Source organism: Streptomyces sp. NPDC005962 (assembly GCF_040629205.1).
In the GTDB taxonomy this organism is placed as follows: domain Bacteria; phylum Actinomycetota; class Actinomycetes; order Streptomycetales; family Streptomycetaceae; genus Streptomyces.
The window spans coordinates 55942-113028 of the sequence record NZ_JBEXVE010000007.1 but is presented as its reverse complement, the minus strand read 5'-3'; the positions used below and the strand labels follow the sequence as shown (position 1 = coordinate 113028).

49 protein-coding genes (2 of these 49 cut by a window edge) are annotated in these 57087 nt (G+C 70.8%); 22 read left to right on the top strand and 27 right to left on the bottom strand.

What is annotated here, in order from left to right; genetic code table 11:
- The 4 genes in view from ABZ370_RS14225 to ABZ370_RS14210 are tightly spaced (at most 3 nt apart) and all read right to left on the bottom strand, a layout consistent with a single transcriptional unit that may run on beyond the window.
- On the bottom strand, nt 1–332 hold the beginning of the coding sequence (locus ABZ370_RS14225) for a carboxylesterase family protein (RefSeq protein WP_358620038.1). 1150 nt of this gene lie to the left of the window's left edge; the window shows 332 of its 1482 coding nt (coding positions 1–332); its start codon is at nt 330–332; its stop codon lies off the left edge, out of view.
- Complete coding sequence (locus ABZ370_RS14220; protein ID WP_358620036.1) at nt 329–1561, bottom strand: amidohydrolase family protein; 1233 nt, start codon at nt 1559–1561, stop codon at nt 329–331. Before ABZ370_RS14220 ends, ABZ370_RS14225 begins: the two co-directional genes overlap by 4 nt.
- Entirely contained in the window at nt 1558–2376 is an 819-nt protein-coding gene (locus ABZ370_RS14215; RefSeq protein ID WP_358620034.1) for a fumarylacetoacetate hydrolase family protein, read from the bottom strand. Before ABZ370_RS14215 ends, ABZ370_RS14220 begins: the two co-directional genes overlap by 4 nt.
- 3 nt (nt 2377–2379) lie before the next feature.
- Complete coding sequence (locus ABZ370_RS14210) at nt 2380–3300, bottom strand: fumarylacetoacetate hydrolase family protein (protein ID WP_358620032.1); 921 nt, start codon at nt 3298–3300, stop codon at nt 2380–2382.
- Nucleotides 3301–3411: 111 nt separating this feature from the next.
- On the opposite strand from ABZ370_RS14210, the gene ABZ370_RS14205 reads away from it, so the two are divergent.
- Nucleotides 3412–4167: an SDR family oxidoreductase gene (locus tag ABZ370_RS14205; protein ID WP_358620031.1), complete on the top strand. Its 756-nt coding sequence runs from the start codon at nt 3412–3414 to the stop codon at nt 4165–4167.
- A gap of 44 nt (nt 4168–4211) precedes the next feature.
- Nucleotides 4212–4994: an SDR family oxidoreductase gene (locus ABZ370_RS14200; RefSeq protein ID WP_358620030.1), complete on the top strand. Its 783-nt coding sequence runs from the start codon at nt 4212–4214 to the stop codon at nt 4992–4994.
- 80 nt (nt 4995–5074) lie between these two features.
- On the opposite strand, the gene ABZ370_RS14195 is transcribed toward ABZ370_RS14200, so the two are convergent.
- The 8 genes from ABZ370_RS14195 to ABZ370_RS14160 all read right to left on the bottom strand — a co-directional run bounded on the left by ABZ370_RS14195 (nt 5075) and on the right by ABZ370_RS14160 (nt 13850).
- Nucleotides 5075–7048 carry a hypothetical protein gene (locus ABZ370_RS14195; RefSeq protein ID WP_358620028.1) on the bottom strand — a complete coding sequence of 658 codons (1974 nt, stop codon included), beginning with the start codon at nt 7046–7048 and terminating at the stop codon, nt 5075–5077.
- 18 nt (nt 7049–7066) lie between these two features.
- Nucleotides 7067–7864: an ABC transporter ATP-binding protein gene (locus ABZ370_RS14190; protein WP_358620027.1), complete on the bottom strand. Its 798-nt coding sequence runs from the start codon at nt 7862–7864 to the stop codon at nt 7067–7069.
- Nucleotides 7861–8667, bottom strand: a complete 807-nt coding sequence (locus ABZ370_RS14185; protein ID WP_358620026.1) for an ABC transporter permease — start codon at nt 8665–8667, stop codon at nt 7861–7863. Before ABZ370_RS14185 ends, ABZ370_RS14190 begins: the two co-directional genes overlap by 4 nt.
- Nucleotides 8664–9440 carry an ABC transporter permease gene (locus ABZ370_RS14180; protein WP_358620025.1) on the bottom strand — a complete coding sequence of 259 codons (777 nt, stop codon included), beginning with the start codon at nt 9438–9440 and terminating at the stop codon, nt 8664–8666. The genes ABZ370_RS14185 and ABZ370_RS14180 overlap by 4 nt, the downstream gene beginning before the upstream one ends.
- 4 nt (nt 9441–9444) lie before the next feature.
- A complete protein-coding gene (locus tag ABZ370_RS14175; RefSeq protein WP_358620024.1) occupies nt 9445–10458 on the bottom strand; it encodes an ABC transporter substrate-binding protein in 1014 nt (337 codons plus the stop codon).
- An 89-nt stretch (nt 10459–10547) separates the two neighbouring features.
- Nucleotides 10548–11948, bottom strand: coding sequence for an FAD-binding oxidoreductase (locus ABZ370_RS14170; RefSeq protein ID WP_358620023.1), 1401 nt, complete (start codon nt 11946–11948; stop codon nt 10548–10550).
- Nucleotides 11949–12079: 131 nt separating this feature from the next.
- Complete coding sequence (locus ABZ370_RS14165) at nt 12080–13018, bottom strand: amidohydrolase family protein (RefSeq protein WP_358620021.1); 939 nt, start codon at nt 13016–13018, stop codon at nt 12080–12082.
- Nucleotides 13011–13850, bottom strand: a complete 840-nt coding sequence (locus tag ABZ370_RS14160) for an SDR family NAD(P)-dependent oxidoreductase (protein WP_358620019.1) — start codon at nt 13848–13850, stop codon at nt 13011–13013. Before ABZ370_RS14160 ends, ABZ370_RS14165 begins: the two co-directional genes overlap by 8 nt.
- Before the next feature lie 175 nt (nt 13851–14025).
- Here ABZ370_RS14160 and ABZ370_RS14155 point away from each other — a divergent pair, with 175 nt between their 5' ends.
- Entirely contained in the window at nt 14026–15366 is a 1341-nt protein-coding gene (locus ABZ370_RS14155) for a hypothetical protein (RefSeq protein ID WP_358620018.1), read from the top strand.
- On the opposite strand, the gene ABZ370_RS14150 is transcribed toward ABZ370_RS14155, so the two are convergent.
- The 3 genes from ABZ370_RS14150 to ABZ370_RS14140 form a co-directional block, all read right to left on the bottom strand.
- Nucleotides 15359–16174: an MBL fold metallo-hydrolase gene (locus ABZ370_RS14150; protein ID WP_358620017.1), complete on the bottom strand. Its 816-nt coding sequence runs from the start codon at nt 16172–16174 to the stop codon at nt 15359–15361. The genes ABZ370_RS14155 and ABZ370_RS14150 overlap by 8 nt on opposite strands.
- A complete protein-coding gene (locus ABZ370_RS14145; protein ID WP_358620016.1) occupies nt 16171–17058 on the bottom strand; it encodes a fumarylacetoacetate hydrolase family protein in 888 nt (295 codons plus the stop codon). The genes ABZ370_RS14150 and ABZ370_RS14145 overlap by 4 nt, the downstream gene beginning before the upstream one ends.
- 87 nt (nt 17059–17145) lie before the next feature.
- Entirely contained in the window at nt 17146–18444 is a 1299-nt protein-coding gene (locus ABZ370_RS14140) for an amidohydrolase family protein (protein ID WP_358620014.1), read from the bottom strand.
- Nucleotides 18445–18614: 170 nt separating this feature from the next.
- Between ABZ370_RS14140 and ABZ370_RS14135 the strand changes: the two genes are divergently transcribed.
- Complete coding sequence (locus ABZ370_RS14135) at nt 18615–19058, top strand: Lrp/AsnC family transcriptional regulator (RefSeq protein WP_358620012.1); 444 nt, start codon at nt 18615–18617, stop codon at nt 19056–19058.
- Nucleotides 19059–19112: 54 nt separating this feature from the next.
- Here the strand turns inward: ABZ370_RS14135 and ABZ370_RS14130 are convergent, their stop codons facing one another.
- Together ABZ370_RS14130 and ABZ370_RS14125 are read right to left on the bottom strand one after the other, a co-directional pair.
- Nucleotides 19113–20300, bottom strand: coding sequence for an aminotransferase class I/II-fold pyridoxal phosphate-dependent enzyme (locus ABZ370_RS14130; protein WP_358620010.1), 1188 nt, complete (start codon nt 20298–20300; stop codon nt 19113–19115).
- 203 nt (nt 20301–20503) lie between these two features.
- The gene (locus ABZ370_RS14125) at nt 20504–21346 is read right to left on the bottom strand and encodes a PhzF family phenazine biosynthesis protein (protein WP_358620008.1); all 843 of its coding nucleotides are present in this window, start codon (nt 21344–21346) and stop codon (nt 20504–20506) included.
- A gap of 245 nt (nt 21347–21591) precedes the next feature.
- Between ABZ370_RS14125 and ABZ370_RS14120 the strand changes: the two genes are divergently transcribed.
- Nucleotides 21592–22026, top strand: coding sequence for a VOC family protein (locus ABZ370_RS14120; protein ID WP_358620007.1), 435 nt, complete (start codon nt 21592–21594; stop codon nt 22024–22026).
- A gap of 6 nt (nt 22027–22032) precedes the next feature.
- On the opposite strand, the gene ABZ370_RS14115 is transcribed toward ABZ370_RS14120, so the two are convergent.
- Entirely contained in the window at nt 22033–23085 is a 1053-nt protein-coding gene (locus tag ABZ370_RS14115; protein WP_358620005.1) for a GTP-binding protein, read from the bottom strand.
- A 479-nt stretch (nt 23086–23564) separates the two neighbouring features.
- On the opposite strand from ABZ370_RS14115, the gene ABZ370_RS14110 reads away from it, so the two are divergent.
- From ABZ370_RS14110 to ABZ370_RS14100, 3 genes are read left to right on the top strand one after another with little or no spacing between them, the layout of a single operon-like run.
- The gene (locus tag ABZ370_RS14110) at nt 23565–25154 is read left to right on the top strand and encodes an amino acid adenylation domain-containing protein (protein ID WP_358620004.1); all 1590 of its coding nucleotides are present in this window, start codon (nt 23565–23567) and stop codon (nt 25152–25154) included.
- The gene (locus tag ABZ370_RS14105) at nt 25151–26482 is read left to right on the top strand and encodes a hypothetical protein (RefSeq protein ID WP_358620002.1); all 1332 of its coding nucleotides are present in this window, start codon (nt 25151–25153) and stop codon (nt 26480–26482) included. Before ABZ370_RS14110 ends, ABZ370_RS14105 begins: the two co-directional genes overlap by 4 nt.
- A gap of 31 nt (nt 26483–26513) precedes the next feature.
- Nucleotides 26514–27281 (top strand): enoyl-CoA hydratase-related protein, encoded by a 768-nt coding sequence (locus tag ABZ370_RS14100; protein WP_358620000.1) that lies wholly within the window; start codon nt 26514–26516, stop codon nt 27279–27281.
- A gap of 64 nt (nt 27282–27345) precedes the next feature.
- On the opposite strand, the gene ABZ370_RS14095 is transcribed toward ABZ370_RS14100, so the two are convergent.
- The 5 genes from ABZ370_RS14095 to ABZ370_RS14075 form a co-directional block, all read right to left on the bottom strand.
- On the bottom strand, nt 27346–28353 hold the full coding sequence (locus ABZ370_RS14095; RefSeq protein ID WP_358619999.1) for an aldo/keto reductase: 1008 nt from the start codon (nt 28351–28353) through the stop codon (nt 27346–27348).
- A 68-nt stretch (nt 28354–28421) separates the two neighbouring features.
- Complete coding sequence (locus ABZ370_RS14090) at nt 28422–30974, bottom strand: beta-L-arabinofuranosidase domain-containing protein (protein ID WP_358619997.1); 2553 nt, start codon at nt 30972–30974, stop codon at nt 28422–28424.
- A 106-nt stretch (nt 30975–31080) separates the two neighbouring features.
- Entirely contained in the window at nt 31081–32511 is a 1431-nt protein-coding gene (locus tag ABZ370_RS14085; protein ID WP_358619996.1) for an RICIN domain-containing protein, read from the bottom strand.
- Entirely contained in the window at nt 32511–34394 is a 1884-nt protein-coding gene (locus ABZ370_RS14080; RefSeq protein ID WP_358619994.1) for a family 43 glycosylhydrolase, read from the bottom strand. Before ABZ370_RS14080 ends, ABZ370_RS14085 begins: the two co-directional genes overlap by 1 nt.
- A gap of 142 nt (nt 34395–34536) precedes the next feature.
- Entirely contained in the window at nt 34537–35568 is a 1032-nt protein-coding gene (locus ABZ370_RS14075; protein ID WP_358619993.1) for a hypothetical protein, read from the bottom strand.
- 256 nt (nt 35569–35824) lie between these two features.
- On the opposite strand from ABZ370_RS14075, the gene ABZ370_RS14070 reads away from it, so the two are divergent.
- The 10 genes from ABZ370_RS14070 (at nt 35825) to ABZ370_RS14025 (ending at nt 46445) form a co-directional block, all read left to right on the top strand.
- On the top strand, nt 35825–36955 hold the full coding sequence (locus ABZ370_RS14070; protein WP_358619991.1) for a MerR family transcriptional regulator: 1131 nt from the start codon (nt 35825–35827) through the stop codon (nt 36953–36955).
- A 153-nt stretch (nt 36956–37108) separates the two neighbouring features.
- Nucleotides 37109–39034 carry a beta-L-arabinofuranosidase domain-containing protein gene (locus ABZ370_RS14065; protein ID WP_358619989.1) on the top strand — a complete coding sequence of 642 codons (1926 nt, stop codon included), beginning with the start codon at nt 37109–37111 and terminating at the stop codon, nt 39032–39034.
- 105 nt (nt 39035–39139) lie between these two features.
- Nucleotides 39140–39370, top strand: a complete 231-nt coding sequence (locus tag ABZ370_RS14060; RefSeq protein WP_358619988.1) for a hypothetical protein — start codon at nt 39140–39142, stop codon at nt 39368–39370.
- Between the two features lie 149 nt (nt 39371–39519).
- On the top strand, nt 39520–40314 hold the full coding sequence (locus tag ABZ370_RS14055) for an ABC transporter substrate-binding protein (protein WP_358619986.1): 795 nt from the start codon (nt 39520–39522) through the stop codon (nt 40312–40314).
- A 15-nt stretch (nt 40315–40329) separates the two neighbouring features.
- Nucleotides 40330–41115, top strand: coding sequence for an amino acid ABC transporter permease (locus ABZ370_RS14050; RefSeq protein ID WP_358619985.1), 786 nt, complete (start codon nt 40330–40332; stop codon nt 41113–41115).
- 5 nt (nt 41116–41120) lie between these two features.
- Nucleotides 41121–41909 (top strand): amino acid ABC transporter ATP-binding protein, encoded by a 789-nt coding sequence (locus ABZ370_RS14045; protein ID WP_358619983.1) that lies wholly within the window; start codon nt 41121–41123, stop codon nt 41907–41909.
- A 185-nt stretch (nt 41910–42094) separates the two neighbouring features.
- Nucleotides 42095–42949 (top strand): hypothetical protein, encoded by an 855-nt coding sequence (locus ABZ370_RS14040; RefSeq protein ID WP_358619982.1) that lies wholly within the window; start codon nt 42095–42097, stop codon nt 42947–42949.
- A 136-nt stretch (nt 42950–43085) separates the two neighbouring features.
- Entirely contained in the window at nt 43086–44129 is a 1044-nt protein-coding gene (locus ABZ370_RS14035) for a LacI family DNA-binding transcriptional regulator (protein ID WP_358619980.1), read from the top strand.
- Between the two features lie 111 nt (nt 44130–44240).
- Nucleotides 44241–45209 (top strand): alpha/beta fold hydrolase, encoded by a 969-nt coding sequence (locus tag ABZ370_RS14030; RefSeq protein ID WP_358620388.1) that lies wholly within the window; start codon nt 44241–44243, stop codon nt 45207–45209.
- A 96-nt stretch (nt 45210–45305) separates the two neighbouring features.
- Entirely contained in the window at nt 45306–46445 is a 1140-nt protein-coding gene (locus tag ABZ370_RS14025; RefSeq protein ID WP_358619979.1) for a CaiB/BaiF CoA-transferase family protein, read from the top strand.
- A 23-nt stretch (nt 46446–46468) separates the two neighbouring features.
- Here the strand turns inward: ABZ370_RS14025 and ABZ370_RS14020 are convergent, their stop codons facing one another.
- Complete coding sequence (locus ABZ370_RS14020; protein ID WP_358619978.1) at nt 46469–48289, bottom strand: ABC transporter ATP-binding protein; 1821 nt, start codon at nt 48287–48289, stop codon at nt 46469–46471.
- Between the two features lie 92 nt (nt 48290–48381).
- Between ABZ370_RS14020 and ABZ370_RS14015 the strand changes: the two genes are divergently transcribed.
- On the top strand, nt 48382–48822 hold the full coding sequence (locus ABZ370_RS14015) for a MarR family transcriptional regulator (RefSeq protein ID WP_358619976.1): 441 nt from the start codon (nt 48382–48384) through the stop codon (nt 48820–48822).
- Nucleotides 48823–48841: 19 nt separating this feature from the next.
- Here the strand turns inward: ABZ370_RS14015 and ABZ370_RS14010 are convergent, their stop codons facing one another.
- Both ABZ370_RS14010 and ABZ370_RS14005 read right to left on the bottom strand, forming a co-directional pair.
- The gene (locus ABZ370_RS14010; RefSeq protein ID WP_358619974.1) at nt 48842–50242 is read right to left on the bottom strand and encodes a cation:dicarboxylase symporter family transporter; all 1401 of its coding nucleotides are present in this window, start codon (nt 50240–50242) and stop codon (nt 48842–48844) included.
- Nucleotides 50243–50452: 210 nt separating this feature from the next.
- Nucleotides 50453–51190 carry a hypothetical protein gene (locus ABZ370_RS14005; RefSeq protein WP_358619972.1) on the bottom strand — a complete coding sequence of 246 codons (738 nt, stop codon included), beginning with the start codon at nt 51188–51190 and terminating at the stop codon, nt 50453–50455.
- Nucleotides 51191–51343: 153 nt separating this feature from the next.
- On the opposite strand from ABZ370_RS14005, the gene ABZ370_RS14000 reads away from it, so the two are divergent.
- Together ABZ370_RS14000 and ABZ370_RS13995 are read left to right on the top strand one after the other, a co-directional pair.
- Nucleotides 51344–53239 carry an ABC transporter ATP-binding protein gene (locus tag ABZ370_RS14000; RefSeq protein WP_358619971.1) on the top strand — a complete coding sequence of 632 codons (1896 nt, stop codon included), beginning with the start codon at nt 51344–51346 and terminating at the stop codon, nt 53237–53239.
- On the top strand, nt 53236–55017 hold the full coding sequence (locus ABZ370_RS13995; protein WP_358619969.1) for an ABC transporter ATP-binding protein: 1782 nt from the start codon (nt 53236–53238) through the stop codon (nt 55015–55017). The genes ABZ370_RS14000 and ABZ370_RS13995 overlap by 4 nt, the downstream gene beginning before the upstream one ends.
- Nucleotides 55018–55127: 110 nt before the next feature.
- On the opposite strand, the gene ABZ370_RS13990 is transcribed toward ABZ370_RS13995, so the two are convergent.
- The gene (locus ABZ370_RS13990) at nt 55128–55919 is read right to left on the bottom strand and encodes a metal-dependent hydrolase (protein WP_358619967.1); all 792 of its coding nucleotides are present in this window, start codon (nt 55917–55919) and stop codon (nt 55128–55130) included.
- A 136-nt stretch (nt 55920–56055) separates the two neighbouring features.
- Here ABZ370_RS13990 and ABZ370_RS13985 point away from each other — a divergent pair, with 136 nt between their 5' ends.
- Nucleotides 56056–57087 carry the start of a DUF3516 domain-containing protein gene (locus ABZ370_RS13985; RefSeq protein ID WP_358619966.1) on the top strand. It continues 1482 nt past the right edge of the window, so 1032 of the gene's 2514 nt are visible here — the first part of the coding sequence; the start codon lies at nt 56056–56058; its stop codon lies beyond the right edge, outside the window.

The window sequence follows — 57087 nt, the reverse complement described above, 5'->3', positions numbered from 1 at the left end:
ACCATGACGGGCAGGCCGCCCGATGTGCCGGACGGTTCCGGCGTCCATACGTTCAGATAGAGACAGTCCTCGCTCATCACCAGCGCGCGCCGGTCGGCGAAGTTGGTGTGGAACATGATCGAGTCGCGGGACGGCTGCGGCTGGAGGGGCGCGGGGCCGACGTCGTACGCGGGCCGCTCATCGTCCCAGGCGGTGACCGGTCCGGGGGGCCGCCAGCGCAGGTCTCCGACGGGCGGCTCGGCGAAGGGGATGCCGCGGAAGGCGGCCACGTCCCCGTCCCACCGCCCGGCGAGCCGTCCGGCGTTCGTACGGGCCCGGATCACGCGGGTCACCCCGCCACCTTGTGCGCACGGCCGTCCTTCATGATCACCGCGAGCCGGTCGCGGTCCTGGAGGACGCGGATGTCGTCCAGCGGGTCGCCGTCGACGAGGAGCAGATCGGCGAGGAACCCCTCGCGCACCAGCCCGAGTTCGTCGCCCATGCCCATGACCTGCCCGCCGTACCCGGTCGCCGCGCGCAGCGCCTCGGCCGGGGTGAAGCCGAACCAGTCGACGAACAGCTCCAGGTCCCGCGGGTTGCGGCCGACCGGGTTCCAGGCGAAGCCGTAGTCGCCGCCTGGGACGACGCGGACGCCTCGGGCGACCAGTTCGGGCACGACCCGGCGTACGGCGTCGTGGGTGGCCCGGACCTCCATGCCGGGCTCGGGTTCACTGCCGGTGTCGTACAGGTTGGCGTGGATGATGCCCGGGGTCGGGGCGACGAACAGCCGGTCGCGGGCGGCTCCGACGAGGTCCAGGGCCTCTTCGTCGGCGAAGGTGCAGTGGTAGACGGCGCGGACACCGTGGCGTACGGCCATCTTGACCGATTCGGCGGCGTGCGCGTGCGCGGTGAGCCAGAGGCCGTGCCGCGTCGCGGTGTGCGCGGCCGCGGCGACCTCCTCGTCGGTGAACTGCACGACCCGTGAGGTGCCCTGGACCACCGCGCTCTCCCCGGACAGCGACAGTTTGACGATGTCCACGCCGAGTTGGGCCATGTCCGTGACGAAACGGGAGACGGCCCCCGGGTCGGAGGCGCGCCCGTCGACGCCGGGGAAGTCGTACACGCCGGGCTCGACCATGCCCGCGCTGCCCTCCCAGGAGGCGGCCTTCAGGCGCGGCCCCGGCATCCAGCCCTCGGCGAAGGCCTTGCGGGCGGCGGTCTCGGTGCGGGGGAGCCGGTTGCCGCCCGAGTACGCGCTGGTGATGCCGTGGTCGAGCAGGACCCGTCCGGCGTGCGCCACGAGCAGCGCCTTCTCCTCGTCGGGCTCGTCGCGGCGCCGCGAGAGGTGTTCCACGGTGGAGCCGAAGCCGAGGTGGGCGTGGGCGTCGACGAGCCCGGGGAGCAGGGTGCCACCGCCTCCGTCGATCACCCGGGCCCCGTCCCGCAGGTCGCGGGGAACGTTGTCGGCGACGGCGGTGACGCGGTTGCCCTCGACGAGGACCTCGGCGCGAAAAGGGTCGCGCCCGGTGCCGTCGAAGACCTGGACGCCGGTGAAGAGGGTGGAGGTGGATTCGGGGGTCATGGGGTCGCCCTCCTGAAGCGGTGCCGCATCTCGCCGACTCCGCCGATGCGGCTGACCAGTTCGTCGCCGGGGGTGAGGAACCGCCGCGGCACCCGGCGGTTGCCCACGCCCGCCGGAGTGCCGGTGAAGATCAGGTCGCCGGGGAGCAGGGTGCAGAACGCGCTGAGGTACGAGACGAGCCGGGGGATCGGGAAGATCATGTTCGCGGTGCGGTCGTGCTGCACGGTCTCGCCGTTCAGTTCGCAGATCAGCTCCAGGTCGTCGCGGTCGGTGAGTTCGTCGAGACCCACGAGGGCGGGCCCGATGGGGCCGAACCCCGGATACGACTTCCCGAGCGAGAACTGCGCCGGGCTCCCCGCGAGCTGGCTGATCCGCTCGGAGATGTCCTGCCCGACGGTGAGTGCGACGACCGGGTCCCAGCCCTTCTCCTCCGGTACGCGGTGTGCCGCGCGGCCGATGACCGCGACCAGCTCCAGCTCCCAGTCCACGTGTCCCGGCGGCAGGGCGATCGTGGCGTACGGGCCGGTGAGGCAGGTCGGGAACTTGGTGAAGACGAGGGGCGAGGCCGGTTCCTCGTACCCGGCCTCGGCCGTGTGGGGGCGGTAGTTGAGGGCGACGGCGAAGATCTGGCGGGCGCTTTCGACCGGCGCCCGGAGGTCGGCCGGGTTGTACGGGCGCCCACCCGTCGCGGTGGGCGACCAGGCGAGGATGTCGTCCCAGCGGGCGAGGACGTCGTCCGCGAGGTGGTCGGGCACATCGATGGCGCCCTCGTCGGTCAGCAGAACCGGGCGGCCGGTGAGCCGGGCGATGCGCACGGCTCACCCCCTCCCCGGTCGCCGGGCGCCTGCCCCTGGTTCGGCGGACGGTTCCGGGCTCCCGTAGGCGTCCTCCCAGGACACCACCGGGTTGCGGAGCACGCCAAGACCCTCGATCTCGGCCTCGACGACATCGCCCGGCCGGAGGTAGTGGGCGAACGGGTCCGCGGTGCTCGCCGCGACGCCCGCGACCGTGCCGGTGGTGATGATGTCGCCCGCGCTGTAGGTCTGCGGGGAGTGGTAGGCGACCAGTTGCGGGATCGACACCGACATGCGGGAGGTGTTCGACTTCTGGCGTACGTCGCCGTTGACCCTCAGCTCCATGTCGAGGTCGTGCGGATCGTCGATCTCGTCGGCGGTGACGAGGTACGGGCCGATCGGGCAGAAGGTCTCGATGGCCTTGGAGAAGGAGAAGACGCCCGACTCCATCTCCCGGCGCTGGATGTCCCGGGCCGTGATGTCGTTGAAGACCAGATAGCCCGCGATGTGCTCGGCCGCCTGCTCTGCGGAGAAGAACCGGCCGGGTCTGCCGATGACCACGGCGAGTTCGAGCTCGTAGTCGACTTCCTGGGTGAGGTTCGCCGGGTACACGATCGGCTCGTCGGGGCCGATGATGGCGTCGACGTTCTGGAAGAAAACGATGCCCTTGTTGACCGGGTGGGACCAGTTCACGCGGGCCAGGTCCTCATGGTGTTCCCGGAAGTTCCCGGCCGTGTGGAAGAACTTCTTCGGCACGATCGGCGCGCGTGGCCGTACGTCGGCGAGAGCGAACGTCCGCCCCGTCTCGCCCACCTGTCCCCCACGTTCGAAGTACGCACGGGTGGACGGCACATCGAGTTCCACGACCGTCCCGCCGTCGAGCCGTCCCACCAGCCCCGCGCCGGAACCGGCGGTGGTCCGCGCGTCGAACGTCACCAGCTTCATAGACCCCGACCTCCCTCAACTGTCGACAGACAGCGTGCATTGGGCAGGAATGACCGTCAAGAGGTGCGCGAAGTGTGGACACAATTCAGAGCGTGACGTACGGTCCGGAACATGCGGACGCCATGGGACTTCACAGGTACACGTGCGCTGATCGCCGGAGCGGGCGGCATCGGGTCCGCGGTGGCGGGGGCCCTTGCGGAAGCGGGCGCCCGGGTGCTCGTCCTCGACGTCGACGAGGCGAAACTGCACAGGACCACGGCGGAGGACGCCGGTCCCGGGTCCGTCGACGGCCTGCCCGCCGATCTCACCTCGGCGGACGCCTGCCGCTCCGCCGTCGCCGACGCGGCCGGACTCCTGGGCGGCATCGATGTGTTCGTGCACGCGGTGGGCGTCAACGACCGCCGACCGGTGCTCCATACGCCCGACGAGGTGTGGGAGCGGATCACCGCGATCACCCTCGACAGCGCCTTCTGGCTGGGCCGGGCCGTCGGCGCGGTGATGGTGCCCGCCGGATACGGCCGGATCGTGTACCTGTCCTCCGTCTCGGGGCTGCTCGCACACCGGGACCACTCCCCGTACGCGGCCGCCAAGGGCGGCGTCAACCAGCTGATGCGGGTGATGGCGCGCGAGTGGGCGTCGAGCGGCGTCACCGTCAACGCCGTCGCCCCCGGCTACACCGAGACCGACCTCACCCGTGAGTACCTCGCCCGGCCCGGTATGCGCGCGTCCCTGGAGGCGCTCGTCCCCGCCGGGCGCCTCGGCCGCCCAGCGGATCTCACCGGCCCCGTTCTCTTCCTCGCCTCCGACGAGGCCGCGTTCGTCACCGGGCAGGTGCTGTACGCGGACGGCGGCCGCACCCTCGTCTGACCCGGGCGGGCCCCCTTGCTGTCCACCATCCTCCTGGAGACCGTATGAATGCCGTCCCCGAACGTTTCATGGGCAAGACCGTCCTCGTCACCGGCGCGGGCACCGGATTCGGCGCCGAGATCGCCGTACGGGCGGCGCGGGAGGGCGCCGATGTCGCGGTCCACTACCGCGGCTCGCGCGCGGGCGCGCGGGCGACGGCCGAACGGGTGACGGCACTCGGACGCGAGGCGTTCGTCGTCCAGGCGGACATCTCCGAGCACGACCAGATCCGGCGTCTGGCCGACGAGGTGTGGGACCGCTTCGGCCGCCTCGACGTGGCGATCAACAACGTCGGCGACGTGGCCCGTGAGCAGATGTCCTGGCGGGACCTCACCGAGGAGTCCGTCGACCATGTGCTCGCGGTCGACGTCAAGGGCACGCTGCTGTGCACGCACGAGTTCGGGGCGCGGATGCTGCGGCAGGAGGGCGGGGGCGCCATCGTCAACATCGGCTCCACGGTGGTGGTGCGCGGCAGCGCCCGCGCGCCCCAGTACGCGGCCGCCAAGTACGGCATCATCGGCCTCACCAAGTCCTACGCCCACGCCTTCGCACCGGATGTGCGGGTGAACGTCTTCGCGCCCGGCTTCATCGAGACCCCGGCCACCCTCGGCCGCGAGGACTGGAAGAACGGCCGCGGCGACCAGCTCCGGGCCGCCACCCCGATGGGTCACATCCCCGAGCCCGAGGAACTGGCCGGGGCCGCCCTGTTCCTCGCCACCGAGGACGCGCAGCACATCACCGGCGGCTTCCTGGTGGCCGACGGTGGCTACAACATGATCGGGGCGTAGGCGGCACACCGGCTCCCCGCGAAAACTCCGGCCCCCGGGAACACGGTTCGCATCCCCCGGGGGCCGGTTCGTGTCCGCCTTTACGACACGGTCAGCGTGAGCGCTCCCGTGTACGAGCCGCCCGCCCTCAGCTCCGTGACCGTGCCGTCGACCGTCAGGGTCACGGTCTGGCCGGGCGGGGCGTGGACGGCGGCGTCGTCCGCGAGGGTCAGCGCGCTCAGGTGGGACGTCCCGGTGACCGTCCATGCCGAACCGGCGCCCAGGGCCACGATGACACCGTTGTTGACCACCGCTCCCGGGGTGTTGGCCACCTCGCTGATCTCCCGGTACTCCGCCGAGGTGATGGTGGCGACCCTGTGCTTGACGGTTGTGGCGGAGATGACGCCGCGCACGGTGCAGCGGGTGAAGGTGAGGTTCAGGTTCTGCCCCTGGAGGTTCGCGTTGCCACCGCCCCGGACAGCGTTGTAGAAGTCTCCCCTCAGCTCGATGTCCGTGAAGGCGGCCTTCGCGTCGGTGGCGTGGGCGGAGGTGGCATCCCAGCTCGGCGACTTGGCGGGCGCTCCGGTGGGCTCGGTGTAGGTGCCGATGGTCTCGGTCTTCCACGGCTTGCCCGACACCGTGACGCTGCCCGGCCGGTCGGTGTCCATGAGCTGGAAGACGACGCCGTTGCCCGGCCTGATCGAGGCGCCCCGGGAGCCGTCCACGGTGAGGGACCCGGCGACCGCCTTGCACATGAACGCGGTCCCGCCCGTCCGCACCCGGGTGCCGCCGTCGATGGTGACGCTCCCCGCCGCGTACCACAGCACCATGAAGCGCCCGGCGTCGACGGTCGTCGCCCGCTCCGGCAGATTGCTCAACTCACCTGCGGTCAGTCCGAGTTCGAGCGAGGTGTTGAGGGCGGCGACCGCCTTCCTGGTGCTGTCACCGTAGTGGGCCGAGGCGCCCCAGTGGATGAGGGCGTAGTCGCCGACGTGGAACCGGCAGCCGAGGAAGTGCTCGGTGACGTTGCCGATGGCGTACGAGCCGTAGCCCTGACCGCCGGTGTTGGCGATCGTGCTGTTGATGGCGGTGAGCGTGCAGTCGCTGCCGCCGTCGACGGACAGCGCGCCCCATTTCTCGGACGAGATCCGGGAGTTGATGTACGAGGCCCTGGTGCGCGAGCCGAGCAGATTGGTGGCCCGTACGTTGCCCGACAGGCCCAGCATCCACGGCACGGTGACCATGTACCGGGTGTCTCCGGTGCCCGAGGCCGGATACTCCTCGGGAACGGTGCCGTCGGCGCAGTGCACGGTGGAGTTCTTGACGATGACGTTGGCGGTGGCGTCGGCGATGACCGCGGTGCGGACGACGCCCTCGTTGCGGATGGTGGCGCCGTCCAGGACCAGGGTGGTGCCCTCGCCGGTGCCGACGACGGAGGCGCCGTAACCGATGAAGTCGCAGCGCCCGTTGCCCGCGAAGGCGATCTTCGGGTGGGTGAGCGTGTACGTGCCGCCGCCGGTGACGTAGACCCCGTTGCACGACTCGCCGTTGGACAGGAGCGCGATGTCGCGCGCACCGGTGTCGGTGACGGTGCCGCCCAGGACCCCGGAGGGGACGGACTTCGCCTCGTCCACCCCGTCGGCGTCCACGTACAGGGCCTGACGGAAGGGAAAGGTCAGGTCGCTGAAGGCAACCGGGGTGGCCTCCGCGACCGTGAGCACGACCCTGCCCCGGTAGGTACCGGCGGCTATCGCGGTGGCGGCTCCGCCGTGGCCGTCGGTGAGCGTGGCGAGTTCGGCGCCGGTCTCCGCGCCGTTGACGGTCAGCGTCAGGCTGTATCCCTCCGGGGCGGTGATGGCCCCGCCCTCCTCGATGGCGAGGACTTGGGCCCGGGTGGTCTTCGTCAGCTCCAGGGTCTCCCCCGCCGCGACGGTGATCCGCCCGCCGGTCGTGGTCCGGGGACGCGGCGCGGCCTGTGCGGCCGGTGCGGCGAGGGCGGGTGACAGGGCTGCGGCGACGGCCACGAGCAGGGCGCGGGGGCGGGCCCGGTAGGTGACCTCACGAGTGGGTTCCACGGTGAACTCCCTTATGTCTCACTGCACTTGTTTTTCAGGCAGGGCCGACCGGCGAATGCGCGCGAGCACGCGTGTGCGCAGCTCGGCGAACCGGGGGTCCGCCCGGGTCGACAGCTGGTCGCGCTCCGGGCCCAGCGGCACGGTCAGCGTGTCGAGGACGCCGGTCGGCTTTCCGCCGAGGACGATCACGCGGTCACCGAGGTAGACGGCCTCGTCGATGTCATGGGTGACGACGATGACGGTGATGCCCAGCCGTCGGCGCAGCTGGAGCGTCAGGTCCTCCAGGTCGAAGCGGGCCTGGGCGTCCACGGAGCCGAACGGCTCGTCCATCAGCAGTACGGGGGCGTCGTAGGCGAGTCCGCGCGCGATCGCCACCCGCTGCTGCATACCGCCGGAGAGCTGCCAGGGGTACTGGTCCCCGACGTCCGCGAGTCCGACGGTGGCCAGGCACTCCAGCGCCCGCCGCCTGCGTACGGACTTCTTCACGCCCCGGCCCTGGAGCGGGAAGGCCACGTTGTCCCAGACCCGCATCCAGGGCAGCAGCGAGCCCCGGTAGTCCTGGGAGACGACGGTGATGTCGGTGTGCGGCTCGGTCAGCGGCTCGTCGCCGTAGCGCACCGCGCCGGATGTCGGCCGGGTGAGCCCGGCGAGGCAGCGCAGCAGGGTCGTCTTGCCCGCGCCGGAGGGGCCCACGACGCACACGGCCTCCCCCGGGTCCACGCGCAGGGACAGACTCGCGAGCACCCGGTGCTCGTGCGCGCCCCGGCCGAAGCTCACGCCGAGGTCTTCGACGTACAGACTGCGTCCGCGTGTCATACGGCGGCTCCGTTGCTCTTCTCGACGGCCCGGCGGGTGTGTGGTGCGCGCTGGTGGTACCAGCCCAGCAGTGCGTACTCGACCAGCAGGAGCAGTGCGCTCAGGACGTAGCCGAGGGCTCCGATCAGGATCGTGCCGGCCCAGGTCTCGGCGACGTGGAAGCTCGATCCGCTGCGCAGGATGAAGTTGCCGAGGCCCACGGCCGATCCGTAGATCTCGCCGACGACCATGAGGACGACGGCGACGGACAGGGCCACCCGGACACCGGCGAGGATCTGCGGCAGGGCGCCGGGCAGCACGACCCGGCGCAGGCGCAGCCACCAGGGGATGCGGTATCCGCGCGCGGCCTCGTGCACGGCCGGGCCGATGGCGCGCACTCCGCTGACCGTGTTGAGCAGGATCGGCCACACCGAGCCCAGGAAGATCAGGAAGATCTTCGGGCCCGCGCCGATGCCCAGGGTCAGGATGATCACGGGTACGAAACCCACGGTCGGCGTGGCGCGGGCGAAGTCGAGCAGCGGCCCGGTTGCCAGCCGCAGGATGGGTACGTCTCCGATGACCAGCCCCGCGCCGACACCGACGACGGTGGCGAGGGCCAGTCCGAGCACGATGTCGCGCAGGCTGAACCACAGATCGCCGAGGAGGCCGCCGCCGGTGAGTTCGCTCCACAGGACGGTGAGGACCTCGGTCAGCGGCGGGAAGTAGAAGCTGGTGCTGCCCGCGGTCGCGACGAGCAGGACGGCGCCTGCCAGTGCCGGTAACCAGAGTTGGCGAACGGCCGCTTTGACGGGCGCGCGGTTCATCGCTCCGCCCCCGCTTCGGTGTGCGACGGCGGGCGTCGGCGCAGCAGCCGGTGTTCGGCGAGCTGTGCCAGCAGGGTGATCGAGTAGCCGATGGCGCCCGCGGTGAGGATGCAGGCGTACGCCCGGTCCGAGGCCCCGGCCTGCTGCGACTCCATGACCAGGTGGCCGATGCCCGGCAGCGTCGTGAGCACCTCGACACCGATGGCCACCAGGACGGAGGTGGTCGCGGCCAGCCGCAGCCCGGTCATAATGGACGGCACCGCGCCCGGCAGGATCACCCGTCGGAAGCGCAGCAGCCGCGGGACGCGGTAGGCCCGTACGGTCTCGTGCACGGCCGGGGTGACGGCGCGGGCGCCGTACTGGGCCTGGAGCAGCACCGGGAAGACGCAGGCGATGAAGACGACCGTGGCCTTCATACCCGGTGTCGAGCCGAGGACCAGCAGGAACACCGGCAGCAGAGCGATCACCGGGAAGGACCGCAGGATCTCCATCAGCAGCCGCGAGGACTCCTCGGCGGCCGCGTACACCCCGGTCACCAGGCCCACGGGGATGCCCACGGCGACGGCCACCGCCAGTCCGGTGACGGCGCCCCGCAGCGTGTCGCCGACGGCCTGCCAGAACGTGCCGCTGCCGACGAGGTCGCCGAGCGCCCCGGCGACGGCGGCCGGTCCCGGCAGCGCGGTCGTACTCACCACGCGCGCCGCCGCGATCAGTGCCCAGAGCGCCGCCACGGCCGCGAACGCGGCGAGCTGAAGCAGCCGTATCCGCACCATCGCGCTACTCCCCGCCGGCGGTGACGGTCGGCGCCTGGTCCCAGTACACGGCATCGTCGGCCGGTGCCTTGTCGAGCAGGCCGAAGGTGTGCATCTTCGTGATGACCGTACGCATGACGGCGGTGTCGAGGTTCTTGTCGTAGTAGTTGGTGTCGTGCGCGTCGATGAACTCGTCGGGCACCTCGGTGTACTTCTTGTCGATCGCCTTGACGGCCCCCGGGTGTTCGTTGGCGTAGGTGATGGCCTTGGCGACGGCGCCGGTGAACTTCTTCGCCGTGGCGGCGTTCGCGGACAGATACCGCTGTCCGGCGAACAGCACTCCCTGCACCATGCCGGGCAGGTCGTTCATCCCGTTCCCCATGGAGCGCAGTCCGCTCTCCTTGCCCGCGAAGTAGAACGGCCCGAAGGAGAAGACGGCGTCCGTCTTGCCGGACGTGGCGGCGTCGGTGAGCGAGGAGGTCGGCAGGGCGACGAACTTGACTTTCGACGGGTCGCCGCCGTCCTTCTCCACCAGGTACTCGCAGATGAACTGGATGGTGCCGCCCAGCGCGGAGATACCGACGGTCCGCCCCTCCAGATCGGCGAACGACCTGATGGGGCTGTCCTTCTTCACCAGCAGGCCATCGGTGGGAGCCGTCCTCGTCGTGGCGGACTGCAGGCCGGTGACGATGCGGATCGGCATGTCCTGGGCGGCGCCCTTCAGGAAGCCGGAGCTGTCGGTCATCGCGAACTGGGCCTCGCCGCCCAGAACGGACGGCGCGTTCTGCGAGGTGTCCTGCGCGCCCGCCTTGATGGTGACGTCCAGACCGGCGTCCTCGAAGTAGCCCTGCTGCTGGGCGAGGTAGAGCGGTTCGAAGATCGCGCCGTTGGAGCGCAGGACGGTGATCTTCGCCTTGCCGTCGGCGCTCGTCGCCCCGGTGGTGGAGCCGGAACCGCAGGAGGTGGTCAGGGACAGCGCGACGGCACAGGCGGTGAGCGCGAGGCCCGTCGGCCGCCGCGTGATTCTCGAGGTCTGCATGGTGCGACTCTCCTTTGGTGCGACGGGTGCGACGGGTGCGGCGGGGCGCCGGGGGCGACGGGTGCGACGGGTGCGACGGGGACGCGGCGTCAGCTCGTCCGGGCCTCGGCGGCGTAGGCGGTGGTGGATTCCGCGGGGGCCATGTACGTGCGGAACAGGCCCTCGGGGTCGTAGGCCGTGCGGATCTCCTCCAGCCGTGCCGCGTTGGCCGGGCTGAGCCCGTGGTCGAAGCGGTCGGCGAGGTTGTTGTCGGAGAACTGCAGGCCCGCGGAGAGGTGCTGGACGGCGGCGAGGTGGCCGTGCGCCCACCGCTCGTGTGCCAGGTCCTCCGCCGGGTCGGACCAGCCCGCGTTGGGCGAGAGATAGACCTTGGCCTGGCTGGACCAGCAGGCGTCTCCCCGCTCGGGATGGCCGCCCCAGAGCATCCACAGCACATGGCTGGTGGTGTCGGGGAGGGAGTCGAACAACGGCCGTGCGGCGTCCAGGATCTCCTTGGCGGGCGCGTCGCTCCAGATCCCGTCGAGTGCCCAGCGCAGTCCGGCCGGGGTCATCCGGTCGGCGTAGTCGTACAGCTCCGCCATGGTGGTCTCCGCGGCCACCACCGCGCGCAGGGCGCGGTCGCGGAAGGGGGCCTCCTCCAGGGAGATGAGCGGGTTCGCGCCGTCCGAGAAGGCGGTGGCGGTGACGGAGACGGTCCGCCGGTCCGGACCGTCCGGACCGGACGCACTGCGCCCTTCCGGGGGCAGGCCCCCGGCTCCCCACCCGACCTTCACCGAGAACTCGACCTCCCGGGGCAGCGCTTCGAGCATGTCGTACGACCAGGCCAGCACCTCGTCGCGGAGCTCCGGCGGGTAGCTGTGGACGGTCCGCAGGATGCGGCGCGGGGCGTCGTGCAGGGCGAGATGGAACCGGGTGACGGCGCCGAAAAACCCGGGACCGCTCCCCCGCGCCGCCCACAGCAGATCCGGGTGGCTCGCGTCGGTGGCGTGTACCAGGGTGCCGTCGGCGAGGACCACGTCGACGGCGGTGATGCTCAGGCAGGCAGGCCCCAGACGGCGGGAGTTCCAGCCGTAGCCGCCGCCGAGGAGGAAGCCGCCGAGGCCGACGGTGGGCGCGTGTCCGGTGGGGAAGAACAGGCCGTGCGGCGCGAGGGCGTCGAGGAGGGCGGGCCCCGTGACCGCGGGCTGCACGCTCGCCGTCCGCGCCGTCGGGTCGACCGAGAAGTGCTGGAGGCGGGAGAGGTCGAGCAGCATCCCGCCGTCCCGTACGCCGTTGCCCACCCAGCTGTGCCCGCCGGAGCGTATTCCGATCGCCATCCCCGCGTCGCGGGCCATGCGCACGGCCGCGACGACGTCCTGCTCGGTCTCGGCCAGCGCGATGACATCGGGATACCGGTTCGGCTTGCGCTCGTTCCAGACGGCGTCGAGGCGGGCCCCTTCGTACGCCGCGTCACCGCGCGGGACGAGCGCGCCGTGGGGCAGTCCGTGCATGACCGTCTCCTCACGAAGGTTCGACTCGGGACAGTACTGTCGACACTTTGCAGCTTCAAGGGGTCCGGCACGGAAATATCCGGCGGCTCTGCCGACACTAGCTCTGCCGACACCATCCGTGCGCTGCGAGATCACCGGTCGTCGGACACCGGATCGTCGGATGGCGGCGGGAAGTCGAAGAGTTCGGCGGGGTTGTCGACCATCAGCCGTCTCAACCGCGTGGGGTCCGGGGCGATCCGCTCGACGAGCTCCACGAGCAGCCCGTCGTCCGGCGCCTCGCCGACGATGTTGACGTGCGGATAGTCGGTGCCCCACACCACCCGTTCGGGCGCGTGGGCGACCAGGGACGCGGCGAGTGCGACCCCGTCGGCGTACGGGGGCCCCTGACGGGAGACCCGGTCGACACCGCTGACCTTGACCCACACCTGCCCCGTGTCGAGCAGCGCGCGCAGGCTGCGCGGCGCCGGACCGTCGCGCCCCGAGGCGAGGTCGACGCGAGCCATATGGTCGACCACCACCCGGCCGGGCAGCCTGCGGACCATGTCCTCCAGCCGGGCGATCCCGTCGCCCCGCACGTGGAGTTGGGCCGCCCAGCCCAGCCCGTCGACCCGCCCGAGGATCGAGTCGATCTCGGCGCGGGTCGGCGCCGTCCGCAGGTGGGGCAGGAAGTTGAGCCGGAAGGCCCGTACGCCCGCGCGGTGCAGTTCCTCGATCTCGGCGCGGGTCGTCGTCTCCCCGACGAGGGCCACGCCGCGCAGCCGTCCGCCCCCGCCCGCCAGGGCATCCAGCAGGACCCGGTGATCGCTCCCATGGCAGGAGGACTGCACGACGACGGCTCGGCCGATGCCCAAGTGAGCGTGCAGAGCATGGAGTTGCTCTTTGGGGGCATCGAGCGGTGTGAAGGTGCGCTCAGGTGCGTACGGAAAGACGTCCGTCGGCCCGAGGATGTGGCAGTGGGTGTCACAACTGCCGGGCGGCAGCCGGAGTTTCGGGGTGCGGGGGCGGGGATGCGGGGGCGGGCAGCCGACCGAGGGCACCGGCCCGACGAGGCGGGCGAGGGGTTCAGTCACAGCGTGCCGTCATTCCGCCGTCGACGACGATCTCGGTGCCGGTGACGAACCGGGCCTCGTCGGAGGCCAGATATAACGCGGCGTAGGCGGTGTCGCGGCCGTCCCCCATGAAGCCGAGCGGAATCCGGGCCTGCCGCTGCGCGAGCAGCCCGGCCACGTCCCCGCCCGCACGCTGGAGGGCGAGGCGGGCCTCGACCATCGGGGTGTGCAACTGCCCCGGGACGACGGTGTTCACGCGGACACCGTCCGGCGCGTACTGCACGGCGGTGACCCGGGACAGCTGGATGACCGCCGCCTTCGCCGCCGCGTACCCGACCTGCGCGGCACCGGTCCAGCGCAGACCGGAGCAGGAGGCCGTGTTGACGATGGCGCCTCCGCCGCGCCGCATGACCGGAATGACGTGCTTGCAGGCGAGGAAGGCACTGGTGAGGTTGGTCCGGAGCTGACCGTCCCAGTCCTCCACGCTCAATTCGGCCGCTCCGCCAGGCTGGGAGCCGCCCACGTTGTTGACCAGGATGTCGATCCGTCCCGCGTGGCGCGCCGTCTCCTCGAAGTACGCCTGGACGGCGTCGGGTTCGGTGACGTCCAGCACCTGCGTGTGCGCGGTGCCGCCCTCCTCGCGGATCTGCCGCGCGGTGACGTTCAGCGCGCCCTCGTCCCGATCGGTGAGGTACACGGTGGCGCCTTCGCGGGCGAAGAGAACGGCGGCCGCACGGCCGTTGCCCCAACCGGGCCCGACACTGCCCGCACCGCCGACGACGGCGACCTTCCCGGCGAGACGTCCCTGCCGCGGCGGCCGGTCGGGGTGTTCGTCTGGCGCGTCCTGAACCACAGGGGCCTCCCTCGGTGGGGCACGGTCGGGCACGGTCGGGATCGAACTGCCGACAGTGTGAGCCAAGTGTCGACAGAAAGTAAATATTGATGGCGCTCGATCCCCATATCTTGCCCATGGTGTCGACAGTGAACTTGAATAGTCCACGACAGCGACTCACCGCCGGAGGACATCCATGGAGAAGCCGCCCGTGTTCACCCCCGAGGAGGTCGCCCGGTTCCGCGACGAGCTACGGTCACGCCGGACACCGGGCGCGTATGAGCCCGGCCGCTGGTCGGTGAGCCCGCTCAACCGGCGTACGGACGTCACCGGTTCGCTGCCCACTGCCGTGCGGCTACGGGACGCGACGCTGCGCTCGGTGGAGACCCTCCCGGGCGTCGTGGCGTCCGCCGAGGCGAAGCGGTCGTTCCTGCGCCGGGTGGTGCGCACCAGAGTGCCGGATGTCGTCACCGCCGGACTGGCCGGGCGCGACGACGGCGCACTCAGGGCCGAGGTGAACATGGTGAAGGACGAGAACCCGGACTGCCGGATCGTCTGTCCGCTGATGCGCTCGGCCGAGGATGTCGACCGGGCGGCGCGGGCCGGGTACGACGCCGTGCAGGTCTGGGTGCAGGGCTTCGGCGAAACGTCCCTGATCTACCAACCGGCGGTCTACGCGGCCGCCTGGCGGGGCGAGGAGTGGCGGAACCCGGACACCCCCCGCCACCGGACCGCGGTGCTGGACACGGCCGCCCGGCTCGTCCGGTACGCGCGCTCCCTCGGCCTCGACGTGATCGTGCCACTGCTGATGGTGTCCTACCTCACCGAGGACGCGCACGAGGAGGCCGTCACCGCGCTGACCGGGGCGGGCGCCACCGAACTGACACTGTTCGACGGGCCGGGCGCGATGAGCCCGGAGGCGTACGCCCACCTGACCCACCGCACCCGGACCCTCGCCCCGGACGTCGAGGTCGGGCTGCATCCGCACAACACCTTCGGCCTGGCCGTGGCCTGCGCGGTGGCCGCGGTACGGGTCGGAGCGACGGCCGTCGAACTCTCGGTCAACGGCTACTGCGGCGGCCCCGGCAACGCCGATCTGGCCGCCACGGCACTCGCCTTCGAGGCCCTGTACGGGATACACACCGGCATCCGCACCGAACTCCTGACGGACCTCGCCCGCTCCGGCCAGGAACTGACGGGCTACCGCACAGCCTGGAACCATCCGGTGACCGGAACCCACGCCTTCTGCTGGGGCGGTCTGGACATCATCACGCAGGAGACCGGGATCGACCCTCTCCTGCACAACTGCCTGGAGCCCGCCCTGGTCGGCAACGAACGCAGGATTCCGTTCACCCCCGACAGCGGCCCTTTCACCCTGGCCGACCGTCTGACGACACTCGGCATCGACCCGGCCGATCCCGCTGCGGTGGACGAACTACTGGTGCACGCACAGGAGTTGATGGCCCGCGAAGGCCGCCTGCTCACGGACGAGGACCTGGTGACACTCTCGGGAGTCGTGGCCGCGCGGGTCAGGTGAACCAGCGGCGGCCCTGCCCGGTGAGTACCCGGCCGAACTCCAGCTCGGGGAAATGAGCGCCGACGCCGATGGTCGCGTCGTCTTCGAGTTCACGGAACAGCCGCTCGCGGACCCGCCGCGCCAGCTCGGGATCGACGTCGCCCATGGACCGCCAGGTGGGTTCGTCCAGCTGGACCGGACAGACGACCGCGTCGCCGAGCAGAATCGCGCGGCGCCCTTGGGAAGCGACGATGACACACAGGTGCCCGGGGGTGTGTCCGGGCGTCATGGTCAGGGTGATACCGGGCACCACGGTGGTGTCCCGGTCGAGCAGCTGGAGGCGGCTGCCCTGCTCGGCGGTCGTCTTGAGGCCGTCGCGGATGTGGTCGGGCATCGCCCCCTTCGGGTCGTCGACGAAGTGGTCCCAGTCCCCGGCGCCGAACCAGATGGTGGCGCCTGGGAACACCGGGTCGGCGTTGCGGTCGAAAAGCCATCCGCAGTGGTCGGAGTGGAGATGTGTACAGACGACGTCGGTGACGTCGGAAGGCGCCACACCGATGGCCCGCAGCCCCAGCAGAAGCTGGCCACCGACGAGCAGCCGACGGGGGCTGTGGTCGTCGATCGCGGGCCCCATTCCGGCGTCGACGAGGACAATGCGGTCACCGGTGCGGACGAGGAAGCAGCCGATGGGCAGCCAGGCCATGTCGTCGGGCCGGAGGAACAGGTCCTCGTGGCCTTCGGGGTGGGCGTGCTCGCCGAAGTAGGCGGGCGAGGCGCGAAAGGTCCCGTCGGTGAGGGGATGGATCTTGATGTCACCGATCTGCATCATTCCTCCGGCACCTTGCTGCCGACCGTGTTGCGCAGGGCGCCCAGGCCGGTGATGGCGCACTCGACGACGTCACCCGGGGCGAGGAAACGGGGCGGTTCGAAACCGATGCCGACGCCTGCCGGGGTGCCGGTGGCGATGATGTCGCCGCTTCGCAGGGTGATCCCTGCGGAGATAACGCTGATGAGCTCCGGGATGTCGAAGATCAGGTCGGAGACGGGCGCCTTCTGGCGGGGTTCGCCGTTCACCGTGGAGGAGACCTCCAGGGTCCCGGGGTCGCCGATGTCGTCGGCGGTGACCGCCCAGGGGCCCATCGGTGCGAAGGTGTCCAGGGACTTGCCGAGCAGCCACTGCTGATGGTCCCGTTGCAGGTCCCGGGCCGTGACGTCGTTGATGATCGTGTACCCCCACACATGGTCCAGGGCGCGGTCTACGGGGATGCCGCGTCCGCCGCGGCCGATGATGACGGCCAGCTCCGCTTCGTAGTCCAGGTCGGATGTGACCGTGAGGTGGGGGTCGATCTCGTCGTACGGCCCGGTCACCGCGGTGGGGACCTTCGAGAAGACGATCGGTACGGTCGGCATGACATCGACACGGTCCGGGTGTTCGTAGCCGGAGCGGCCGAACTCCCTTACGTGGTCACGGTAGTTCTTGCCGACGGCGAACAGGTTGCGGCGCGGCCGCGGGATCGGTGCCAGCAGCCGGGGCGTGTCCACCACGGGCAGATCGGCGGCCGCGGCGATCACGGGCCCGAGCTGCTCCCACGCGTCGATGACGTCGAGGAGCGTGCGGGCGCCGACCACCTCACTGAGGTCGCGGACCCTGCCCTCGGTGTCCATGCGGCCGAGGGCCACGCGCTCGGATTCGGTGAATGTCACCAGCTTCACGGGTCAACCTTCTTCTGCATGCTTCAAGCCTCATGCTTCATGCTTCATGAGATGAACTGGGCGGGGCGGGGACTCCGCCCCGCGCGGTCACGCCGTCTTCGGCCGCGGACGCCAGGTGCCGTCGAGCGGGACACCGGCAGCCGCCGCCACGTGGTCGCGGGATGCCACCAGTCGTGCCTTCAGCGCGGACAGGTCCACGTCCACCAGCACGCCGTCCCGCTTGACGACGCGGCCCGCCACCAGGACCGTGTCGACCAGTCCGGGGTGACCGGCCGCAACGATCGTGCCGACCGGGTCGGTTGCCGGGAGCACGGTGATGTCGTCGGCGCGCAGCAGGACCACGTCGGCGTCCTTGCCGGGGGTGAGGCTGCCCGTGCGGGCGGCGAGTCCGAGCGCGTGGGCGCCGTCGACGGTGGCGAACTCCAGCAGGTCCCGGGAGTTGAGGCCGCCGTCCAGGCCACGCTGTACGACGAAGGCGGTGCGCATGGTGGCGAACATGTCGCCACCGACGGACGGGACGTCGTCGATGGAGAGTGTCGGGCGCAGGCCGACGGCCAGCATCCGGCCGGTCATCGGCCAGCCGAACCCCATCTTCAGCTCGACGTCCGGGCTGATGGACACCGAGCTGCCGGTGTCGGCGAGCATCCGCAGCTCGTCGTCGCCGAGCCCGGTGGCGTGCACGAACGTCGTGGTGTCCCGCAGCAGACCGTGCTCATGGAGGTCGGCCACCGGGCGGCGGATGCCTTCGGACTCGACGTGCAGACTGGTCCGCAGGTCGAGTTCGGCCGCAAGCTTCAGTTCCTCGGCGACGGTGTCCATGGAGGTGGCCTCCGCGCCGCGCAGCCCGAACGCCATGGTGACCAGGCCGTCCCCGGGAAGCGCGGAACGGACGCGGCGGATCTCGGCGTCGACCGAGCCGGTGGTGCCCCACCCCGCGCCGTGGCAGAAGACCGACCGTCCGGCGATGTCGCGCAGCGCCGCGACGGCGGCGTCCGCGTGCTCGGGGGTCGGCACGCAGTGGAACCAGTCCAGCATGGTGGTCACGCCGGAGTGGAGGGCCTCCAACCGGCCGAGCAGGGTGCCCAGGTAGACGTCCTCGGGCCGGTAATGAGCCTTGAGCGTGCCATGCGTCGCCACCGCCCACTCGGGGAACGTCCAGTCCGCGCCGATGCCGCGGAACGCGGTCTGCCAGGTGTGCCGATGGGTGTCGACGAAGCCGGGCATGACGATCCGGTCGGTCGCGTCGATCACCTCGGCATCCGGAGCCTCGATCGTCTCGGCCACCTCGACGATCACGCCGTCCTCGATCAGTACGTCACCGCGTTCAAAATCGCCGACAGCCGGGTCCATGCTGACCACGGTGCCGCCGGTGAGCAGGAGCCTCATCTGAAAATTCCTCCACGAAAAAGGGTTGTTCTGTTCGAGTCGATGACGTGGTCAAGCCTTGTTGATCAGCACATCGGCGTGAACCGATCTCGGCAACTTTGGCAGGAAATTGCGCCGGAGCACGGCAGGAGGTTGTGGTAAGCGGAGAGATTGAGCAATAGTCTGCCCTTATGGAGGAGGTAGATCGATCGATCCTCGCCGTGCTCGAAACGCACGGGCGGATCAGCAACGCCGAGCTCGCCGCCCGGGTCGGCCTCTCGCCGTCCCCCTGCCTGCGGCGTGTGAACCGGCTCGAGGAAACCGGAGTGATCCGCGGCTACCGGGCGGAGATCGACCCCGCGGCGCTCGGCCGCGGCCTCCGCGTGTTCGCCGGTGTCCGGCTCATGCGGCACAAGCGCGACGACGTGGCCGCGTTCGAACGCGCGGTCGTCCAGCTGTCCGAGGTGGTTCACGTCCACCACGTCACCGGCAACTACGACTACCTGCTGCAGGTCGAGGTCGCCGATCTGTCCGCTTACGAGGACTTTCACACCAACCGGCTGGCCGACCTTCCCGGCGTCGCCATGGTGAACAGCTACGTCACCATGAAGACGCTCTCCCCCCACACCTCGTGAGGTGCCGGGCTGTTGTCACGGCGCCCTGACGCCGTGACAACACAGCCGGCCCGCTCAGGCACCCACGGCAGGGGCGGCGGCCACCGCGTCGGCCGCGGCGAGTGCGTCGGCCACCAGGTCGGCGGTGTCCTCCGTGCCCGCGGCCAGCCGGACCAGGCCCGGCGGAACCGAGGCGGCGATCTGGTCCTCGCTGAGCATCCCCCGCCACATGGACGCGGGGTGCACGGCCAGCGATTCCACGCCGCCGAGGCTGGCCGACCGGCGGGCGTAGCGCAGTTGGCCCAGGAACGTGTCGGCCGCCGCGAAACCGCCGGCGAACTCGATGCCGAGCGCGCCGCCGAACCCGCTCATCTGACGGGTGGCCAGCTCGTGCTGCGGGTGGGATGCCAGGCCGGGATAGTGCACCCGGCTCACGGCGGGGTGGTCGTGCAGGGCCTCCGCGAGCGCCTGGCCGTTGGCGTTGTGCCGGGGCATCCGCAACGGAAGGGTGCGCATCCCGCGCAGCAGCAGCCACGCGTCGAACGGGCCGAGGACGGCACCGGTGAGCAGTCCGGCGTCCCAGACCCGGTCCAGGAGCTCCGCCGGACCGGCCAGCACTCCGGCGGACACATCGGAATGACCGTTGAGGTACTTGGTCGCGCTGTGCCAGACCAGATCGATACCGAACTCCGCCGGGCGCTGGTTCAGCGGAGTGGCGAAGGTGTTGTCCGCCAGGGTCAGTACGTCGTGCGCGCGGGCCAGCTCCGCGACGGCGCGCAGGTCGGTGATCTGGAGCAGCGGATTGCTCGGAGACTCCGCCAGGATCAGGCGGGTCCGCGGGGTCAGCGCCTTCTCGAACGCCTCCGGGTCGGTCTGGTCCACCAGGGTGGTCGACACACCGAATCGGGGCAGCAGGTTCAGCAGCAGGGACGCCGTACCGCCGTAGGTGGACCGCTGCCCGATGACATGGTCACCGGTGGACACCAGGGCCAGCACGGCGGTGGTCAGCGCGGCCATCCCGGACGCGGTGACCATGGCCGCCTCGGTGTGCTCCAGCTCCGCCACGACGGCCGCGACCTGGGCGTGGTTCGGATTGCCGAAGCGGGTGTAGAAGTCCTGGCCTCGCCGGTCGACCGCGGCCTGGGCGAACGCCTCCGCCTCCTCGGCCGAGAACGCCGCCGTCTGGTAGATGGGCGGCGCCACGGCGCGGCTGGGGTGGACCTCGCGATCGGCGTGGACGGTGACTGTGCTGCTGCCCGGCATGGTTGCCCCTTCGTGGTCCATCGATATGACGCCGTCAAGCGTGGCCGACGGGTACCTCGAAGCGAATCGATCTCAGCAACATTGGCAGCATATTGCGCCGGGTCGAGGGCCTTGGATTGTGCTAGGGGTGGGAATCGAGCAATCCTGTGCTCAACCGGACCGCGCGGCGGATCGCGCGGCGAATCGCGCGGGCTGCGGGCCGGTCACAGCGCGATGGTGCCCCGGATGCAGACAGTCGTGGCGCCACTCACCCAGACGGCGCCGTCCGTGCCGGTGGTGATCTCGATCGTCGCGGCCCGTCCCAGCCTCGTGCCCTGGGAGACCCGATAGCTGGAGGGGCCAGATCCGGTGGTGGTGAGCCACTGTCCGACGGCAGCGTTCATGCTGCCGCAGGCGGGGTCTTCGGCCACTCCGCAGCGGGGGGCGAAGGTGCGCATCTCGAAGTCGTGGGGGGAACCGGCGGAGTAGGCCCCGATCGCGCCGACCATCGCGGTCGGGATGAGGGAGAGGTCGGGTTCGAGGGCGAGGACCTCTTCGGCTGTGGGCAGTTGGAGCACGGCCCAGCCGGGTCCGTTGTCGACCCATTGGTGGGCGAGGACACGGTCCTGGCCGATGCCGAACGCGGCGACGATCTGCTTCAGGTACGCGTCGTCGAGCGCGCCATCACGGACCAGCGGCGGGGCGGCGAAGGACAGAGCACCCTCGCCCCGGCGCACGGTGACCAGTCCGGCGGCGCACTCCTGGACGATGTGGTCGGCGTGGTGCGGCACGCCACCGCCGTCCAGCCAGGCGCGCGCGGAGCCGAGGGTGGGGTGTCCGGCGAACGGCAGCTCACCCTCGGGCGTGAAGATCCGTAGCCGGTAGTCCGCCTCCGGGACGGTGGAGGGCAGCACGAACGTGGTCTCGGACAGGTTGGTCCAGCGCGCCAGACGCTGCATCTCCTCATCGGTCACGTCCGTCCCGTCGAGGACGACCGCGACCGGGTTGCCGTGATACGGGGTCGTGGAAAACACGTCGACCTGGACGAACGGGCGGGTGCTCGGCATGGTCATCACGGCCTTTCGGTAGCGGCTGCGGCGGGTTCCGCGTGTTCATGTGTTTCGGCGGAAGCAGCTCCATACCAACAGGCGCCCGCGTCCTGGGGACATGGCCAGTTGCGACACGGTGGACTGGTCAACCGTCCGAATGCCATGCTCCCGGAGACGCGAACCGTCGGCCCGCCGGGCCGGGAACGCCACGGGGCTCGGCGGGGCGCTGTTCTCGTAGGTGTGCTGAGCCGTACCGTGATCGCATGGAGCAGCGCATCACGTTGGTCACGCTGGGCGTGTCCGATCTCGCTCGGGCCAAGGGTTTCTACGAGGCCCTGGGCTGGCGGGGGCAGGAAGTCGAGGAGACCGTGTTCTTCCAGGCGGGCGGCCTGGGAGTGGTGCTGTGGGGCCGCGACAAGCTCGCGCGGGACTGCGGGCTGGAGCCCGGGCCCGCGGCCGGGTTCGGCGGGATCGCCCTCGCGCACAACGTCCGCTCCGAGGCGGAGGTCGACACTCTGCTCGCGGCGGCGGAGCGGGCCGGTGGGACGGTCACCAAGCCTGCGGCCGTCAACGCCATCGGCTTCTACTCCAGCGCCTTCACCGACCCGGACGGCCACGCCTGGGAAATCGCGTACAACCCCGGGTTCCCGCTCGCCGAGGACGGCTCGGTCACGCTTCCCGACTTCGGGAGCCGGTAGCCGCGCTCACATGGGTGCGCCCTGGCCCTCGTGGTCGACGTAGCGCAGCACTCCCATCATGTGCCGCTCGTCGGCCTCCTCCGGGCCGGTCGCGACGGCGTCGGTCAGCCGCTTGGTGAGGGTGTCGGCGTCGATGCCGGTGCCGATCATGACCAGCTGGGTGGTGCGGGGTTCCCCGCGCTCCCAGGGCACCGGCTGGAACCGGAGGTACGCGCCGACGGCGTGGAGTCCGTACTTCCGCTGCGGGTCGGCGCCCGCGAAGTGGACGAAGCCCTTGAGGCGGTAGAGGCCCGCGGGCCGGGCGTCGAGGAATTCCATGAAGCGGCGCGGGTCCAGCGGCTCGGCCGAGGTGAATTCGACGCTCTCGTAGGCGGCGTGCAGGTGGCGGCTGTGGTCGTCGTGCTCGTCGGTGCACACATCGGCGAACGAGAGCTGCCGGAAACGCTCCTCGGGCGTGGTCCGGGGCTCGTGGTCGAAGAGGAGGCCGGGGTCGACGCGGCCGTGTGCGGCAGTGAGGACGGGCAGCCCCGGGGCGAGCTCGGCGACGGTGTCCAGGACGCGCCGCCGCTCACCCTCCCCCACCCGGTCGGTCTTGTTGAGCACGATCAGGTCGGCGTCGCGCACATGGCGGTCCAGCTCGGGGTGGCGGTCGCGGGTGCTGGGGAACTCGGCGGCGTCCACGACCTCCACCAGGCCCCCGTAGCGGATGCGCTCATTGCCGCTGGACAGCAGCGTACGGATCATGCTCTGCGGTTCGGCCAGGCCGCTCGCCTCGATCACGATGACGTCGATGCGCAGCTCCGGATCGGTGAGCCGGTCCAGCATCTCGTCCATTTCGGAGGCGTCCGCGGCGCAGCACAGGCAGCCGTTCTCGATGGGGATCATCGAGTCGACCTGTCCGGCGACGGCCATGGCGTCGATGTTGATGCTGCCGAAGTCGTTGACGATGACCCCGATCCGGGTGTCCACGCTGTCGCGCATCAGATGGTTGAGCATCGTGGTCTTTCCGGAACCCAGGAAACCCGTGATGAGAATGACCGGGATGCGTGGTGTGGCCAAGGCTCTGTCTCCGTGCGGGCGATGCGTGGGCGGTGCGGGCGGGCCGTTCATGCTATCCGGACGGCGGCCCCGGGACGGATCTCGGCCACCGGCGAACAGCCTGATATGCCGTCAGTTTCGGTGACGCCGCCCGCTTGGGCCGCTACCAGGTCGCCATCAAGGCCACAAGGCATACCTTTCCGCGCGGGCGCACTCTAGTGGAATCCTGGCCAACTCGCGCCCGTCGCCCGTCTTCCGCCCACGCCGAACAGGTCCTTAAGCTCTCAAGCAAGCGAGACGGCTGATGACCACGTGCCATCCGATGCGCATGTGACCGGAGTGGCGGCGGCCTGATCTCCTCGCCGCAACACCATTTCCGCAGCCATCATTTTTCCCCCTTCATCTCCACGTCTGGGCTCTTCATGCCCGCACCCGGCCCCATCAGCCGAACGATGACCGACTTGTCGAACGAGAGTGGGCGACATATGCGGATACAGACCATGCTTCAGGACGCACGACCGGAGTGGCCCGCCGATCCCCTCCGGCACCTCTCCGAACCGGACCGGCGGCGCTTCCAGCGGTTCGGCCAGGGGCCGGTGGCCACACCGCCCTGTTCCCTGATCCACCAGGCCATCGAACGGCACGCCGCCGCGTCCCCGCTCGCCGTCGCGGCCGAGCACCTCGGCGAGACGATCACCTATGGGGAGCTGGACCGGCAGGCCGGACGGCTGGCGGACCGGCTCACGCGGCTGGGCGTACGCCCCGGTGACAACGTCGCACTGTTCGTCCGGCGCTCCCTCCCCATGCTCGTCGGCCTGCTGGCCACCCTGAAGGCGGGGGCGGCCTATGTGCCACAGGACGCGAGGCTGGCGCCCCCGGCCCAGCTCGGCCATGTCATCCGCACCGCATCGACCCGGGTGATCCTGACGACGTCGGGCTACGCGGAACGCATCCCCGCGTTCCCCGGCCACACCGTGATCCCGCTGGACACCGCGATGGCCGTCCCCTTCGACGGCGAGGCGGACGGCGTCCCCTTCGCCCCCGCCCTGCCCGTGACGCCGGACGACGGCTGCTATGTGCTCTTCACCTCCGGCACCACGGGAGCGCCCAACGGGGTCACCGTCACCCATCGCAACGTGTGCAACCTCCTGCTCACCGAGCCGGGGGACTTGAGGATGCGGCCCGGGACGCGCGTGTCCCAGATCCTCAACGTGGCTTTCGACATGGCCGCGTGGGAGATCCTCGGCGCTCTGAGCCACGGCGCCACCCTGGTCATCCGCGGCGCCGACATCGCCGAAACCGTACGCCGGGTGGACGTGGTCATCGCGACCCCGACCGTGCTCAGCGCGGTCGACCCCGAGCTGTGCGGACGGATCAAGGTGGCGGCCGTCGCCGGGGAGCCGTGTCCGCGCTCGCTCGCCGACCGCTGGGCCCGGGTCTGCACGTTCTACAACGCGTGCGGGCCGACCGAGACCACCATCGTCAACACCATGCAGCGCCATGACCCGGCGGCGCTGCGGCTGACCATCGGACGGCCGACCCCCAACAACACCGTGTACGTCCTGGACCCCGAGCGGCGCCCCTGCGCCATCGGCGAGACCGGCGAGATGTGGGCCGGTGGCGACTGTGTGTCGGCGGGCTATCTGCGCAATCCGCACCTCACCGCGGAACGGTATGCGCCCGACCCGTTCCTCGGTGGCGGGCGGCTGATGTTCCGTACCCGCGACCTGGGCCGCTGGACGCCCGACGGCGAACTGGAGCATCTGGGCCGCACCGACGACCAGGTCAAGGTGCGGGGCTTCCGGGTCGAACTGGACTCCGTCTCCGCCGTCCTCGAAGCGGTCCCCGGCTGCGTCCGCGCGGTGACGCTCAAGCTGGACGACCGGAGTCTGGTGTCCTTCGCCGCCCCGCTGCGGGTCGACCCCGGGGCGGCGCGGCAGGCCGTGGCCCGGGCGCTCCCCTACTACTGCGTGCCGGTGGCCGTGCACACCCTCCCGGCACTTCCGCTCACCAGCCGCGGAAAGGTCGACAAAGCGGCCCTGCTGCGGCTGGCCGCCGAGCGCCGCACGGCCGGTGAGGTGGCGTCGTGACCACACCCCGCTCCGTGACCACACCCCGCGCCGAAACGCCGCCGCGCACCGCGGAGCTGCCGCCCCGGACACCGGGGGTACGCGGACTGCTGAAGCATCCGCGTCTGATGCACTACAACCGCCTCATCGCCCTGGTCCTGGCGGTCAACCTGGCCTTCCTGCTGTCCCGTTCGGACGACGGCCTCCCGCCCCGTACGCTCTCCGACGCCGCGCTCGTCAACTTCGCGATCGCCATCGTCATCCGTCAGCAGTACGTCATCAATCTGCTCTTCCGCATCGCCACCGCGGCGCCCACCGGCTGGCCGCTGAAGATCCGGTGGACGCTGGCGAAGGTCTACCACTTCGGCGGGGTGCACGTCGGCGGGGCCCTCGCGGGCACGCTCTGGTTCCTCGCCCTGACGGGCTCGCTGACCCGGCACACCGCCCCGGCGGCGACGCTCGCCGTCTCGTACGCCCTGGTCGTGCTGTTGCTCGGGATCACGGCCACCGCGCTGCCGCCCTTCCGGGCGCGGTTCCACGACCACTTCGAGAAGACGCACCGCTTCGGCGGCTGGGCGGCGCTCGCGCTCTTCTGGGCGCAGACCGTGCTGACCACACTCGACGGACGGGGCGGCGGGTCCGCCGCCGGGCGGCTGCTGACAGCGCCGGGCGTCTGGGTGCTGGCCATGATCACCTTCAGCGTCGCACTGCCGTGGCTGCGGCTGCACCGGGTGCCGGTGGCCGTCGAACGGCCGTCCTCCCATGTGGCGCTCGTCCGCTTCAACCACGGGGTGACGCCCTTCGCGGGCTCCTCGACGGCGGTCAGCCGCAGCCCGCTGCGGGAATGGCACTCGTTCGCCAATGTGCCCTCGCCGGGCGAGCCGGGGTTCCGGCTCACCATCTCCCGCGCCGGGGACTGGACCGGGAAGTTCATCGACGACGCACCGTCCCGGGTCTGGGTGAAGGGCATCACCACCGCGGGCGTGGCCAACATCGAGACGCTGTTCCGCAAGGTGGTCTACGTGGCCACCGGCAGCGGCATCGGCCCCTGCCTCCCCCACCTGCTGGCCCAGCAGGTCCCGGCACGGCTGGTGTGGGCGACCCGCACACCCCGTACGACCTACGGCGACGCGCTGGTGGACGAGATCCTGGCCGCCCAGCCCGACGCGGTCATCTGGGACACCTCCGAACACGGCAAGCCCGACATGGTCCGGCTCGCCTACGACGCGTACGCGGACTTCGGGGCCGAGGCCGTCATCTGCATCTCCAACAAGAAGCTCACCTGGCGGGTGGTCCACGGCATGGAGTGCCGGGGCATCCCCGCGTACGGCGCCATCTGGGACTCGTAGACCGGCCCGACCACCCCTCAAGGGAGACACCGTGAACTTCATCAAGATCGAGCGACAGGGTCGCGTCGTCACCGTGACGCTGCACCGCCCCGAGGTGCTCAACGCGCTCAGCAGCGGACTGCTGGCCGAACTGGTCGAGGCGCTGCGGCCGCTGGACCGCGACCCCGGGACCGGCTGCTTCGTGATCACCGGCTCGGAGCGGGCGTTCGCGGCGGGCGCCGACATCAAGGAGATGGACCCGAAGACCTCCGTCGAGATGTTCACCGAGGACTACTTCGCGGGCTGGGACGCCTTCGCCGCGCTGCGCACCCCCAAGATCGCGGCGGTGTCCGGCTACGCGCTGGGCGGCGGCTGCGAACTGGCGATGATGTGCGACATCATCCTCGCCGCGGAATCGGCCACCTTCGGGCAGCCGGAGATCAAACTAGGCGTGATCCCGGGCATCGGCGGTACCCAGCGGCTGACGAAACTGGTCGGAAAGGCCAAGGCCATGGACCTGATCCTGACCGGGCGCACCATGGGCGCGCAGGAGGCGGAGCGCGCCGGGCTGGTCTCCCGGATCGTCCCCGACGACCGGCTGATGGCGGAGGCGGCGGCCACGGCCGCGACCGTCGCCTCGTACGGCAAACCGGCCGCCATGGCGGCGCGGGAGGCGGTGGAACGGGCGCTGGAGGTGGGGCTGCGCGAGGGGCTGCTCTTCGAACGGCGCTCCTTCCACGCGCTGTTCGCCACCGAGGACCAGTCCGAGGGGATGGCCGCGTTCCGGGCGAAGCGCGCGCCGCGCTTCACCGGCCGCTGACCGAAGCCCCGCCCGTCCCCGCTTCCGGTGCCGGAAGCGAGGACGGGCATACGGTCGGGTGACGTCAGGGAATGTCGACGCCCGCCTCGGCGGAGAGGCGGTCGATCTCGGCCAGCTCGGCGTCGGTGAAGCCGGGCGAGTCCAGGACCGCGATGTTCTGCTCCAGCTGGGCGACGCTGCTCGCGCCGATCAGCACGGAGACCACCCGCGGGTCCCGCAGCACCCAGGCGAGCGCCAGCTGCGCGAGGGTCTGGCCGCGCCCCTGGGCGATCTTGTTGAGGGCGTGCAGCAGCGCCAGGCGCTCCTCGGTGAGCGCGTCGCGCTTGAGGAAGTGGCCGAGCGCCATGCGGGAGTCGGCGGGCACACCGTTGAGATAGCGGTCGGTGAGCTGGCCCTGGGCGAGCGGCGAGAAGGCGATGACGCCGACCCCGGCCGCCGCGGAGGCCTCCAGCACCCCGCCCTCGACCCCGCGCTGGAGCATCGAGTACGGATGCTGGTTGATCAGGTACGGGGTGCGCAGGTCCTTCAGGATCGCGGCCGCCTCCGCGATGGCCTCCGGCGGGTAGTTCGACACCCCCGCGTAGAGGGCCTTGCCCTGCCGTACCGCGGTGTCGAGCGCGCCCATCGTCTCTTCGAGCGGAGTGTCCGGATCGAAGCGGTGGGAGTAGAACACATCGACGTAGTCCAGTCCCATCCGGGTCAGCGACTGGTCGAGGCTGGAAAGCATGTACTTGCGCGAGCCCCACTCGCCGTACGGCCCGGGCCACATCAGATGTCCGGCCTTGCTCGCGATGAACAGCTCGTCGCGGTAGGGCCGGAAGTCCTGGGCGAAGACCGAACCGAAGTTGGCCTCGGCGCTGCCGGGCGGCGGACCGTAGTTGTTGGCCAGGTCGATGTGGGTGACGCCGAGGTCGAAGGCGCGGCGCAGCACGGCGCGCTGGGTTTCGAGCGGGTGGGTGTCGCCGAAGTTGTGCCACAGGCCGAGCGAGACCTTCGGCAGCAGCACACCGCTGCGGCCGCAGCGCTGGTACTGCATGGAGTCGTAGCGGTTCTCCGCCGCGAGGTGGGCCATGTACATCGTCCTTGTCCATGCCGGTCGGTTCGGGGGCGGGCGGACCGTGGCCCGCCCGCCCGAGCTTGTCAGCTTTCGGCGAGCGTGGCGACCTCATTCGCGCTGAGTGTCCGCCCGTACACGCGGAAGTCGTCGAACGCGGCTTTGAGGTACGGATCGGGGTACTGCGACTTGCCGAGGTAGGCGGCGCGGATGTGGTTGCCGAAGTGGACCGGCTCGACGGTGACGGCGGTGTTGCGGCCCGCCTCGCGCCCGTCGACGTAGAGGACGGCGGTGCCGCTGCCGTAGGCGACGGCGACATGGGCCCACCGGCCGGTGGGCAGCGGAGCGGCCTCGATACGCTGTTCCGCGCCGCCGCCGCCCGCGGTGATGGCGAAGCGCAGCTTTCCGGAGTCGGCGACCGGGGTGAGGAACATGTTGGCGGTGACGCCGGTGCCGATGTCGAAGATCCGGGTCCAGGTGGCGGGGGTGCCGTCCAGCCGGACCCAGGTGGCGAGGGTGTACGCGGTGGCGCCCGCGAGGAGGTCGTCGGCGAGGGTCACGTACCCGTCGTCGCCGTTCAGCGCGGTGGCGCCGCCGGTTTTGCCCGTGGTCCAGGTGGCGCCGCCGGTGAGCCGGGCGGTCTTGCCGCGGCCGGTGGCGTCGGCGGCGGTGGCGCCGGAGGTCTCGTCGAAGCGGTACCAGGCGGCGAAGGCGGGCGGCGGGGTGGGCGGCTGCCCGGTCATCCAGTACACGTTGTAGCGCTGGTGGTGGACGCGGGCGACGGGCAGCAGGGTGACGCTCTGCCCGTCGGCGGTGGCGGTGAAGCGCATCGGGCTGGTGGCCTGCCGCACCACGGAGTCCTGTTTCAGCCGCGGCATGGTCATGCCGGTGGCGGTGCCGTACGCCCCGGCCAGCACGACGGGCCCGTAGAGCGCGGCCCGGATGTCGGGATCGTCGGGGGTGGGGTCGAGCGACAGCGTCATCGGCAGGGTCACCTCGACCCGGTCGCCGGTCTTCCACTGCCGGTCGATGATCAGCCAGCTGCCGGGTTTCGGCTGGTCGGGGAGGGTGGTGCCGTTGAGTGTGGCGCGGGCCCCGGACGCCCACGCGGGGATGCGCACCCGCAGTTCCAGGGAGGCCGCGCCGGAGCCGACGGTGAGGGTGGTGGTCTGCTGGTCGGGGAAGCCGGTGGTCTGGCGCCAGGTGATGCCCTTGTCCTCCCAGCGCAGCTCGGAGGGGATGAAGAGGTTCACCAGGAGGCTGCGGTCGCCGTAGGTGTAGATGGTGTCGGCGAACTTGGCGTGGGTCTCCACGCCGCTGCCGTGGTCGCAGGAGAAGTTGTCGTAGTCGGTGGAGTACTGGTTCGGGTCGGTGCCCATGAAGGACGGCTGCTGTTTGAAGGAGCCGGGGGCGAGACCGGTGTAGTAGATGTTGAAGCCGTGGGCCGAGTCGGGGTCCTGTTCGCCGAGCATCTGGTTGAACAGGGTGCGCTCGTAGTAGTCGAGCAGGTCGGTGCGCTCGGGCGCGTGGAAGTGGATCAGCCGGGTGAGCTTGAGCATGTTGTACGAATTGCAGTTCTCGCAGCAGCTCCCGGAAAGCTGGGCGGCGATGGCGTCCGGCTCGTGGAAGGCCTCGCCGTTGCTGTTGCCGCCGATGACGTACGTGTGGTGATCGGTGACGATCTTCCAGAAGTTCTCGCCGATGGTGCGGTAGCGGCTGTTCAGCCCCTCCTCCCACAGCCGCAGGGCGCCGACCATCTTGGGGATCTGGGTGTTGGCGTGGAGTCCGGCGAGCCGGTCCTCGTTCCGGCCGAGCGGGTCGAAGACGCGGGCGTGGGTGAAGCGCTCGGCGACCGTCAGCCATCGGCTGTCGCCGGTGATCGTGTGCAGGTCGGCGAGGACGTCGTTCATGCCCCCGTACTCGGTCTCCAGCACGCGCTGCATCTGGTCGTAGCCGAGCCGCGCGGTGCGGGTGTCGACCCAGGCGGCCTGGCGCAGCACGGTCTCCAGCGCCTCGGCGTTGCCCGCGAGCCGGTACTGGTCGACGAGTCCGGCCATGATCTTGTGGATGGTGTAGTACGGGGCCCATACCCCGCTGCCCGCCTCCAGCCGGTCGAAGAAGTTCTCCGGGAACGCCGACAGATAGCCCGCCCGGTAGCCGGCGGCCGGGGATTTGGCCTGGCAGGCGGCGAGCGCGGAGACCAGCTTGCGGCTCTTGTCGAGCAGTGCGGCCTCGCCGGTGTTGGCGTAGGTCAGGGCGAGGCCGGACAGCAGGTGGCCGGTGCTGTGGCCGCGCAGTTCGGTGGTCGGGCTCTCCCAGCCGCCGCAGGGCCGGGCGCTGCTGGCGATGCCGACGTTGAGGCGGAAGGTGTGCAGCAGCCGGTCGATGTCGACGAAGCGCAGATAGGCGGTGTTGCGGGACTGGTTGTCCTTGAAGGCGCCGGGGAGCAGGGTCACGGCGGTGAGCGGGAAGGGCCGGACGCCGGTCAGCGCCCGGGTCTTGCCGCGCGGGGCCGCGGCCGGGGCCGCCCCGGGTGTGGCCGCCGCCGCGGTGCCACCGGCGGTCGCGCTGAGCATCACGGCCGCGGCCCCGGTGGCGGTGGTGGCGATGAAGTGCCGTCTGTCGACTGGTTCGTTCATGACTCTCCTCACGGAGGTTCGAAATTACGAACAATGTCCGACATCGTGCGCACGTGAAGCTACCGGCGCCTCCGGGGATGTCAACAGCCCCGCGCGCACCGGAGGTTCAGCCGCGCTGCCACTGCTGGTTGGCGCCGCCCGTGCAGCTCCGCTGGATGACGGCGGCCTTGTCCGCGGTGGAGGAGTCGGCCACGTCCAGGCACTTGCCGCTGGAACGGGCCGTGAGCCGGACGTAGCCGCTGCCCGCGTCCGTGACCTGCCACTGCTGGTTCGCTCCCGTGCCGCAGGCCGACTGGACGACCGCCGCGCCGTCGGCGGTGGAGCCGCCGGCCACGGTCAGGCACTGGGAGCTGTGCCGTGCGATCAGCTGGACGTACCCGTCGCCCGCGCTCCTGGACCAGAACAGCTGGTTGCCGCCGCCGTTGCAGGTGTACTGCACGGCCGTGGTGCCGTCGGTCTGCGCGGCGGAGACGATGTCGGCGCATTTGCCGCTGTGCCGGGCCCTGAGCGGGGTGTACGGACCGCCGGAGCCGGTCACGGTGCCCGCCTCGGTGTCGATGGTCAGCTGCGGATACCAGTCCATGGCCATGGTGGTCGCGGTGGGGAAGGTCAGCGGCAGCCACACATAGCGCGAGTCGTTGACCTTGCCGCCGAAGGAGTTGCCCCAGCGGTCGCCCAGGTACAGGTACGAGGTCGTCCGGGCGCCCTGCACCGGCAGGACGTAGGCCGTCTGCGAGCCGTAGGCGGTGGCGTCGCCCACGTTACGCATCGCGCTCCAGGGACCGGCCAGGCTGGTGGCGGTGGCGTACTGCTGCTGGTTGGGGCTCCAGCCGGTGGCGCCGGAGGTCAGCATGAAGTACACGTTGCCGCGTTTGAAGAGCGCGGGGGCCTCGCGGTGGCCACCGGGCCAGGGGTTGGCCACCAGGCTCGCCACACCGGTGTAGTCGTCGGTCAGCCGGTAGATCTGCAGGTCGTAGTTCTCCCGGGCGGCCGAGATCATGTAGCCGGTGCCGTCGCCGTCCTTGAACAGGGTGATGTCGCGCGACATGTGCTCGCCCAGCGGGCGGAAGCTGCCCCGCCAGGTGTAGTCGCCGTCGACGGTGGCGGAGGTGGCGACGGCCGCGCGCGCCTCGCTGTAGTCGCTGCCGTTCTCCTTGTGCATCCACATCACGAACTGCTTGGTCCGCTCGTTGTAGACGACCTTGGGCCGTTCGATGTTGGCGGTGGCCAGCTCGGGGTCCGTGGCCTGGGTGAGGACGTGGCGGCGGAACTCCCAGCTCTTGAGGTCCGTGGAGCGGTAGGCGGACACATAGCGGAAGGTGTTGTCCGCGTTGCGGTTCTCACCGAACCAGTAGTAGTACGCGCCGACTTTGACGACTCCGCCGCCGTGGGCGTGCACCGCCTCTCCCGATGTGGTGGTGAACTGTGTCGCGTTGACGATGGTGGCGGGCGCGGCGTGTGCCGTACCGGCGCCCGTCAGCGGGGCCAGCAGCCCGAGGACGGCGGCCACGACGAGGGTCCACAGACGTCCGCGCATCACACGCTCTCCTTCAGGACGGTGAAGTGGCGGGCGAAGCCGGAGAGCCTGGGAAGCTCCCGGATGGGGGTCCAGGTCCGGAAACCGTCGAGGCTGTCGCTGTAGTAGTACTTCTTCTCGGCGTAGCCGTCGAAGTAGATGCGCCACCCGCCATTGTCCAGCTGCGCCAGCGCCGGTCCCTCGCGCCAGCTGCCCCAGCCCGCCCAGTCACCGGTGCCGCGGAAGGTGTAGGGGCCGCCGAGGCTGGTGGCCGTCGCGTACTCGATGTACTTCGTCGTCTCCTGCTTGGTGAAGGCGTGGTACTGCCCGCCGTGGCGGACCACGAAGGTGTCGATGTAGTTCGCCTTGTCCAGGCCGGTGAGCGGCTTCGGGGTGGTCCAGGACGACAGCGAGGCGTTGGTGGCGGTGAGCAGATGCGGCCGGAAGATGTAGTCCGGGGTGGCGGTGGTGTCGAGCGACACGATGATGTTGACGCTGCCGCCTCCGTCGACGAAGAACTCCGGCGCCCAGGTGCGTTCGATCCCGGCGAGGGGCAGCGTGTGGTTGCGGACGAAGGTCCAGTTGACCCGGTCCCGGCTGCGCGCGAACCCGATGGTGTTCCCGGTCCAGTTGGTGGTGTAGACGATGTAGTAGTAGCCGTCGGTGTGCTTGATGATGCTGGGGTCGCGGATCAGCTCCGCGGGCGGGGTGAACGCCGGTCCCTTGAGCAGCGTGTAGGCGAGCGCGTCCGGCGACTCGTACACATACATGTTGGATTCGCTGCTGTTGGTGAAGGCGGTCATGGTGTAGCGGGTGGTGGCCTTGGTGTCCGGAGCGGGCCCGTCGGCCACGGGGACGCCGAAGTCCGGGGTGCCGTCCGCCTTCCAGCCGAGGGCCTGGACCCGGGTGTGCCGGTTGGGGTCGTTCAGCGGGTCGCCGGTGATGTCCTTGTACTGGCGGGCGTGGTAGACGAGGACATCGGTGCGGCCGTCCTCGGCGACGGTGAAGGAGTTGTGGCCCGGGCCGTACTGCTTGGTGGTGTCGTTGCTGGTGAAGACCGGCTGGGGGCTCTTCTTCCAGGAGGCGGCGGCCAGCGGATCGCTGTTCGCGGACGCGGTGAGCAGCCCCATGCAGTAGTTGGCGTCGGTGGCGCTGGCGGAGTAGGTGAGGAAGAGCCGTCCGTTCTTCTGGAGGACGGACGGGCCCTCGTTGACCTTGTAGCCGCGGGTCTCCCAGTCGTAGGTCGGACGGGAGATCTCCACCTGTGGCCCGGTGATGGTCCAGGGGTTGGCCATCCGGGCGATGTAGATGCTGGAGTTGTTGCCGACGTCCGGGTTGCTCTGCGCCCAGATGAGATAGCGGCTGCCGCGGTGGACGAAGGTGGAGGCGTCCAGGGAGAAGGAGTCGATGGGGGTGGCGATGCGGCCCTTCTCCGTCCAGGTTCCGGCGAAGGGGTTGGCGCTCGCGTTCTCCAGCACCCACATCCGGATCTTCCAGACGTCGTTCGCGGGCGCGGACGCGAAGTAGACGTACCACTTGCCGTCGATGAAGTGGATTTCCGGCGCCCAGATGTGGGCGCCCATGTCGCCGCTGGTGTGCTTCTTCCAGATCACCGACTCGGCCGCGGTGGCGAGGCCGCTCAGGGTTCTGGAGCGGCGCAGGACGATCCGGTCGTACTCCGGGGCGGTGGCGGTGAAGTAGTAGTAGCCGTCGGTGTGCTTGAAGATGTGCGGATCGGCGCGGTTGCGGACCAGCGGATTGGCGTACCGGGCGGCCCTGGCGGCCGTCTCCCGCGCGGAGGGGGTGGCGGCCTCGGCGAGGCCGGGGGTTCCCGCGGCCGCTCCCAGGGCCAGGGCGCCCATCAGTACCAGCCGTCGGCTGGGGTGTGCGTCACTGCGGCTCATTGTCATCCGGGGCTCCTGCAATCTCCGCTGATCGAATGGGAACTGATCGAATTTGTTCGGAGATTAAGGGTTCTGATGACTTTCGACAGCCCCTGGTGCGGGTGCGAAAGTTTCGAAAGCCGTGGAGCCCCGGGTGTACGGCTCAGACGAACGTCTGGCGCTGCAGCCAGAGGTCCCTGGCGGTCCCGTTGCCCTGGAGGAAGACGTAGAGCAGGTTCTCCTCGTTGAGGATGGGCACGCTGATACCGGCGGAGCCGATGACCCCGCCCAGGGACTGGAAGCCGGTGTAGGTGTTGCCGTTCTCCGTGGTCTGGACGGCGACCCACAGGGCGTTGTCGGTGGCCTTGATGAACACGTTGATCCGGCCGTCCTGGGCCAGGGCGCAGGTGGGCCGCCACACGATCTGGGCGCCCAGGCTCACGGGCGCGCCGAAGGTCTCGTAGTCGTCGCTCTGCCCGACGCGTCGGACGGAGCCGTCGACGCCCCGGAAGAAGATCTGCACCCTGCCCGCCGCGTCCAGGCACACCGAGGGGCGGCTGGTCACATTGGGGGCGTTGCCGGAGAAGGGCTCCCAGGTGGCGGAGTTCGGAGCCAGCTGCTGGATGGTGTAGAGGGTTTCGCCGCTGCCCTTGACCGCCACCACGATCCGCCCTCCCCCGTCGAGGATGGGCGACGGCGTGGCGAAGATGGCGCCGCCCAGCGAGGCCGCGGCGGTGTAGGTCTCGTACTGCAGGTCCAGGTTGCGGAGGTACCACAGGGCGTCGTCCGCGCCGGGGAAGAACACATAGATGCGGCCGTCGGCGCCGAGCGCCGCAGTTGGATCGTCCCCGATGCCGGTGGCCAGCGTCTGCGGCGACCCGTACCCGGAGTTGATGGAGGTCTGGGTGATGACCTCCAGATTGTTGCCCGGGGTGCGGTAGAAGACCCGCACCTTGCCGTCCGCGCCGCGGATCGGGGCGGGAATGCCGTCGACGGACACACCCGCATATTGCTGCCAGGGCCCCCACCCTCCGTCGCGGGTCTCGAGTCTGCTCCAGAGGACGTTCGACCCGCCCCGGATGAAGACTTGGATCCGGTCGTCGGCCTGGGCCACCGGCGCGGGCTCGGAGTGGATGCCGCCTTGCAGGTTGATCCAGGTGCCCCACACGGTTCCGGGCGTAGTGGAAACGGACATGGGTCCTCCCTCACCTCGTGGCTGCCACGAGTCTGTGCGGATGTACCGTCATTTCCCGCGCCAAGCACAACGAATACCTAAAGAAGGATGAATGAAAGGATATGACTGATAAATATAAATGAGGGAGTCATAAGAGCGTGAATGTGACCTCTACTCGCCCTTGATTGGCCTTGATTGGCGTCGGTTGACCTTCTCCGAGGGGGAAGCTCCAGCATCGTGAGGGCCGGGCGAGGCGCCCGGCACGAGGAGGGCGAGCATGGGACTGCTGACGATCGGCGCGTTCGCGAAGGCATCGAGGCTGTCCCCCAAGGCGCTCCGGCTATACGACGAGCTCGGGCTGCTGCCGCCCGCCCGGGTCGACCCGCACTCCGGCTACCGGCTCTACGACCCGGCGCAGCTGGAGCGGGCCCGGCTGGTGGCGTGGCTGCGGCGGCTGGGGATGCCGCTGGCCCGTATCCGTGCGGTGTGCGAGCTGGAACCGGGCGCGGCGGCGCGGGAGGTGCGCGCGTACTGGGCGCAGGTCGAGGCCGATACGGCGGCCCGACGCGACCTGGCCGCCTTCCTCGTCGATCAGTTGTCGCAGCGGTCGCAGCTGGCACGACAGTCACAGCTGTCACAGCAGTCCGGAAAGGACATCGTCATGTCTTCTGCCCACAGCACGCTGGGAGTCCGCTACGCCGTGCTCTCCGACCGGGGTTCGGTCCGGATGAGCAACGAGGACTCCGGGTACGCCGGTCCGCGCTTGCTCGCCGTCGCCGACGGCTTCGGCGGCGGCCGTCATGCGAGCGAGGCCGCGATCGAGGCGCTCAAGCCGCTGGAGGCCGAAGTTCCGGGGGCCGAGCTGCTGAGCGCCCTGGAGGACGCGGCGCACCGGGCGCACGCCTCGGTGTGCGAGCTGGCCGCGTCCGACCCCGCGCTGCGCGGCGTCGGGACGACGCTCACCGCGATGGTGTGGTCGGGTTCCCGGCTGGGGCTGGTGCACATAGGCGACTCGCGGACGTATCTGCTGCGCGACGGCGAGCTGTTCCAGATCACCCACGACCACACCGTGGTGCGGTCGCTGCTCGACGAGGGGCGCATCACCGCGGCGGAGGCCGCGTCCCACCCGGGGCGGGCGATGCTGCTGCGGGCCATGGGCGGCGGGGCGGCGTTCGAGCCCGATCTGGCGCTGCGGGACGCCCTGGCGGGTGACCGGTATCTGCTGTGCTCGGACGGGCTCAGCGGTGTGGTTCCCGCCGAGGAGATCCGGCGCGTGCTGGCCTCGGTGGCCGATCCCGGGGATGCGGCGCTCGAACTCATCGCCCTCGCCAACCGCGCGGGCGGGCCCGACAACGTCACGTGCGGGGTGGCCCATGTGGTGGACGGGGCGGAGCCGCCCGCCGCCTGACGTTCCGTAACCTCCCCGCACGGACCGCGATCTCCCGGTCCGCCCTCCTGACTCCGGCGCCGAAGTGCAGTGGAATGGGCCACAGGGCGCGTGCGGCCCGCCAGGCCGTGGAAGGCATGGCCGCCACGGAACATACGGGGTAAGGGGTAGCAGATGTCCGTAGGTCCGATCCGGCTCTCGCAGGATGCGCACACCGCTCTCCGGCCGCCCGTCACGGCCCGGATCACCGGAGGGTTCTGGGCCGCGAAGCGGCGCGTCAACGCCGAAGTCAGCGTTCCGCAGGGGCCGGAGAGGCTGGAGGAGGCGGGCAATCTGGCCAATCTGCGGGCCGCCGCCGGGCAGGCGGCGGAGGGGTTCACGGGGGACTTCCCGTTCCAGGACTCCGATGTGCACAAGTGGCTGGAGGCCGCGTCCTGGCAGCTCGCCGAGGAGCGCGGCGGCCCGGCCGCCGACGAGCTGGCCGGTCAAGTGGCACAGCTGGCGGCCCTGGTGGCGGACGCCCAGGACACGAACGGCTATCTGCAGACGTACTACCAGGCCGGGCCGGGCGCCCGGCGGTGGACGGAGCCGCACTGGGGACACGAGCTGTACTGCGCGGGCCATCTCCTCCAGGCCGCCGTCGCGCATCGGCGGGCCACCGGCAGGGACGAACTGCTCGACGTGGCGGTGCGGTTCGCCGATCACATCGACGCGCACTTCGGCGCGGGCAAGGCCGTGGACGCGGTCTGCGGGCATCCGGAGATCGAGACGGCGCTGGTCGAGCTGTACCGGGAGACCGGGCGGCGGCGCTATCTCGATCTGGCCGGGTATTTCGTGGACCGGCGCGGACAGGGCACGCTCGGCGACGGCGGGACGGACGGCGGCCCGCACCCCGGAGCGCCATACTGGCAGGACCACGTCCCGGTACGGGAGGCGCGGGCGGTCGCCGGGCACGCGGTGCGCCAGCTGTATCTGCTGGCCGGGGCCGCGGACCTGGCGGCCGAGACCGGCGACCGGGAGCTGCGGGACGCGCTGGTGCGGCTGTGGGAGGACATGGTCGCCACCAAGACCTATCTGACGGGCGGGGTGGGCTCCCGGCACGATCTGGAGTCCTTCGGCGACGCTTTCGAACTCCCGCCGGACCGGGCGTACGCGGAGACCTGCGCGGCCATCGCCTCCGTCCAGTTCAGCTGGCGGATGGCGCTGCTCACGGGGGACGCCCGCTACAGCGACCTGATCGAACGGACCCTGTTCAACGGCTTCGCGTCCGGGGTCTCGCTGGACGGCGAGCGCTGGCTGTACGTCAATCCGCTCCAGGTCCGTGACGGCCGCACCGAGACGCACGGCGACCAGGAGGCGCGGCGGACGCCATGGTTCCGCTGCGCCTGCTGCCCGCCCAATGTGATGCGGCTGCTGGCCTCCCTGCCGCACTACATGGCGAGCGGGGACGCCGGGGGCCTGCAGCTGCACCAGTACGCGTCGGGGGTGTACGCGGCGGGCGGCGGGACGGTGCGGGTGGGCACCGGCTACCCGTGGGAGGGCCGGATCGCGGTGGTCGTGGCCGAGGCTCCCGCGGACGCGGACTGGACGCTGTCGCTGCGCATCCCGCACTGGGCCGACCAGTACGAGGCGACGGTCGGCGGTGAGACGGTGACGGAGCGCGCGGAGCGGGGCTGGCTGCGGCTGCGGCGGCGCTGGCGGCCGGGCGAGACCGTGGTCCTCACGCTGCCGATGACGCCCCGGCTGACCCGTCCCGATCCACGGATGGACGCGGTGCGCGGCTGCACCGCGATCGAGCGCGGACCGCTGGTGTACTGCCTGGAGCAGCCGGATCAGCCCGCCGGGGTGCGGCTGGACGGGATCACGCTCGACACGGGCACCGAGCTGGTCGCCGAGCACCGGCCGCGGCTGCTGGGCGGGGTGACCGTGATCATGGCCCGGGCGCTGCGCGGGGCGGCCCCGCCCGACGGCTGGTGGCCGTACCCGGGCGGCGGGGGCGGGATCGGTGGCGTCGGCGACCCGGTGCGGGTCACCGCGATCCCCTATTACGCCTGGGCGAACCGGGAGGCCGGGCCGATGCGGGTGTGGATTCCCGGCTAGAGCCACCGGAACTCGGTGGGCGTTTCACACGTTTCTCGCTCCAGGAACACCCTTTGTGCCTCAGCTTTGTGCCGCAGCGGACCACCGGCGGACGGGAGGTGCCCCTTGAGCACCGGCTCCACAGACCGGGGGGACGAGGACGACTGGGACGACGTCGACCTCGACGAGGATTTCGTCCGGGGCGCCGAGGTCACCGAGCCCGCCGCGCGCACCCGCATGCTGACCGCGCGCTGGCGGCGGCGCGGCGCACCCGAGCCCGAGCCCTGGCGCGCGGACGAGCCGCCGGCAGGCTGGTTCTGGAGCAAGCGCCGCAAGCGGCGACGGCGGCGACGCTAGCGGAGCCTGCCGTGCCGAGGGCCCGGCGGCCGTTATGCGCTCGCAACGCACACGGCGGGGTCAGGGGGGCACGGAGAGTGGCAGGATGCGGCGGACGCATTGATCACGTGTTCCGTGGGGTCGTTCGCCGACCATGTCCCGGAGGTGCCGTGTCCGCTCGCTCCGCGCTGCCCGTCATAGCCACTGCCGCCGCTGCCGCCCTGCTCATCGGCTGTACCAGCACCAAACCGTCGGACTCCGGCGGCCCGGACATCAACCTGGTGAAGTCCGGCAAGCTGACCACCTGCACTCATCTGCCCTATCCGCCGTTCCAGTCCCGGCAGGGCAAGAAGATCGTCGGCTTCGACGTGGATCTGGTCGATCTCGTCGCCTCGGAGCTGAAGGTGAAGCAGGAGATCGTGGACACGCCCTTCGAGGGCATCCAGTCCGGTGAGGACCTCAACACCTCCACCTGCGACGTCGCCGCGGCCGGGATGACGATCAACGCCGTCCGGGAGAAGAACCTGGACTTCTCCCGCCCCTACTTCGACGCCACGCAGGCGCTGCTCACCCGGAAGGGCAAGCCGTACCGCAGCCTCGCCGACCTCAAGGGCAAGCGGCTGGCGGTCCAGCAGGGGACGACCGGGGAGACGTACGCGCAGAAGCGGGCCGTGGGCGCCACGCTGGTCCAGTTCGAGGACCTCGGACTGCTGGTGTCCGCGGTCAAGACCGGCCAGGTCGCGGCGGGCATCAACGACAACGGGGTGCTGTACGACTACGTCAAGGACAACCCCGACACCGAGGTGACGGCCGAGTTCAGCACCGGCGAGACGTACGGCATCGCGGTACGCACCGGCAATGACGCCCTGCGCAAGAAGATCAACCAGGTGGTGGGGGACGCGAAGAAGGACGGCCGCTACGAAAAGATCTACCGGAAGTGGTTCGGCACCGCGCCCAGGAGCTGAGGAGTCCGCACCGTTATGGCAATGACCCGACGGCAGCGGACGCGGGCGGTACGGACGGTGCAGTACGCCGTGCTCGCCGCCGTACTGCTCGCCATCGTCCTGGCCGCGGACTGGGGTGAACTGCGCCGCGCGTTCTTCGACGCGGGCGTCGCCCGGTCCCTGTTCCCCGACATCATCACCACCGCCCTGGTCAACACGGTCGTCTACACCCTGCTCGGCTTCGGTTTCGGGCTCGTGGCCGGGCTGGTGCTCGCGCTGATGCGGCTCTCGCAGGTGCCGCCGTACCGGTGGCTGTCGGTGGCGTACATCGAGTTCTTCCGCGGCGTTCCGGCGCTGCTGGTGTTCATCGCGCTCGGCTTCGGAGTGCCGCTCGCCTTCCAGGTGGCGCTGGACCGCTACGTCACGGTCATGCTGGCGCTCGGTCTGGTCGGGGCCGCGTACATGGCGGAGACGATCCGGGCGGGCATCCGGGCCGTGCCCAAGGGGCAGATGGAGGCGGCCCGTTCGCTCGGCATGTCCCACAGCCGGGCGATGGTCTCGATCATCATCCCGCAGGCGTTCCGGATCGTGCTGCCGCCGCTGACCAACGAACTGATCCTGCTGACCAAGGACTCGTCCCTGGTCTATCTGCTCGGGCTCTCCCTGGACCAGTACGAACTGTCCAAGTTCGGCCGGGACGCGCTCAATCAGCACCGCAGCCTCACCCCGATCCTGGTCGCCGGGCTGTGCTACCTGCTCATCACCGTCCCGCTGGGCCAGCTGGTCCGGTGGCTGGAGGCCCGTACCGCGAAGGCGAGGTGAGGACCATGATCCGCATACGGGGGCTGCGCAAGTCCTTCGGCGGGCTGGAGGTGCTGAAGGGAATCGACCTGACGGTGGAGCGGGGTGAGGTGGTCTGTGTCATCGGGCCGTCCGGCTCCGGCAAGTCGACCCTGCTGCGCTGTGTGAACCTGCTGGAGGAGCCGACGTCGGGCTCGGTGGCCGTGGGCGGGGCCGAGGTCACCGACCCGGACGTGGACATCGACCGGGTGCGGCGGCGGATCGGCATGGTGTTCCAGGCGTTCAACCTCTTCCCGCATCTGACGGCGCTCGAGAACCTGACCATCGCGCAGCGGCGGGTGCTGCGCCGCGACAAGGCCGAGGCGGTACGGATCGGACGGGACACGCTGCGCCGGGTGGGCCTGACCGGCAAGGAGACCGCGTATCCGGCACAGCTCTCGGGCGGACAGCAGCAGCGGGTGGCGATCGCGCGGGCGCTGTCGATGGACCCGGAGCTGATGCTGTTCGACGAGCCGACCTCGGCCCTCGACCCCGAGCTGGTCGGGGATGTGCTGGCGGTCATGCGGGGGCTGGCCGACGAGGGGATGACGATGCTGGTCGTCACGCATGAGATGAGCTTCGCGCGGGAGGTCGCCGACCGGGTGGCGTTCATGGACGACGGCGTGATCGTGGAGGAGGGCGGTCCGGAGCAGGTGGTGGCCGCGCCGCGGCATCCGCGGACCCGGGCGTTCCTGACCCGGGTGCTGGACCCGGCCGCGGCCCGGGTGGGGGAGGTTCCGGACACCGGCCCGCGGGACGCCCGTACCGGCCGCTGAGCGCACGGCGGTTGGGTCAGCTGTGGTGTCTCGGTGCCAGGGCTTGTCAGTGCCCGCGTATCCGGGGAGGGGCGGCAACCTTCCGGGCCGCGGAGGCCACTGGAGGGTGCGGGCGGCCGCCCCCGTACGGCCACTCCCGGGGGGGGCGCCGCCCGCTCCCGTTCCCCACACGGAAGAGAGCCGCCATGCCCGCACGAAGACTTCGCGGATTACGCGCCCTCCTGACCGCCACCGCGGCCGGGGCGCTGTCCCTCATCGGATTCACCGCACCCGCCGACGCCGCCGGGACGGGCGCGTCGGACACCTGGAACCCGCCGAGCAATCTCGTCCAGCCGCTGAACGAGGTGTGGAAGCACGTCGAGTCCACCTATCCCGACCTGTACGGTTTCAAGAACTACGGGTGGGATCAGGTGATGGCCAACAAGGGCAGCCTGAACTACTGCGTCCGCTGGGAATCCGACCAGCCGGTCACCACACAGATGCGCGACCAGATCCACACGGCGCTCAAGCGCCAGTCGAAGAAGTGGATCGACTCGGTCGCGGGATTCGAGAACTTCCCGTACCAGGAAGTCCCGGTCAAGATCGTCGGCTGGGCGGTCAAGAACCGCTCCACGCTGCAGTGGAGTGACAACTCGGTCGACATCTACACCGGACTGGACGGCGGCGGCGCTCCGCAGTGCGCCCCGGACTGCGGCCGCTTCTTCCACCAGGACGGCAACTACTCCAAGTGCCCCGGCGGCGCGGCCCGCCACTACGACCAGTCGCTGTGGCTGACCAAGGGCTTCGGCGGCGGCGCGGGAGGCGACTGGGGACAGCGCATCGGCAGTGAGTACATGCTGGGCGCGGTGAATCAGGACAACATCCACATCCTGCTGCACGAGATCGGGCACACCTACGGTCTGGACGACTTCTACGACTGGACCCCGACGGGTGTGGGCGGCTTCCTCATGCAGGCGGGAACCGCCGACCACATCACCGAATTCGACAAGTGGATGTACCGGGACTTCTGGCGCCATGTGAAGAACCGTTACGGCCTGTGACCCGATGACCCTCATGGGCCTCAGAGGCCGCCTCAATTCCCGGGTCTTCCCGCCGGAGTTGGGGCGGCCTTACTGTAGTAACCGGTTTCTGCCCGGCAGGTGTCGCGCTGGGGCGGTTTCGGGAAGGGGTATCTCGATGGCGCGTTCCCCGGGGTCGACGGGTCCGACGCTGGCGGTCGTCGCCCGCGAGGCAGGGGTTTCGGTGCCGACCGCGTCGAAGGTGGTCAACGGCCGCGAGGACGTCGCGCCCGACACCCGCCGCCGGGTCAGCGAGGTCCTGGACCGCCTGGGGTACGTCCGCAAACCGCGCCTGGAGACGCCCCGGCCGCCCGCCCTGGTCGATCTGGTGGTGCACTCCCTGGCCGGCGCGTGGTCGGGGGCGGTGCTGCACGGTGTGGAGGCCGCGGCGCACGACGCGGGCCTGGAGGTGGTGGTGTCGGCCGGGCTGCCGCGCACCCGCGACGGGCGGCCCGAGCGGGGCTGGCTGGACAAGCTGTGTGCCCGGGGCAGTTCGGGGGTGCTGTTCCACCTCGCGGAGCTGACGCCCGCCCAGTACGCGTGGCTCGACGAGCACCGGGTGCCGTTCGTGCTGATCGATCCCGGGCCGGTGCCGCCGCCGGGCGTGGCGTCCGTGGGCGCCGCCGACTGGCAGGGCGGGGTGAGCGCGACCGAGCATCTGCTCGGTCTTGGACACCGGCGGATCGCGGTGATCGGCGGGTACCGGCGGAAGGTGTGCAGCGGTGCCCGGGTGGCCGGGTTCCGCTCGGCGATGGCCGCGGCCGGGCTGCGGGTGGAGCCCGCGTACGTACGCTACGGCGACTTCCAGGAGGCCGGGGCGTACCAGCGGATGACGGAGCTGCTGAAACTGCCCGAGCCGCCGACGGCGGTGTTCGTGTGCTCCGACCCGATGGCGCTCGGCGCGTACCGGGCGCTGCGGGAGCGGGGAGCGCGGGTGCCGGAGGACGTCAGCGTGGTGGGCTTCGACGATCTGCCGCAGGCCCGCTGGACGACACCGGCGCTCACCACGGTCCGTCAGCCGCTCTCCGAGATGGCGGCGACGGCGCTGGGCACCCTGCTGCGGCTGAGGTCGGGTGAGGTTCCGGAGGGGATGCGGACCGAGCTGTCCACCCGGCTGATCGTCCGTTCCAGTACCGCTCCCGCGGCCCGTACTTCCTCTTGACCGAGAAGTCGAACGCTGATCGTATATCCGAACGCCCCATGGTGTCCGCGCCTCACTCCTGCCATGTTGTCCCTGGCCATCGCCGTACCGATTCCCGGAGGTCTTCGCCCCGTGTTCGTCGATCTGCCCCTGGACCAGCTGCACACGTACCGGCCCCCGCTGCCGGAGCCGGACGGCTTCGACGCGTTCTGGGAGCGCACCCTCGCCGAGGCCCGCACCGCGGACCTGGACGCGGTCTTCACCGAGACCGACACGGGCCTGGCCCGGCTGCACACCTACGACGCCGAGTTCTCCGGGTTCGGCGGGCACCGGATACGCGGCTGGCTGCTGGCCCCGCGCGAGGCGACGGGCCCGCTGCCGTGCGTGGTGCAGTACATCGGCTACAACGGCGGCCGGGGCCTGCCGCACAACTGGCTGCTGTGGCCGTCGGTGGGCTACGCGGTCTTCGTCATGGACACCCGGGGCCAGGGCTGGTCCCAGCAGACTCCCGGTGCCACCCCCGATCCGGTCGGCGGCACCGGGCCCGAGGCGCCGGGCAAGATGACGCACGGAATCCTCTCCCCGGACGACTACTACTACCGGCGGCTGTACACCGACGCCGTGCGCGCGGTGGAGGCCGCCCGCGCGCATCCGCTGGTCGACGCGGGCCGGATCGTCGTCAGCGGCGGCAGCCAGGGCGGCGGCATGGCCCTGGCGGCGGCCGGTCTGGTGCCGGATCTGACCGCGGCGCTGGTGGACGTGCCGTTCATGACGCACATCCGGCGGGCCGTCGAGATCACCGACGCCGATCCGTATGGCGAACTGGTCCGCTTCTGCGCCGGTCAGCGCGATCTCACCGAGCGGGTCTTCGCGACGCTCGACCACTTCGACGGCCTCAACTTCGCGGCCCGGGCCACCGCGCCCGCGCTGTTCTCGACCGCGCTGCGCGACGCGACCACCCCGACCTCGTGCGGCTTCGCCGCGTACCACCACTACGCGGGCGAGAAGGAGCTGAAGGTGTGGTCCTTCAACGGCCATGAGGGCGGCGGCACCCACCAGCAGGCCGAGCAGATCGCCTACTTGGGCAGGCTGCTCGGCTGAACCGGCTGGCCCCGGGGCGGTGAGCGGTGTTCGACGGCCGCTCACCACGGGGAGGACAGGGGCCGTACCAGCGGAGCCGTACCGAAGGAGTCGCCCATGCCCGCACAGCCCCTGGACGGCATCACCGTCGTCGCCCTCGAACAGGCCGTCGCCGCCCCGTTCGCCACCCGCCAGCTCGCCGACCTCGGCGCGCGCGTCATCAAGGTGGAACGGCCGGGGCGGGGCGACTTCGCCCGGGAGTACGACCGTGAGGTCAAGGGCATGTCGGCGTACTTCGTCTGGGTCAACCGCGGCAAGGAGAGCGTCGTCCTCGATGTGAAGGACGACGCGGACCGGGCCCTGTTCGACGCGCTCCTGGCCCGTGCCGATGTGTTCGTGCACAACCTCGCGCCCGGGGCGGTGGACCGGCTCGGGCTCTCGGCGGACGCGCTGCGGGCCGGGCATCCGCGCCTGGTCAACTGCGCGATCACCGGCTACGGGGACCGCGGGCCGTACCGGGACAAGAAGGCGTACGACCTGCTCGTCCAGTGCGAGGCGGGGCTGCTGTCGATCACCGGCAGCCCCGAGGAGCCCGCCCGCCCCGGCATCTCGATCGCCGATATCGCGGGCGGGATGTACGCGTACACCGGCATCCTCACCGCGCTGTACGAACGGGAGCGCACCGGCGCGGGGACGGACCTGAGTGTCAGCCTCCTCGACGCGCTGGGCGAGTGGATGGGCCATCCGTACTTCGCGCAGGCCTACGGCGGAGGCGGGGTGACGCGCAGCGGTGCCCGCCATCCGTCGATCTCCCCGTACGGCGCCTATCGCTGCGGCGACGGCGCCCAGGTGTTCCTGAGCGTGCAGAACGACCGCGAGTGGATCACCCTGTGCGAACGCGTCGTGGGCCGCCGGGAGCTGATCCGCGATCCGCGCTTCGCCGACAATCCGCTGCGCCGCACCCACGACGGGGAGCTGACGGCCGAGCTGGAGGGGTCCTTCGCGGACCACACGGCCGACGGTCTGGTGGCCCTGCTGGACGGGGCGGGCATCGCCAATGCCCGGCTGCGGGACGTCGCAGGGCTGGCCGGGCATCCGCAGCTGGCCGCCCGGGAGCGCTGGGGCGAGTTCGGCTCGCCCGTCGGGCCGCTGCGCGGCCTGCTGCCGCCGGTCGAGGTGGCGGGGCGTCAGGCGGCGCTGCGGCCGGTGCCCGCGCTGGGCGAGCACACGGAGGCGGTGCGCGCCGAGTTCTCCTGACGCCCCACGACCGAAGCCCGGGGTTACGCGGCGGGGACGACGGGCGACAGCTGTGCGTCGCGCCGCACCAGGGCGGCGTAGCGGCCGTCCAGCGCGAGCAGCTCCTCATGGGTGCCCTGCTCGGCGACGCGGCCACGGTCGAGGACGACGATCCGGTCGGCGTCGCGCACGGTGGAGAGCCGGTGGGCGATCGTGAGGGTGGTGCGACCGGCGGTGAGCCCGTCGATGGCCTTCTGTACGGCCTGCTCGGTACGGGTGTCCAGGGCGCTGGTGGCCTCGTCGAGGATGAGGACGGGCGGGTCGCGCAGAATCGTCCGGGCCAGGGCCAGCCGCTGCTTCTCTCCGCCGGAGAACCGGTATCCCCGCTCCCCCACCAGGGTGTCGTAGCCCTCGGGGAGGGCGGCGATGTGGTCGTGGATCTGGGCGGCCTCGGCCGCCGCGACGATCTCCGCGTCGGTCGCGTCGGGCTTGGCGAAGCGCAGGTTGTCGGCGATCGAGGCGTGGAAGAGATACGTCTCCTGGGAGACGACGCCGACCGCGCGGGCGAGGCTGTCGAAGTCGAGCTCCCGGACGTCGACCCCGTCGATCAGCACCCGGCCGCCGGTCACGTCGTACAGCCGGGGCACCAGATAGCTGAGGGTGGTCTTGCCGGAGCCGGTCGTTCCGACGACGGCCAGGCTGCCGCCCGCCGGGACGGTCAGATCGATACCGCGCAGGGTCCCCTGCGGCGAAGCCGGGTCCCGGGCGTCGTAGTCGAAGTCGACGCCGTCGAAGCGGACTTCGCCGCGCACCTTCTCCAGCCGTACCGGCCGGGCGGGTTCGGTGATGTCGATCGGCAGGTCGAGATACTCGAAGATGCGGGCGAAGAGGGCGAGGGAAGTCTGCATGTCCACCCCGGTGGACAGCAGGCTGACGGTGGGCCGGAACAGCCCCTGCTGCAGCGATACGAAGGCGACCAGGGTGCCGATGGAGACGGCCGGCCCCCCGGCCTGGAGGGCGATTCCGGCGGCCCAGTAGATGACGGCGGGCATCGCGGCCATCACGACGCCGATGGTGGACATCCGCCAGCGGCCCGCCATGCTGGCCCGCACCTCCAGGCCGACCAGACTCTCGGACTCCCGGGTGAAATCCTGGGTGAGCGAGTCGGAGCGGCCCATGGTGCGGCCCAGCAGGATTCCGCTCACCGACAGGGACTCGGTGACCATCGCGGACATGGTCGCCATCTGCTTCTGGCGCTTGGAGGTGATCTTCTTGCGCTCGTTGCCGACCCGGCGGCTGATCCAGACGAACAGCGGCAGCAGGAGCAGCGAGACGACGGTCAGCCGCCAGTCGAGGGCGAGCATGGCGACGACCGTGGCCACGACGCTGGTGAGGTTGGAGACCAGCGACGTCGCAGTAGAGGTGACGGTGGCCTGCATGCCGCCGATGTCGTTGGCGATCCGGGACTGCACTTCGCCGGTGCGGGTGCGGGTGAAGAAGGCGAGCGGCATGCGCTGCAGCCGGTCGTAGACGGCGGCCCGCAGGTCGTGCATGACGCGCTGGCCGACGGTGGTGGAGATGAGGGTCTGCAGGACGCCGAAGACACCGTTGACGACGGCGGCCGCGATCATGCCGAGGGCGAGCAGGGTCAGCAGACCGGTGCGCCGCCCGGGGATGGCGTCGTCGAGGATCTCGCGGAGCAGGAACGGCGAGGCGACCGAGACCAGCGCGGACGCGGCGACCAGCAGACCTACCAGGGCGAGGCGGCCCCGGTAGGGACGGAAGAGCCGGAGGATGCGCCGCACCTGCGCGGGCTGCTCCGGATCAGGGGTGGACGGGCTCCATGGCGGTGCGTCGTGACGCATGGGCTCCTTCTGATGGCAGACGGCACGGACTATCAGAGGATAGCTCACTGTTACCTATACTCACAATGAACGTGGTCCTATAGACTGCGATCATGTCCACCCCCGAGACATCCGGCCGCCTCGCGGAGCAGCTGCTGCGCCTGACCCGCCGACTGCAGCGTGCCCAGAAGCGCCATATGGAACCGCTGGGCATCACCCCCGCCCAGGCCCGGCTGCTGCGCACCGTGGCACATCACGACGGGCCGCCGCGCATGGCGGACCTCGCGGAGCGCCTGGAGGTGGTTCCGCGCGCGGTGACCTCGCTGGTGGACGCGCTGGAGACGCACGGCTCGGTGCGCCGTGCGCCTGATCCGTCCAACCGCCGGGTGGTGCGGATCGAGCTGACCGAGACTGGCCACTCGACGCTGCGCGCCCTGCGCGAGGCGCGCCGGTCCGCCGCCGAGGACGTCCTGGCACCGCTGAACGATCAGCAGCGCGACGCCCTGGGCGGCCTGCTCGACAGCCTCTCCGGACCCCCCGGCAGCCGCTGCTGACGCCGGGGGGCGGGAGTCGTCAGCCGCGCGGGGCCGGACCGGGCGCGGTCCCGGTCGGGACCGGCGGGTCCGACGCCGGGACGGCGGCCTCCGCACCGGCGTGCCCCTCGGCGCCCTCGTCGGCGCGCCCGTCGGCGCCCGCACCGGCTTTCTCGTCGGGCTCCGTACCGGCCTCCTCACCGGCGAGGACCCGCTTGGCCCGTTCGGTGTCCAGCGCGCCCTCCCACCGGGCGACGGCGAAGACCGCGACGCAGTTGCCGAGCAGGTTGGTGGCCACCCGCATCGAGTCCATGATCCGGTCCACCCCGAGCAGCAGCGCGACGGCGGCGGCCGGGATCACCCCGAGGGCCGAGGCCGTCGCCGACAGGGCGAGGAAGGCCGAGCCGGGCACGCCCGCCATGCCCTTGCTGGTGAGCATCAGCACGAGGACGACGGTGATCTGCTGGCCGAGACTCAAATCGACGCCGACCGCCTGGGCAATGAACAGCGTGCCGATGGACAGGTAGATCGACGCGCCGTCCAGGTTGAAGGAGTAGCCGGTGGGCAGCACCAGCCCCACCGCGTCCTCACGGCATCCGGCCGCCCGCAGCTTCTGCATCATGCGCGGCAGCACGCTCTCGCTGGACGCGGTGCCGAGCGCGAGCAGCATCTCCTCGCGGGTGTACCTGACGAACTTCCACAGGCTCAGCCCGGTGACCGCCTTGAGGGCCACGGCGAGCAGGACGAGGAAGAGCAGCGCGACGCCGTAGCACAGCGCGATCAGCTTGCCGTACGTCGACAGGGCGCCCAGTCCGTACTGCCCGACCAGATGGGCCATGGCGCCGAAGACCGCGAGCGGCGCGAGCCGCATGAGGAAGCCGACGACGGCGAAGACGACCTGCTGCGCCTGGTCGACGGCCGACAGGATCGCGGGCACCTTGGTCTTGCCGAGGTGCAGCACGGCCGCGCCCACCAGGCAGGCCAGCACCAGGACTTGGAGCAGGGAGTTCTCGGCGAAGGCGCCGACGGCGCTGTCCGGCAGCGCGTCCAGCACGAACTGGGACGCCGACGGCAGATGGCCGCCGGCGGTCTGGTCGTCCACGGCCGAGCCGTTCAGGGAGGCGGGGTCGACATGCATTCCGGTGCCGGGCCCGACCAGATTGGCGGCGAGCAGACCGAGGATCAGCGCCGCCGTGGTGGCGACCTCGAACCAGATCAGCGCCTTCAGCCCGATCCGCCCGAACGCCTTCAGATCCCCGGCCTTCGCGATGCCCGCGACGACCACACAGAAGACGAGCGGCGCGATGACCGCCTTGATCAGGCGCACGAAGCCGTCGCCGAGCGGCTGGACGGCCGTGCCCACGTCCGGCCACAGCCTTCCGACCGCGACTCCGAGGACGAGCGCGCAGGCGACCTGCGTGAACAGCGATGTGCGCAGCATGCGACCTGCGCGCCGGGCGAGGGATGGTGAGGGGTGCGGCACGGGGACTCCTCGGCAGGGATGTCCAGGGACAGGACATCCAGGGACTTCTGAGATGCGGAAAACTAATTCCGCGCCACTATTGCCGAGCACACGTTTCCGCCGATGAGTTCCGTGTAACAGCCGCGAAAACCCTGGTGTCGTCGTGTTACGTCCGTACCCCGCCGGGGCTCAGGCGGCCAGATGCACCTTGTCCCCCATCACCACCACCGGGTGCTGCTCGGGGGCGAGGTTCCTCAGCAGATACTCCATACCGGACTTGGGCAGGCTCACACAGGCCGACGTACCGCTGCCGTGGTCCATGTGCAGCCAGATGCTCCCGCCCTTGCGCTGCCCCTCGGGCCGGGTCGGGTCGAGGGGCGAGGTGCCCTTGACGCGGTTGTAGTCGATGGCGATGACGTAGTTGAAGTCCGTCCAGTGCGACTTGGGCCAGGAGTGCGGAGCGGCGAAGGCGGACGTTTCGCTGTACGGCAACCGGGCGCCGGGGTCCGGGAGCACTCCGCCCGCGTCGCTGAGCGTGTAGACACCGACCGGGCTGCGCTTGTCCCCCTCGTGATGACCCGTCGTCCAGCCGCGCTTGCCGTTGTGACCGGCCCAACTACGGGTGCGCTTCCAGTCCTTGCCGTCCTTGGTGTAGAGCACCACGGTCGCGTCGGCGGAGTTCACTCCTTTGCCGTAGACCGCGACAACCTGCCGCGAATTTCCGGGGATTTTGCCCTGGAGGGCGTTACCCACCTCGGGGATGCGGGTGGGGTCCGACTCGGGCGCCTTGCTGCGCATCGCCTGCTTTCCCCGGCCGCCGCCCTTGTCGCCACCGCTGTCCCCGCCTCCGCCGCAGGCGGTGAGCAGGGCAAGGGCCGCGGCGGCCGCGGCCGCCGTACGCATGGACATCGTGCCGGAAATTCGCATGTGTCCCATCGTCCCACTCCGGCGTGGGCCCGGCGCGCGCGGGATTGGCGCGTTCCGTCCCCCTGTGGGAAAACCAGTTGAAATTCGCACCCGTGAAGCGCCAACCTTTCACGTCTCTTTGCTTCCCCGCCGCCGCCCTAGCTCTGGAACGTCATGCGCATTCGCGATCTTCCGTATTCCGACCCCGGTGTGCCCGACGTACGGTCAGGTACCCGGTTCCTCGTCTGGCTGGGCCGCAACCAGCTGGGCGGGCAGATCAAGGCCACCCTGTGGGGTCTGCTGCACATGGCCGCCCTGGTGTGCTTCCCCGTCGCGATCGGCTTCGGCGTGCAGGCGGTCGTGGACCGCTCCGGTTCGCGGCTCGCCCTGGCCGGGGCGCTCATGGTGGGGCTCACCGTGCTCACCGCGCTCGGTGACGCCATGCTGCACCGGGCGGCGGTCACCAACTGGATCACGGCGGCGGCCCGGGTGCAGCAGTTGCTGGCCCGTAAGACGGTCGAGCTGGGTTCGGCGCTGACCCGGCGGGTGGCGGCGGGCGAAGTCGTCGCCGTGTCCACGGGCGACGTCGAAAAAATTGGATGGTTCGTGGAGGCACTGTCCCGCTTCACCGCGGCCGCCCTCACGACCGTCGGGGTGTGCGTGGCGCTGGTGATCTACCAGCCCGCGCTGGGCATGGTGGTGGCGCTCGGCGTACCGGCGCTGGCGCTGGCGGTGCTGCCGCTGCTGCCACGGGCCGCGCGCCGGGCCGATGAGCAGCGGGAGAAGGCGGGCCGGGCGACCGAACTGGCGTCGGACACCGTGGCCGGGCTGCGCGTGCTGCGCGGGATCGGCGGCGAGGACCTGTTCCTGAGCCGCTACCGGCGGGTCTCCCAGGAAGTGCGGGCGGCGGCGGTGCGCAGCGCACGCATGTGGTCGCTGATCGCGGCGGTGCAGGTCGCGCTGCCGGGAATGCTGCTGATCGGGGTCGTCTGGTACGGGGCGGTGCTGGCCGGGAACGGGCGGATCACGGTGGGTGAGCTGGTCACCATCTACAGCGCTGTGACGTTTCTGCTGTTTCCTCTGCGGCACGTGGAGGAGATCGCCATGGCCTACTCCTTCTCCCGGCCCTCGGCGCGGCGCGCGGCCCGGGTACTGGCGCTGCGGCGCCCCTCGGCCGAGATCGAGGACGCCCGGGAGGCCGGGGCCGACGCCGGGTCCGCCACCGGGTCCGGCGGGCAGCGGCCGACCGGTGATCTGTACGACCCGGCCACCGGGATGCTGGCGCCGAGCGGGCAGCTGACCGCGGTGGTGTGCGGTGATCCGGACGCGGCCGGGCGGATGGCGGACCGGCTCGGCGGCCACCCCGCCGACGACGGTGCGGAACCCGGGGACGGTGGCGACACGCCCTCGGCGCTGCTGGGCGGGGTGGCGCTGGACGAGGTGGCGCTGGCCACCGCGCGTACCGCGGTGCTCGTCCAGGACAAGGACCCGGTGCTGCTGTCGGGAACGCTCACCGAGCTGCTGGATGTGCCGCGGTCGGGCGCGGTGCCGCCGCGGGAGGCGCTGGAGGCGGCGCAGTGCGGTGATGTGCTGGAGGCGCTGAAGCAGGCCTCGGTGGCCGACTCGGGCGACGGGGACCCGATGGGCGCCCGGATCACCGAACGCGGCCGCTCGCTCTCGGGCGGCCAGCGGCAGCGGCTGGCACTGGCCCGCTCGCTGGTGACCGACCCGGAGGTACTGGTGCTGGACGAACCGACGTCCGCCGTGGACTCGCACACCGAGGCACGCATCGGGGAGGGGCTGAAACGGCTCCGGGCGGACCGGACCACGGTCGTGTTCACCTCCAGCCCGCTGCTGCTGGACCAGGCCGACCGGGTGGTGTTCGTGCACGACGGCGTGGCCGCGGGGGTGGGAAGCCACCGCGAGCTGCTGGGCACCGATCCGGAGTATCGCGCGGTGGTCACCCGGGAGCCGGACGGCGGCCGGGAGCGGGACGACGGCCGCGTCGGGCTCACGGAGCTGGAACGGATCGGGGAAAAGGTCGAGGAACAGATCGAGGAGTCGGCATGATCGGCGTGGCACCACCCGTCTACGACCCGGCCGCACCGGAGTCGGCGACGACACTGCCGGTCGGCACGGCCACCACCGTGCGGAGCTATGTACGTGAGCTGCTGCGGCGGCACCGGAAGGCCTTCACCGTCCTGATGGCGGTGAACGCCACCGCCGTGCTCGCCTCGATGGTCGGCCCCCAGCTGCTGGGCGGGGTGGTCGAGGACCTGTCGCAGGGCAAGGACGATCTCCCTGTCGAGCGCACCGTGGCGCTGTTCGCGGTGGCGCTCGTGGTGCAGACCGTGTTCGTGCGGATGGTGCGGCTGCGCGGTGCGGTGCTGGGCGAGCAGATGCTGGCCGATCTGCGCGAGGACTTCCTCGTACGGTCGGTGGGGCTGCCGCCGGGCGTGCTGGAGCGGGCCGGGACCGGTGATCTGCTGTCCCGGATCACCACCGACATCGACCGACTGGCGAACGCGATGCGCGAGGCGGTTCCGCAGCTCGCCATCGGTGTGGTCTGGACGGGTCTGCTGCTGGGCGCGCTGACCCTGACCGCTCCCCCGCTGGGGCTCGCGGTGCTGGTGGCGCTCCCGGTGCTGGTGATCGGCTGCCGCTGGTACTTCAAGCGGGCGCCGAGCGCCTATCGCTCGGAGGCGGCCGGGTACGCGGCGGTGGCCGCGTCGCTGACCGAGAGCGTGGACGCCGGGCGGACCATCGAGGCCCACCGGCTGGGCGACCGGCGCATCGCCCAGTCCGAGCTGCGGATCAAAGAATGGACCAGTTGGGAGCGGTACACGCTCTATCTGCGCTCGGTGCTCTTCCCCGTGATCAATGTGAGCTACACGCTGATCACCGGCTCGGTGCTGATGATCGGCGGCGTCTGTGTGATGAAGGGCTGGATGTCGGTCGGCGAGCTGACGACGGGGGCGCTGCTCTCGCAGATGCTGGTCGAGCCGATCGGTCTGATCCTGCGCTGGTACGACGAGCTGCAGGTCGCCCAGGTGTCTCTGGCCCGGCTGGTGGGGGTGCGGGAGATCGAGCCGGGCCCGGCCGATGCCGGGGTGGTGCCCGTCGGCCGTGAGATGCGGGCGGACGAGGTGCGGTTCGGCTACCGGGAGGGCAGCGATGTGCTGCACGAGGTGTCCATGACGGTGCCGCCGGGGACCCGGCTGGCGCTGGTGGGCCCCTCCGGTGCGGGCAAGTCCACGCTCGGGCGGCTGCTGGCCGGGATCTACGGCCCGCGGACCGGCCGGGTGACCCTGGGCGACGCGGAGCTGGCGCGGATGCCCGCCGAGCAGGTACGCACCCATGTCGCCCTGGTCAACCAGGAGCACCATGTGTTCGTGGGCTCGCTGCGCGACAATCTGCTGCTGGCCCGGACCGCCGCGGAGGATGCCGAGCTGTGGGCGGCGCTCGCCGCGGTGGACGCGGACGGCTGGGCGCGGGCGCTGAAGGAGGGCCTGGAGACGGAGGTCGGCTCGGGCGGGCTGGCGCTGACCCCGGCGCAGGCGCAGCAGATCGCGCTGGCCCGGCTGGTGCTCGCCGATCCGCACACCCTCGTGCTGGACGAGGCCACCTCGCTGCTGGACCCGCGGGCGGCCCGCCACCTGGAACGGTCGCTGGGCCAGGTGCTGAAGGGCCGGACGGTGGTCGCCATCGCGCACCGGCTGCACACCGCCCATGACGCGGATGTGATCGCCGTGGTCGAGGCGGGCCGGATCAGCGAGCTGGGCAGCCACGACGAGCTGGTGGCGGCCGACGGCGCCTACGCGGCGCTGTGGCGCTCCTGGCACCAGTGACACCCCGAGGCGCCCGCGCCCCGGCGGTCCCGGCACCGGCTTCGCCCGGACCGGGACCGCTGTGGGCCGGGGGCTCAGCCGAAGGAGCCCAGATGAAGGGGTGAAGGGGCTCAGATGAAGCCGAGGGCGCCCAGCCCGCCGAGACCGCCGAGCACCATGAAGACGGGCATGAGCACCTTCAGCTCGACCCAGCTGCCCGCCCGGAAGCGCATGGCCTCCGGCGGACCGAGCGCGTACCAGCGCTTGCGGCCGATCGGTATGGGCCACAGGATCGGGCAGCCGGAGACGGTGAGCGCGTCGCCGATGTCGTGAACGAGGGCGCCGAGGATGATCGGCAGACCCAGCCACAGGTATTCCTGGCCGGGCGCGGTGAACAGCCAGTCCGCGCCGTTGCCCGGCTTGTTCAGGATGTCGGCGAGTATCCAGGCGCTGGTGGCGCCGAGCAGCCACACCAGGACGTCGCTGGAGACCCGCGCCGCCCGCCACAACAGCCCCTCGACCGCCAGCACCATATGGACGAAGAGGATGCCGAGCACCGCCCAGCGGCCGCCGACCAGGGCGAGCGCCGACGATCCGGCGCCTATGAGGACGGCCCAGACCCAGGTGTGGGTCAGGGTGCGGTGGCCGCCCGAGCGACGGGGGTCGCCCGGCTTCCGGGTCGACTTGTAGACCGCGTAGGACAGCTTGTCGATCACTTCGCACAGCACCCGGGAGACCGGCCCGAAGGCGCGGGATATCGTCGCCGCCTTGTGGTCGAGGTCGGGGGCGAGTGCCGCTCCGGCGCAGATCAGCGCGCCTACGGCAAGCACCGGCCAGGGCATCTCGTGGCCGGCCGCGGCTGCGGCGGCGCCCACCCCCAGCCAGGCAGCCGCTCCGGACAGCGAATGCGCCGGTCCCATCATGGTCGTACCCCGCCCCTGTTCTTGCCCGCTTCGGTGCGGGAGTTGGTTGCATCAGCTCACCACACCCTAGCGACGGACGATCTTCGTCCGCACAGCCGGTTCCCGTCCCGCCGGGGAAACCAGGCAGTATGGGTCTGTGACTCTTATCGATCAGCTGCCGAGCGAAGCCGACCCCGACACTCTTTTCGAGAGGTTCTCGACCTGGGTCGAGGAGCGGGGCATCTCGCTCTATCCCGCCCAGGAGGAAGCGCTGATCGAAGTGGTGTCCGGGGCGAACGTCATTCTGTCGACGCCCACCGGATCGGGAAAGAGCCTGGTGGCCGCGGGCGCCCACTTCGCCGCGCTGGCCCGGGACGAGGTCACCTTCTACACCGCGCCGATCAAGGCCCTGGTCTCGGAGAAATTCTTCGAGCTGTGCAAGATGTTCGGCACCGAGAACGTCGGAATGCTCACCGGGGACGCCTCGGTCAACTCGGACGCGCCCATCATCTGCTGTACGGCCGAGGTACTGGCGTCCATCGCGCTGCGGGACGGCAAGAACGCCGATATCGGCCAGGTGGTGATGGACGAGTTCCACTTCTATGCGGAGCCGGACCGGGGCTGGGCGTGGCAGATCCCGCTGCTGGAGCTGCCGCAGGCGCAGTTCGTCCTGATGTCGGCGACGCTCGGCGATGTGAAGCGGTTCGAGGAGGATCTGAACCGGCGCACCGGGCGGTCCACCACGGTCGTGCGGTCGGCGACCCGGCCGGTGCCGCTGAGCTACGAATACCGCACGACGCCGCTCACCGAGACGCTCACGGAGCTGCTGGAGACCCGGCAAGCCCCCGTCTACATCGTCCACTTCACCCAGGCCACGGCGGTCGAACGGGCGCAGGCGCTGATGAGCATCAACATGTGCACGCGCGCGGAGAAGGACGAGATCGCCTCCCTGATCGGCAATTTCCGCTTCACCACCAAGTTCGGCCGGAACTTGTCCCGTTATGTCCGGCACGGTATCGGGGTGCATCACGCGGGGATGCTGCCGAAGTACCGGCGGCTGGTGGAGAAGCTGGCCCAGGCCGGACTGCTGAAGGTCATCTGCGGTACGGACACGCTCGGGGTCGGCGTCAACGTACCGATCCGGACCGTGCTGTTCACCGCGCTGACGAAGTACGACGGGCAGCGGGTG

Excerpts from the sequence above, each read along its gene's own strand:
- ABZ370_RS14020 (WP_358619978.1), bottom strand. The coding sequence starts at position 48,289 with ATGCGTCACGACGCACCGCCATGGAGCCCGTCCACCCCTGATCCGGAG.
- ABZ370_RS14125 (WP_358620008.1), bottom strand. The coding sequence starts at position 21,346 with ATGCCGAGCACCCGCCCGTTCGTCCAGGTCGACGTGTTTTCCACGACC.
- ABZ370_RS14155 (WP_358620018.1), top strand. The coding sequence starts at position 14,026 with ATGGAGAAGCCGCCCGTGTTCACCCCCGAGGAGGTCGCCCGGTTCCGC.
- ABZ370_RS14200 (WP_358620030.1), top strand. The coding sequence starts at position 4,212 with ATGAATGCCGTCCCCGAACGTTTCATGGGCAAGACCGTCCTCGTCACC.
- ABZ370_RS14120 (WP_358620007.1), top strand. The coding sequence starts at position 21,592 with ATGGAGCAGCGCATCACGTTGGTCACGCTGGGCGTGTCCGATCTCGCT.
- ABZ370_RS14110 (WP_358620004.1), top strand. The coding sequence starts at position 23,565 with ATGCTTCAGGACGCACGACCGGAGTGGCCCGCCGATCCCCTCCGGCAC.
- ABZ370_RS14065 (WP_358619989.1), top strand. The coding sequence starts at position 37,109 with ATGTCCGTAGGTCCGATCCGGCTCTCGCAGGATGCGCACACCGCTCTC.
- ABZ370_RS14190 (WP_358620027.1), bottom strand. The coding sequence starts at position 7,864 with ATGACACGCGGACGCAGTCTGTACGTCGAAGACCTCGGCGTGAGCTTC.
- ABZ370_RS14180 (WP_358620025.1), bottom strand. The coding sequence starts at position 9,440 with ATGGTGCGGATACGGCTGCTTCAGCTCGCCGCGTTCGCGGCCGTGGCG.
- ABZ370_RS14135 (WP_358620012.1), top strand. The coding sequence starts at position 18,615 with ATGGAGGAGGTAGATCGATCGATCCTCGCCGTGCTCGAAACGCACGGG.
- ABZ370_RS14205 (WP_358620031.1), top strand. The coding sequence starts at position 3,412 with ATGCGGACGCCATGGGACTTCACAGGTACACGTGCGCTGATCGCCGGA.
- ABZ370_RS14085 (WP_358619996.1), bottom strand. The coding sequence starts at position 32,511 with ATGCGCGGACGTCTGTGGACCCTCGTCGTGGCCGCCGTCCTCGGGCTG.
- ABZ370_RS14170 (WP_358620023.1), bottom strand. The coding sequence starts at position 11,948 with ATGCACGGACTGCCCCACGGCGCGCTCGTCCCGCGCGGTGACGCGGCG.
- ABZ370_RS14130 (WP_358620010.1), bottom strand. The coding sequence starts at position 20,300 with ATGCCGGGCAGCAGCACAGTCACCGTCCACGCCGATCGCGAGGTCCAC.
- ABZ370_RS14210 (WP_358620032.1), bottom strand. The coding sequence starts at position 3,300 with ATGAAGCTGGTGACGTTCGACGCGCGGACCACCGCCGGTTCCGGCGCG.
- ABZ370_RS14035 (WP_358619980.1), top strand. The coding sequence starts at position 43,086 with ATGGCGCGTTCCCCGGGGTCGACGGGTCCGACGCTGGCGGTCGTCGCC.
- ABZ370_RS14025 (WP_358619979.1), top strand. The coding sequence starts at position 45,306 with ATGCCCGCACAGCCCCTGGACGGCATCACCGTCGTCGCCCTCGAACAG.
- ABZ370_RS14175 (WP_358620024.1), bottom strand. The coding sequence starts at position 10,458 with ATGCAGACCTCGAGAATCACGCGGCGGCCGACGGGCCTCGCGCTCACC.
- ABZ370_RS14080 (WP_358619994.1), bottom strand. The coding sequence starts at position 34,394 with ATGAGCCGCAGTGACGCACACCCCAGCCGACGGCTGGTACTGATGGGC.
- ABZ370_RS14045 (WP_358619983.1), top strand. The coding sequence starts at position 41,121 with ATGATCCGCATACGGGGGCTGCGCAAGTCCTTCGGCGGGCTGGAGGTG.
- ABZ370_RS14005 (WP_358619972.1), bottom strand. The coding sequence starts at position 51,190 with ATGCGAATTTCCGGCACGATGTCCATGCGTACGGCGGCCGCGGCCGCC.
- ABZ370_RS14040 (WP_358619982.1), top strand. The coding sequence starts at position 42,095 with ATGCCCGCACGAAGACTTCGCGGATTACGCGCCCTCCTGACCGCCACC.
- ABZ370_RS14015 (WP_358619976.1), top strand. The coding sequence starts at position 48,382 with ATGTCCACCCCCGAGACATCCGGCCGCCTCGCGGAGCAGCTGCTGCGC.
- ABZ370_RS14185 (WP_358620026.1), bottom strand. The coding sequence starts at position 8,667 with ATGAACCGCGCGCCCGTCAAAGCGGCCGTTCGCCAACTCTGGTTACCG.
- ABZ370_RS14050 (WP_358619985.1), top strand. The coding sequence starts at position 40,330 with ATGGCAATGACCCGACGGCAGCGGACGCGGGCGGTACGGACGGTGCAG.
- ABZ370_RS13995 (WP_358619969.1), top strand. The coding sequence starts at position 53,236 with ATGATCGGCGTGGCACCACCCGTCTACGACCCGGCCGCACCGGAGTCG.
- ABZ370_RS14140 (WP_358620014.1), bottom strand. The coding sequence starts at position 18,444 with ATGAGGCTCCTGCTCACCGGCGGCACCGTGGTCAGCATGGACCCGGCT.
- ABZ370_RS14095 (WP_358619999.1), bottom strand. The coding sequence starts at position 28,353 with ATGGCCCACCTCGCGGCGGAGAACCGCTACGACTCCATGCAGTACCAG.
- ABZ370_RS14000 (WP_358619971.1), top strand. The coding sequence starts at position 51,344 with ATGCGCATTCGCGATCTTCCGTATTCCGACCCCGGTGTGCCCGACGTA.
- ABZ370_RS14150 (WP_358620017.1), bottom strand. The coding sequence starts at position 16,174 with ATGATGCAGATCGGTGACATCAAGATCCATCCCCTCACCGACGGGACC.
- ABZ370_RS14090 (WP_358619997.1), bottom strand. The coding sequence starts at position 30,974 with ATGAACGAACCAGTCGACAGACGGCACTTCATCGCCACCACCGCCACC.
- ABZ370_RS14220 (WP_358620036.1), bottom strand. The coding sequence starts at position 1,561 with ATGACCCCCGAATCCACCTCCACCCTCTTCACCGGCGTCCAGGTCTTC.
- ABZ370_RS14070 (WP_358619991.1), top strand. The coding sequence starts at position 35,825 with ATGGGACTGCTGACGATCGGCGCGTTCGCGAAGGCATCGAGGCTGTCC.
- ABZ370_RS14010 (WP_358619974.1), bottom strand. The coding sequence starts at position 50,242 with ATGCTGCGCACATCGCTGTTCACGCAGGTCGCCTGCGCGCTCGTCCTC.
- ABZ370_RS14075 (WP_358619993.1), bottom strand. The coding sequence starts at position 35,568 with ATGTCCGTTTCCACTACGCCCGGAACCGTGTGGGGCACCTGGATCAAC.
- ABZ370_RS13990 (WP_358619967.1), bottom strand. The coding sequence starts at position 55,919 with ATGATGGGACCGGCGCATTCGCTGTCCGGAGCGGCTGCCTGGCTGGGG.